The sequence below is a fragment of the Streptomyces sp. NPDC002566 genome (assembly GCF_042889585.1).
In the GTDB taxonomy this organism is placed as follows: domain Bacteria; phylum Actinomycetota; class Actinomycetes; order Streptomycetales; family Streptomycetaceae; genus Streptomyces.
The window spans coordinates 57,672-114,938 of record NZ_JBIARD010000009.1; the positions used below are offsets into that span (position 1 = coordinate 57,672).

General features: G+C 71.7%; 48 protein-coding genes and 5 tRNA genes (1 of these 53 cut by a window edge). 37 read left to right on the top strand and 16 right to left on the bottom strand.

The genetic code is table 11. The annotated features are described in order from the left end of the window. A protein-coding gene (locus ACFYXA_RS30590; protein WP_389039006.1) for a putative bifunctional diguanylate cyclase/phosphodiesterase crosses the window boundary here: on the top strand, positions 1-633 show its 3' end. Its footprint begins 1,608 nt before the window's first position; the window shows 633 of its 2,241 coding nt (coding positions 1,609-2,241); the start codon falls outside the window, past its left edge; it ends in the stop codon at positions 631-633. Between the two features lie 18 nt (positions 634-651). Here the strand turns inward: ACFYXA_RS30590 and ACFYXA_RS30595 are convergent, their stop codons facing one another. Then, positions 652-1,236, bottom strand: a complete 585-nt coding sequence (locus ACFYXA_RS30595; protein WP_351098892.1) for a TetR/AcrR family transcriptional regulator — start codon at positions 1,234-1,236, stop codon at positions 652-654. An 89-nt stretch (positions 1,237-1,325) separates the two neighbouring features. Between ACFYXA_RS30595 and ACFYXA_RS30600 the strand changes: the two genes are divergently transcribed. The 11 genes from ACFYXA_RS30600 to ACFYXA_RS30650 all read left to right on the top strand — a co-directional run bounded on the left by ACFYXA_RS30600 (position 1,326) and on the right by ACFYXA_RS30650 (position 10,870). Continuing rightward, positions 1,326-1,697, top strand: coding sequence for a DUF4267 domain-containing protein (locus ACFYXA_RS30600; RefSeq protein ID WP_389039009.1), 372 nt, complete (start codon positions 1,326-1,328; stop codon positions 1,695-1,697). A 94-nt stretch (positions 1,698-1,791) separates the two neighbouring features. Then, positions 1,792-2,088, top strand: a complete 297-nt coding sequence (gatC, locus tag ACFYXA_RS30605) for an Asp-tRNA(Asn)/Glu-tRNA(Gln) amidotransferase subunit GatC (protein ID WP_095936815.1) — start codon at positions 1,792-1,794, stop codon at positions 2,086-2,088. Positions 2,089-2,093: 5 nt separating this feature from the next. Continuing rightward, positions 2,094-3,587 carry an Asp-tRNA(Asn)/Glu-tRNA(Gln) amidotransferase subunit GatA gene (gene gatA, locus ACFYXA_RS30610; protein ID WP_389039012.1) on the top strand — a complete coding sequence of 498 codons (1,494 nt, stop codon included), beginning with the start codon at positions 2,094-2,096 and terminating at the stop codon, positions 3,585-3,587. Continuing rightward, positions 3,584-3,823 (top strand): hypothetical protein, encoded by a 240-nt coding sequence (locus tag ACFYXA_RS30615; protein WP_130443268.1) that lies wholly within the window; start codon positions 3,584-3,586, stop codon positions 3,821-3,823. The genes gatA and ACFYXA_RS30615 overlap by 4 nt, the downstream gene beginning before the upstream one ends. Positions 3,824-3,838: 15 nt before the next feature. Next, a complete protein-coding gene (gene gatB / locus ACFYXA_RS30620) occupies positions 3,839-5,353 on the top strand; it encodes an Asp-tRNA(Asn)/Glu-tRNA(Gln) amidotransferase subunit GatB (RefSeq protein ID WP_351098887.1) in 1,515 nt (504 codons plus the stop codon). Positions 5,354-5,470: 117 nt separating this feature from the next. Beyond that, entirely contained in the window at positions 5,471-5,797 is a 327-nt protein-coding gene (locus tag ACFYXA_RS30625; RefSeq protein WP_351098886.1) for a hypothetical protein, read from the top strand. Positions 5,798-5,877: 80 nt separating this feature from the next. After that, positions 5,878-6,453: a GNAT family N-acetyltransferase gene (locus ACFYXA_RS30630; protein WP_389039016.1), complete on the top strand. Its 576-nt coding sequence runs from the start codon at positions 5,878-5,880 to the stop codon at positions 6,451-6,453. A gap of 35 nt (positions 6,454-6,488) precedes the next feature. Further along, positions 6,489-7,061 (top strand): hypothetical protein, encoded by a 573-nt coding sequence (locus ACFYXA_RS30635; protein ID WP_389039019.1) that lies wholly within the window; start codon positions 6,489-6,491, stop codon positions 7,059-7,061. Positions 7,062-7,293: 232 nt separating this feature from the next. Next, the gene (locus tag ACFYXA_RS30640) at positions 7,294-7,485 is read left to right on the top strand and encodes a hypothetical protein (protein ID WP_352250024.1); all 192 of its coding nucleotides are present in this window, start codon (positions 7,294-7,296) and stop codon (positions 7,483-7,485) included. Between the two features lie 83 nt (positions 7,486-7,568). Beyond that, positions 7,569-10,631 carry an AAA family ATPase gene (locus ACFYXA_RS30645; protein ID WP_389039302.1) on the top strand — a complete coding sequence of 1,021 codons (3,063 nt, stop codon included), beginning with the start codon at positions 7,569-7,571 and terminating at the stop codon, positions 10,629-10,631. Positions 10,632-10,666: 35 nt separating this feature from the next. Continuing rightward, positions 10,667-10,870 (top strand): DUF6191 domain-containing protein, encoded by a 204-nt coding sequence (locus tag ACFYXA_RS30650; protein ID WP_389039022.1) that lies wholly within the window; start codon positions 10,667-10,669, stop codon positions 10,868-10,870. Between the two features lie 24 nt (positions 10,871-10,894). On the opposite strand, the gene ACFYXA_RS30655 is transcribed toward ACFYXA_RS30650, so the two are convergent. Together ACFYXA_RS30655 and ACFYXA_RS30660 are read right to left on the bottom strand one after the other, a co-directional pair. After that, the gene (locus ACFYXA_RS30655; protein WP_389039025.1) at positions 10,895-12,106 is read right to left on the bottom strand and encodes a PQQ-dependent sugar dehydrogenase; all 1,212 of its coding nucleotides are present in this window, start codon (positions 12,104-12,106) and stop codon (positions 10,895-10,897) included. 253 nt (positions 12,107-12,359) lie between these two features. Beyond that, positions 12,360-13,358, bottom strand: coding sequence for an aldo/keto reductase (locus ACFYXA_RS30660; RefSeq protein WP_352250109.1), 999 nt, complete (start codon positions 13,356-13,358; stop codon positions 12,360-12,362). Between the two features lie 76 nt (positions 13,359-13,434). Between ACFYXA_RS30660 and ACFYXA_RS30665 the strand changes: the two genes are divergently transcribed. The 6 genes from ACFYXA_RS30665 (at position 13,435) to serA (ending at position 23,351) form a co-directional block, all read left to right on the top strand. Beyond that, positions 13,435-14,412 (top strand): 2-hydroxyacid dehydrogenase, encoded by a 978-nt coding sequence (locus ACFYXA_RS30665; RefSeq protein WP_352250019.1) that lies wholly within the window; start codon positions 13,435-13,437, stop codon positions 14,410-14,412. Between the two features lie 329 nt (positions 14,413-14,741). Further along, on the top strand, positions 14,742-17,753 hold the full coding sequence (locus tag ACFYXA_RS30670) for a putative bifunctional diguanylate cyclase/phosphodiesterase (RefSeq protein ID WP_389039306.1): 3,012 nt from the start codon (positions 14,742-14,744) through the stop codon (positions 17,751-17,753). Between the two features lie 227 nt (positions 17,754-17,980). Continuing rightward, positions 17,981-19,834, top strand: coding sequence for an acetolactate synthase large subunit (locus ACFYXA_RS30675; RefSeq protein ID WP_389039028.1), 1,854 nt, complete (start codon positions 17,981-17,983; stop codon positions 19,832-19,834). A gap of 20 nt (positions 19,835-19,854) precedes the next feature. Beyond that, positions 19,855-20,379 carry an acetolactate synthase small subunit gene (ilvN, locus tag ACFYXA_RS30680; RefSeq protein WP_130443246.1) on the top strand — a complete coding sequence of 175 codons (525 nt, stop codon included), beginning with the start codon at positions 19,855-19,857 and terminating at the stop codon, positions 20,377-20,379. Positions 20,380-20,496: 117 nt separating this feature from the next. Beyond that, the gene (ilvC, locus tag ACFYXA_RS30685) at positions 20,497-21,495 is read left to right on the top strand and encodes a ketol-acid reductoisomerase (protein ID WP_351098877.1); all 999 of its coding nucleotides are present in this window, start codon (positions 20,497-20,499) and stop codon (positions 21,493-21,495) included. Positions 21,496-21,761: 266 nt separating this feature from the next. Continuing rightward, positions 21,762-23,351: a phosphoglycerate dehydrogenase gene (gene serA / locus ACFYXA_RS30690; protein ID WP_352250016.1), complete on the top strand. Its 1,590-nt coding sequence runs from the start codon at positions 21,762-21,764 to the stop codon at positions 23,349-23,351. A gap of 69 nt (positions 23,352-23,420) precedes the next feature. On the opposite strand, the gene ACFYXA_RS30695 is transcribed toward serA, so the two are convergent. Further along, positions 23,421-24,926, bottom strand: coding sequence for an MFS transporter (locus ACFYXA_RS30695; protein WP_389039033.1), 1,506 nt, complete (start codon positions 24,924-24,926; stop codon positions 23,421-23,423). 124 nt (positions 24,927-25,050) lie between these two features. Between ACFYXA_RS30695 and ACFYXA_RS30700 the strand changes: the two genes are divergently transcribed. Beyond that, the gene (locus tag ACFYXA_RS30700) at positions 25,051-25,653 is read left to right on the top strand and encodes a TetR/AcrR family transcriptional regulator (protein ID WP_352253631.1); all 603 of its coding nucleotides are present in this window, start codon (positions 25,051-25,053) and stop codon (positions 25,651-25,653) included. 9 nt (positions 25,654-25,662) lie between these two features. Here the strand turns inward: ACFYXA_RS30700 and ACFYXA_RS30705 are convergent, their stop codons facing one another. Then, on the bottom strand, positions 25,663-26,919 hold the full coding sequence (locus ACFYXA_RS30705; RefSeq protein WP_389039036.1) for a PucR family transcriptional regulator: 1,257 nt from the start codon (positions 26,917-26,919) through the stop codon (positions 25,663-25,665). Positions 26,920-27,060: 141 nt separating this feature from the next. On the opposite strand from ACFYXA_RS30705, the gene ACFYXA_RS30710 reads away from it, so the two are divergent. The 3 genes from ACFYXA_RS30710 to ACFYXA_RS30720 all read left to right on the top strand — a co-directional run bounded on the left by ACFYXA_RS30710 (position 27,061) and on the right by ACFYXA_RS30720 (position 30,098). Further along, on the top strand, positions 27,061-27,987 hold the full coding sequence (locus ACFYXA_RS30710) for a proline dehydrogenase family protein (protein WP_389039039.1): 927 nt from the start codon (positions 27,061-27,063) through the stop codon (positions 27,985-27,987). 81 nt (positions 27,988-28,068) lie between these two features. Next, a complete protein-coding gene (pruA, locus tag ACFYXA_RS30715; protein WP_352253637.1) occupies positions 28,069-29,700 on the top strand; it encodes an L-glutamate gamma-semialdehyde dehydrogenase in 1,632 nt (543 codons plus the stop codon). Between the two features lie 266 nt (positions 29,701-29,966). Further along, on the top strand, positions 29,967-30,098 hold the full coding sequence (locus ACFYXA_RS30720) for a hypothetical protein (RefSeq protein WP_130443230.1): 132 nt from the start codon (positions 29,967-29,969) through the stop codon (positions 30,096-30,098). A gap of 107 nt (positions 30,099-30,205) precedes the next feature. Here ACFYXA_RS30720 and ACFYXA_RS30725 read toward each other — a convergent pair whose 3' ends face one another. Next, positions 30,206-31,777, bottom strand: coding sequence for a purple acid phosphatase family protein (locus ACFYXA_RS30725; protein ID WP_389039042.1), 1,572 nt, complete (start codon positions 31,775-31,777; stop codon positions 30,206-30,208). Between the two features lie 135 nt (positions 31,778-31,912). On the opposite strand from ACFYXA_RS30725, the gene ACFYXA_RS30730 reads away from it, so the two are divergent. From ACFYXA_RS30730 to ACFYXA_RS30745, 4 genes are all read left to right on the top strand, one after another. Continuing rightward, positions 31,913-32,956, top strand: a complete 1,044-nt coding sequence (locus ACFYXA_RS30730; protein ID WP_351338370.1) for a 3-isopropylmalate dehydrogenase — start codon at positions 31,913-31,915, stop codon at positions 32,954-32,956. A gap of 250 nt (positions 32,957-33,206) precedes the next feature. Continuing rightward, positions 33,207-34,295, top strand: a complete 1,089-nt coding sequence (locus ACFYXA_RS30735) for a branched-chain amino acid aminotransferase (protein ID WP_352247197.1) — start codon at positions 33,207-33,209, stop codon at positions 34,293-34,295. A 364-nt stretch (positions 34,296-34,659) separates the two neighbouring features. Continuing rightward, entirely contained in the window at positions 34,660-36,303 is a 1,644-nt protein-coding gene (gene cimA / locus ACFYXA_RS30740) for a citramalate synthase (RefSeq protein WP_352247196.1), read from the top strand. 88 nt (positions 36,304-36,391) lie between these two features. Then, a complete protein-coding gene (locus ACFYXA_RS30745; RefSeq protein WP_389039046.1) occupies positions 36,392-37,768 on the top strand; it encodes a hypothetical protein in 1,377 nt (458 codons plus the stop codon). Positions 37,769-37,840: 72 nt separating this feature from the next. Here ACFYXA_RS30745 and ACFYXA_RS30750 read toward each other — a convergent pair whose 3' ends face one another. After that, complete coding sequence (locus ACFYXA_RS30750) at positions 37,841-38,623, bottom strand: serine protease (RefSeq protein WP_351095843.1); 783 nt, start codon at positions 38,621-38,623, stop codon at positions 37,841-37,843. 355 nt (positions 38,624-38,978) lie between these two features. Between ACFYXA_RS30750 and ACFYXA_RS30755 the strand changes: the two genes are divergently transcribed. Together ACFYXA_RS30755 and ACFYXA_RS30760 are read left to right on the top strand one after the other, a co-directional pair. Next, complete coding sequence (locus tag ACFYXA_RS30755) at positions 38,979-40,574, top strand: acyl-CoA carboxylase subunit beta (RefSeq protein WP_351095845.1); 1,596 nt, start codon at positions 38,979-38,981, stop codon at positions 40,572-40,574. Positions 40,575-40,631: 57 nt separating this feature from the next. Further along, entirely contained in the window at positions 40,632-40,826 is a 195-nt protein-coding gene (locus tag ACFYXA_RS30760) for an acyl-CoA carboxylase subunit epsilon (protein WP_130443216.1), read from the top strand. A 147-nt stretch (positions 40,827-40,973) separates the two neighbouring features. Here ACFYXA_RS30760 and ACFYXA_RS30765 read toward each other — a convergent pair whose 3' ends face one another. The 8 genes from ACFYXA_RS30765 to ACFYXA_RS30800 form a co-directional block, all read right to left on the bottom strand. Then, a complete protein-coding gene (locus ACFYXA_RS30765; protein WP_026248371.1) occupies positions 40,974-41,555 on the bottom strand; it encodes an ATP/GTP-binding protein in 582 nt (193 codons plus the stop codon). Next, complete coding sequence (locus ACFYXA_RS30770) at positions 41,536-42,120, bottom strand: DUF742 domain-containing protein (RefSeq protein WP_130443214.1); 585 nt, start codon at positions 42,118-42,120, stop codon at positions 41,536-41,538. Before ACFYXA_RS30770 ends, ACFYXA_RS30765 begins: the two co-directional genes overlap by 20 nt. A gap of 97 nt (positions 42,121-42,217) precedes the next feature. Then, positions 42,218-42,631: a roadblock/LC7 domain-containing protein gene (locus ACFYXA_RS30775; RefSeq protein ID WP_004983065.1), complete on the bottom strand. Its 414-nt coding sequence runs from the start codon at positions 42,629-42,631 to the stop codon at positions 42,218-42,220. A gap of 10 nt (positions 42,632-42,641) precedes the next feature. Beyond that, positions 42,642-45,977 carry a nitrate- and nitrite sensing domain-containing protein gene (locus ACFYXA_RS30780; protein ID WP_389039052.1) on the bottom strand — a complete coding sequence of 1,112 codons (3,336 nt, stop codon included), beginning with the start codon at positions 45,975-45,977 and terminating at the stop codon, positions 42,642-42,644. A 373-nt stretch (positions 45,978-46,350) separates the two neighbouring features. Continuing rightward, on the bottom strand, positions 46,351-46,926 hold the full coding sequence (locus tag ACFYXA_RS30785) for an ATP/GTP-binding protein (protein ID WP_030793795.1): 576 nt from the start codon (positions 46,924-46,926) through the stop codon (positions 46,351-46,353). Further along, complete coding sequence (locus ACFYXA_RS30790) at positions 46,907-47,305, bottom strand: DUF742 domain-containing protein (protein ID WP_130443210.1); 399 nt, start codon at positions 47,303-47,305, stop codon at positions 46,907-46,909. Before ACFYXA_RS30790 ends, ACFYXA_RS30785 begins: the two co-directional genes overlap by 20 nt. Before the next feature lie 113 nt (positions 47,306-47,418). Continuing rightward, positions 47,419-47,832 (bottom strand): roadblock/LC7 domain-containing protein, encoded by a 414-nt coding sequence (locus ACFYXA_RS30795; protein WP_130443512.1) that lies wholly within the window; start codon positions 47,830-47,832, stop codon positions 47,419-47,421. 9 nt (positions 47,833-47,841) lie between these two features. After that, positions 47,842-51,594, bottom strand: a complete 3,753-nt coding sequence (locus ACFYXA_RS30800) for a nitrate- and nitrite sensing domain-containing protein (protein ID WP_389039056.1) — start codon at positions 51,592-51,594, stop codon at positions 47,842-47,844. A gap of 600 nt (positions 51,595-52,194) precedes the next feature. Here ACFYXA_RS30800 and ACFYXA_RS30805 point away from each other — a divergent pair. The 9 genes from ACFYXA_RS30805 (at position 52,195) to ACFYXA_RS30845 (ending at position 56,230) form a co-directional block, all read left to right on the top strand. Continuing rightward, positions 52,195-52,389 carry a hypothetical protein gene (locus ACFYXA_RS30805; protein WP_165430469.1) on the top strand — a complete coding sequence of 65 codons (195 nt, stop codon included), beginning with the start codon at positions 52,195-52,197 and terminating at the stop codon, positions 52,387-52,389. Positions 52,390-52,544: 155 nt separating this feature from the next. Next, the gene (locus ACFYXA_RS30810) at positions 52,545-53,330 is read left to right on the top strand and encodes a fumarylacetoacetate hydrolase family protein (protein WP_352247192.1); all 786 of its coding nucleotides are present in this window, start codon (positions 52,545-52,547) and stop codon (positions 53,328-53,330) included. Continuing rightward, complete coding sequence (gltX, locus tag ACFYXA_RS30815; protein WP_352247191.1) at positions 53,323-54,807, top strand: glutamate--tRNA ligase; 1,485 nt, start codon at positions 53,323-53,325, stop codon at positions 54,805-54,807. Before ACFYXA_RS30810 ends, gltX begins: the two co-directional genes overlap by 8 nt. Before the next feature lie 71 nt (positions 54,808-54,878). Next, complete coding sequence (locus ACFYXA_RS30820; RefSeq protein WP_351095858.1) at positions 54,879-55,610, top strand: HAD family hydrolase; 732 nt, start codon at positions 54,879-54,881, stop codon at positions 55,608-55,610. Positions 55,611-55,701: 91 nt separating this feature from the next. Then, a tRNA-Gln gene (locus ACFYXA_RS30825) sits at positions 55,702-55,773 on the top strand. Between the two features lie 42 nt (positions 55,774-55,815). Next, positions 55,816-55,888 (top strand) — tRNA-Glu (locus tag ACFYXA_RS30830). A 61-nt stretch (positions 55,889-55,949) separates the two neighbouring features. After that, positions 55,950-56,022 (top strand) — tRNA-Glu (locus tag ACFYXA_RS30835). 20 nt (positions 56,023-56,042) lie between these two features. Then, a tRNA-Gln gene (locus ACFYXA_RS30840) sits at positions 56,043-56,114 on the top strand. A gap of 43 nt (positions 56,115-56,157) precedes the next feature. Then, positions 56,158-56,230, top strand: a tRNA-Glu gene (locus ACFYXA_RS30845). A 164-nt stretch (positions 56,231-56,394) separates the two neighbouring features. Here ACFYXA_RS30845 and ndgR read toward each other — a convergent pair. After that, on the bottom strand, positions 56,395-57,111 hold the full coding sequence (ndgR, locus tag ACFYXA_RS30850; RefSeq protein ID WP_010984119.1) for an IclR family transcriptional regulator NdgR: 717 nt from the start codon (positions 57,109-57,111) through the stop codon (positions 56,395-56,397). Positions 57,112-57,267: the final 156 nt, after the last annotated feature.

The window sequence follows — 57,267 nt, forward strand, 5'->3', positions numbered from 1 at the left end:
TCCTCCGGGCTGATGCCGCACCTCACCGAGTACGTGCTGGAGACGGCGCTCGGGCAGGTCGCCGAGTGGCGCTCCCAGGGGCTGGACGTGCCGGTCGCGGTCAACGTCTCCCCGCGCGACGTGCACACCCCCGGCTTCGCCGGCTCCGTCGCGGCGCGGCTGGCCCGGCACGGGGTGCCCGCGGGTTCGCTCCAGCTCGAGATCACCGAGCATGTGCTGCTGGAGGATCCGCAGCGCGCCGCCGACACCCTGAACGGGCTGACCGCGCACGGCGTGAAGATGTCGCTGGACGACTTCGGCACCGGGTACTCCTCGCTGGTCCATCTGCGCCGGCTGCCGGTCAGCGAGCTCAAGATCGACCGTTCGTTCGTGGCCCGGCTGGCCGTGGACACGCAGGACGCGGAGATCGTCCGCTGCACGGTCGACCTCGCTCACTCGCTGGGCCTGCTCGTCGTCGCGGAGGGCGTCGAGGACGACGAGACGTGGGAGCGGCTGCGCGACCTCGGCTGCGACGCCGTGCAGGGGTGGCTGGTCGCGGCGGCGATGCCCCCGCAGGAGGCCACGGCCTGGCTCCTGGCCCGAGGCTCCCGGGGCTGGCAGCGGCCACGGGCGGCTCTGCCTGCCGCCGAGTGACGTTCCAGCGGGGTCCCGTCAGTCCGCCCGCGCCGAGAAGTGATCGATCAGCAGGGCCAGCCGCGTCTCGTGGGCGTGCTCGGGCAGACGGCCGCTGCGCATCAGGGTGACCAGCCCGTGCAGACAGGCCCAGTACGTCTCCGCGAGGGCGCCGAGGTCGTCCCCGTCGGCCGCGATCGGCTGCACGGTCTGCAACAGTTCACCGAACGCCTCCTGCAGCGCCGCCGGGGCCTCCGGCGTCGCGAACGGCAGGTCCACGGTGAGCGTGAAGATGGCGTCGTAGAGGGCGGGCCGGCGCCGGGCGAACGCGGTGTACGCCTCGCCCACCGCCGTCAGCGCGGCCCGGGCGCCGTCGGCGGCGGTACGCGCCGCCCGTAGCTCGACGGCCAGGTCCGCGCAGCCCTGGACCGCGACCGCCGCCATGATGGCGTCCTTGCCCTTGAAGTGGCTGTAGAGGACCGGCTGGCTGTACTCGATCTCGGCGGCCAGCCGGCGGGTCGTCACCGCCTCCCAGCCCTCGGCCTCCGCCAGTTCCCGCGCGGCCGTGACGATCAACTGCTCGCGCTCCGCTCGTTCGCGCTCCCGGCGCGTCTGAATCGACATGCTTCCGATTCTAGCAGCGCTAGCCAACCTGTCGACGCTCTGCTAGCTTCACTCTTGTCCCTAGCGCTGCTAGCAACCAGGAGAGAGACATGACCGTCACCGCGTACACCCTCGCCGTCGTGCTCGACCTGTTCTGCCTGTACCTCGGCTACTGCTTCCTGTTCCGGCCCGCGTCCGCCGCCGCCGGCTACGGCGTCCCGGCGGACCCGTCCGGCGACGCCGGCGCCTTCCTCACCGTCAAGGGCCTCAGGGACGGCGCACTCGGCCTCGTCGGCCTGGCGCTGCTGGTCTTCGCGGGAGCGCGCCCCGAGGCCTGGTTCATGCTCTGCGTGGCGGTGGTGCCGCTCGCGGACACGCTGATCGTGCTGCGGCACGGCGGCACGAAGGCCACGGCGTTCGGCATCCACTTCGCCACCGCGGTCGTCGTACTGATCAGCGCCGCCCTGCTGTTCCTGCTCTGAGCGGGGCGCCCGCGCGAAACCGTTTCACGGTCACGGGCCGCCGCACCCTAGGATTGGCCCCACACCACACGCACTCACCCCAGAGGAACGCTGCATGCCTGGCATCACGCGCGAGGAGGTCGCCCACCTCGCCCGGCTGGCGCGTCTGGAGCTGAAGCCCGAAGAGCTCGACCACTTCGCGGGACAGCTGGACGACATCATCGGCGCGGTGGCCCGCGTCAGCGAGGTCGCCGACCAAGACGTACCGCCGACCTCGCACCCGCTCCCGCTGACGAACGTCATGCGCGTGGACGAGGTCCGTCCGTCGCTCACCCCCGAGCAGGCGCTCTCCGGCGCCCCGGCCCAGGAGCAGCAGCGTTTCAAGGTGCCGCAGATCCTGGGGGAGGACTAACAGCCATGACGGACATCATCAAGCTCACGGCCGCCGAGATCGCCGCGAAGATCGCCTCCGGCGAGCTCACGGCCGTGCAGGTCACCGAGGCACACCTGGCCCGGATCGAGGCCGTCGACGAGAAGGTGCACGCCTTCCTGCACGTCGACCGCGAGGGCGCCCTCGCGCAGGCCCGCGCCGTCGACGAGAAGCGGGAGCGCGGCGAGAAGCTCGGCCCGCTGGCCGGCGTCCCCCTCGCGCTCAAGGACATCTTCACCACCGAGGGCATCCCGACGACCGTCGGCTCGAAGATCCTCGAAGGCTGGATCCCGCCGTACGACGCGACGCTCACCCGGCGGCTGAAGGCCGCCGACGTCGTCATCCTCGGCAAGACCAACATGGACGAGTTCGCCATGGGGTCGAGCACGGAGAACAGCGCCTACGGCCCGACCGGCAACCCCTGGGACCTCACCAAGATCCCCGGCGGCTCCGGCGGCGGCTCCTCCGCCGCGCTCGCCTCGTTCGAGGCCCCGCTCGCCATCGGCACCGACACCGGCGGCTCCATCCGCCAGCCCGCCGCCGTCACCGGCACGGTCGGCGTGAAGCCGACGTACGGCGCGGTGTCCCGTTACGGCATGGTCGCCTTCTCCAGCTCCCTCGACCAGGGCGGCCCCTGCGCCCGTACGGTCCTGGACGCGGCCCTGCTGCACGAGGTCATCGCCGGCCACGACCCGCTCGACTCCACCTCCATCGACGCCCCGGTCCCGCCGGTCGTCGAGGCCGCCCGCAACGGCAGCGTCGCCGGCATGCGCGTCGGCGTGGTCAAGCAGTTCCGCGGCGAGGGCTACCAGGCCGGCGTCATCCAGCGCTTCGACGAGTCCGTCGCCCTGCTCAAGGAGCTCGGCGCCGAGATCGTCGAGCTGGACTGCCCGTCCTTCGACCTGGCCCTGTCGGCGTACTACCTGATCGCGCCGTCCGAGTGCTCCTCCAACCTCGCCCGCTTCGACGGCCTGCGCTACGGCCTGCGGACCGGCGACGACGGCAACCACTCGGCCGAGGAGGTCACCTCCCTCACCCGTGAGGCGGGCTTCGGACCCGAGGTCAAGCGCCGCATCATGCTCGGCACGTACGCGCTGAGCTCGGGCTACTACGACGCCTACTACGGCTCCGCGCAGAAGGTCCGCACGCTCATCACCCGCGACTTCGAGAAGGCCTTCGAGCAGGTCGACGTGATCGTCTCCCCGACGACGCCGACCACCGCCTTCGCGATCGGCGAGCGCGCCGACGACCCGATGGCGATGTACCTCGCCGACCTGTGCACCATCCCCACCAACCTGGCGGGCAACGCGGCCATGTCGCTGCCCTGCGGCCTCGCGCCGGAGGACAACCTCCCCGTCGGACTGCAGATCATCGCCCCGGCCCTGAAGGACGACCGGCTGTACAAGGTCGGCGCCGCCGTCGAGGCCGCCTTCGTGGAAAGGTGGGGGCACCCGCTTCTCGAGGAGGCTCCGTCGCTGTGAGCGCACTGACCAAGGCCAAGAGCTTCAACAAGTCCAAGTCCGGCCTGTACCTGTCCATGGCCGGCACCGCGTTCGGCGCGCTCGGCGTCGCCAAGCGGCTCCGGAAGGCCCGCGCCGAGAACGACCTCCTGGTCGTGATCGACGCCACCGTGTCCGCCGCCGCCATCGTCACCGGCCTCGCCGTCCTGTACCGCGAGCTGAAGCGGCTGGGCGACGACGACGTCCTGCTGGGCTGAGAGGGAAAGTTCACCGTGACCACCACGACCGACCTGGTGTCGTACGAGGACGCGCTGGCGTCGTACGACCCCGTCATGGGCCTCGAGGTCCATGTCGAACTCGGCACCCGGACCAAGATGTTCTGCGGCTGCTCGACCTCGCTCGGCGCCGCCCCGAACACCCAGACCTGCCCGGTCTGCCTCGGCCTGCCCGGCGCGCTGCCGGTCGTCAACGCGACCGGCGTCGAGTCCGCGATCAAGATCGGCCTCGCGCTGAACTGCGAGATCGCCGAGTGGTGCCGCTTCGCCCGGAAGAACTACTTCTATCCGGACATGCCGAAGAACTTCCAGACCTCCCAGTACGACGAGCCGATCGCCTTCAACGGCTACCTCGACGTGCAGCTGGAGGACGGCGAGACCTTCCGCGTGGAGATCGAGCGCGCCCACATGGAGGAGGACACCGGCAAGTCGACCCACGTCGGCGGCGCCACCGGCCGCATCCACGGCGCGTCCCACTCCCTGCTGGACTACAACCGCGCCGGCATCCCGCTCATCGAGATCGTCACCAAGCCGATCGTCGGCGCGGGCGAGCGTGCTCCCGAGGTCGCCCGGGCGTACGTGCGTGAGCTGCGCGAGGTCATCCGCGCGCTCGGCGTCTCCGAGGCCCGCATGGAGATGGGCCAGATGCGCTGCGACGTGAACCTGTCGCTGATGCCCAAGGGCAGCGAGAAGTTCGGCACGCGCTCGGAGACGAAGAACGTGAACTCGCTGCGGTCCGTGGAGCGCGCGGCCCGCTTCGAGATCCAGCGGCATGCCGCCGTACTCCAGAGCGGTGGCCTGATCGTCCAGGAGACCCGCCACTTCCACGAGGACACCGGGTCGACGACCTCGGGCCGGGTGAAGGAGGAGGCCGAGGACTACCGGTACTTCCCGGAGCCCGACCTCGTCCCCGTCGCCCCGTCCCGCGAGTGGGTCGAGGAGATCCGCTCCGCGCTGCCCGAGCTGCCGCTGGCCCGCCGCAACCGGCTGCTCGCCGAGTGGGGCATCTCCGCCACCGACATGCAGTCGATCACCAACGCCGGTGCTCTGGACCTGATCGTCGCCACGATCGACGCGGGCGCCGACGCGGCCTCCGCCCGCAAGTGGTGGATGGGCGAACTCGCGCGCAGCGCCAACGAGTCGGGCAAGGCGCTCGACGAGCTGGCGATCACCCCGGCGCAGGTCGCCCGGGTCGCCGAGCTCGTCGCCAAGGGCGACCTGAACGACAAGCTGGCCCGTCAGGTCATCGAGGGCGTCCTCGCGGGCGAGGGCACGCCGGACGAGGTCGTCGACAAGCGCGGCCTGAAGGTCGTCTCCGACGAGGGCGCGCTCACCGCCGCCGTCGAGGAGGCCATCGCCGGCAATCCGGGCATCGCGGACAAGATCCGCGGCGGCAAGGTGGCCGCGGCCGGCGCGCTGGTCGGCGCGGTCATGAAGGCCACCCGGGGCCAGGCCGACGCGGCCCGGGTCAAGGAGCTGATCCTGCAGCAGCTCGGCGTCACCGACGCCTGACCCGGCCCACGGGGTTTCGAAGGGGGACGCACCGACTAGGAGCGTCCCCCTTCGCACGCTCCGGCTTCGGCACCCCGCTGACCTGCCCCGTCGCCGAAGGCGCTACGCTCGCGCGGCATGAGTGCACGACCCGACTCCGGCAGGCAAGGCGACGTCCAGGGCGGTACGGCCGTCGACGAGGACGAGGAGTACGGCGTCGAGGACGCCCGGCGCGCCCGCTGGACGGCGACCGGCACCGGCGCCCTGCTCACCCTGGCCGGCCTCGCGGCGTCGCTCCTGCGGCTGACCGGCCCCGCCCCCGCGCTCGTCCCCGCCGCGTACGCCCTCGGCGCCGTCGTCTGCGCGCTCGCCGCGCTCCTCGGCTCCCGCGGCCGCACCCGACGCGCACTGTGGCTGCTCATCGCCGGAGTGATGATCATGGCCGTCGGCGACCAGTCCGACTGACGCCGCGGCCCGGCCACTGGCCCCGCCCGTGAGAGGCTCACCGAGGTCGGGAACGGTCTCACAGGAGGAGCGGCAGCAGGATGTACGCGATATCGCTGGGCGACGACGGAGCGGAACTGCGCCCACTGGAGCCCTGGCACGCCGAGGAGTTCCTCGCCCACCTGGAACGCGGCCGCGAGTTCATCAACCGGTTCGTGCCCTTCGGGTCGAAGGCCACCGACGTGGACACCGCCCGCGAACTGCTCCAGCGGTACGGCGACATGCGCGCCGCGGACACCGGCTCCCTGCACGGCCTGTGGCTGGACGGCCGGCTCGTCGGCGGCGTGCTGTTCCTGAACTTCGACGCCGAGCAGGGCAACTGCGAGGTCGGCTGCTGGCTGGAGCCCGCGGGCACCGGGCGCGGACTGGTCACCCGCGCCATGCGGGTGCTGATCGACTTCGCCGTCGAGCAGCGCGGCATCCACCGCGTCGAATGGGTCGCCTCCGCGGGGAACGAGCCCAGCCTGAACGTGGCCCGCCGGCTGGGGATGACCCGGGACGGCATACGGCGGGAGGCCTACCCCCATCACGGAGTGCGGCACGACCTCGAGACCTGGTCCGTGCTGGCCCCCGAATGGCGCGCCGCACGCGTGCGCGGCGCTCACAGCGGACGTTAAGAAACCTCTCAGACAGCGTCCGTACGGTGCGGGACATGGCAACCAAGACTGAAGACGAGACCGGCGTCACGACGGGCGCCGAAACCGCCGAGAAGAAGGCCGACGGCCCGGGCCGCGAGACGACGGCCGAGGTCGCCGAGAACACGCCCCACGCGGCGGACGACACCGACGGCGAACCGACCGCACAGGCGGGCGGCGCCCCGGCCGCCGGGCCCTCCGGGGTCGGCCAGGGCGCCGGCGCGGTGGTGTCGGTCGTGCTGGGCCTGGCGTCCCTGAACGGCGGCTGGCTCGGTACCGTCGCCGCCGCCCGCCAGACCCTCATCGGCCAGCTGGAGACCTCCTCGCGCGCCGGCGTGGCCCAGCAGATCCAGGCCGTCTACGGCGACGCCTGGCAGGCCACCGCCCTGTGGGCCGGCGTGTTCGCGCTGGCCGCGCTCGTCACGGGCTTCGTCGTGCTCGCCCGGCCCGCGTTCGGCGCGCCCGGCAGGCCGCAGGCGCCGTGGATCAAGTCGGTCGCCTGGGCGGGCGTCACGGTCGGCGTGATCGGCCTGCTGCTGGCCGTCCTGAAGTACACCGGCATCCTGTTCGGACTGCCGTCCGCGAGCTGAGCGCCGCGCCCGGCTCACCGGACGCACCGAGCGACGACAAGGGGCCTCAGAGCGGCCGTAAGCACCTTACGGCCGCTCTGAGGCCCCTTACGCGCGTCTGAGGCCCCCCGAGCGGCCCGAAGATGCGGAACTCTCCCGATGTGACGGACCCCCCTGGCCCAGGAAGGTGGAGGCATCGCGGCGGACGGCGCCGCGACAGCAGCCCCGACCACCGGCATCCCAGGGGGACATCGTGTTCGAGTACACCCACCAGCAGGTCCGTGCCGCCGAACTGATCCGGCGGGCCGACGACGAGCGGCTCGCCCGCGAGGCCGTCCGCGCCCGCCGCGCCGCCCGCCGCGAGGCCGCCGAACGCGCCCGCGCCGACAACGGCGCGCCCTGCGACGGCCGCCCGCGCCGACTCCGGTCCACCCGGACCGCGTGAGCGCCGGCCGCGCCTCCCGCCCCGCCGCGACGACAAGCACCGCCGTGACGACGACCACTGGGGCGGTTCCACGCCGCTGTGCGATGCTCGCCCCCGTGGATACCAGGTGCGTCAGTCCCGTCTTCGTAGGCCGAGCCGAGGAGTTGGGCGTCCTGAACGACGCCCTCTCCCGCGCCGCCTCGGGAGAACCGCAGGCACTGCTCATCGGCGGCGAGGCCGGGGTGGGCAAGACCCGGCTCGTCGAGGAGTTCGCCCGCACGGCCGCCACGGCCGCCACGGCCGGACGCACCGGCGACCACCGCTCCGCCGCCGTCGTCGCCCTCGGCGGCTGCGTCGAGATCGGCGCCGACGGACTGCCCTTCGCGCCCTTCTCCACCGCCCTGCGCGCCCTGCGCCGCGCGCTGCCCGCGGAACTGGCCGCCGCGGCGGCCGGCCAGGAAGACGAACTGGCCCGCCTGCTGCCCGAGTTGGGTGAGGCGACGGGCGGCCGGCACGACGAGGAGGGCATGGCCCGTCTCTTCGAACTCACCGCCCGCCTCCTGGAACGCGTCGCCGCCGACCGCACCGTCGTCGTCGCCCTGGAAGACCTGCACTGGGCCGACGCCTCCACCCGCCACCTCCTCGCCTACCTCCTGCGCACCCTGCGCACCGGACGCCTCGTCGTCCTCGCCACCTACCGCTCCGACGACATCCACCGCCGCCACCCGCTGCGCCCCCTGCTCGCCGAACTCGACCGGCTGCGCACCGTCCGCCGCATCGAACTCGCCCGCCTCACCCGCGAGGAGGTCGGCCGGCAGGTCGCCGGCATCCTCGCCCAGGAACCCGACCCGGCCCAGGTCGACGACATCTTCGAACGCTCCGACGGCAACGCCTTCTTCGTCGAGGAACTCGCCGTCGCCGCCCACGAGGGCTGCCGCACCGGACTCACCGACTCCCTGCGCGACCTGCTGCTCGTCCGCGTCGAAGCGCTCTCCGAGAGCGCCCAGAGCGTCGCCCGGATCGTGGCCGAGGGCGGCTCCACCGTCGAGCACCGGCTGCTCGCCGCCGTCGCCCGGCTCACCGAGGACGACCTCATCGAGGCGCTGCGGGCCGCCGTCGGCGCCAACCTCCTGCTCGCCACACCCGCCGGGGACGGCTACCGCTTCCGCCACTCCCTCGTCCGCGAGGCCGTCAGCGACGACCTGCTCCCCGGCGAACGCTCCCGCCTCAACCGCCGCTACGCCGAAGCCCTCCAGGCCGACCCCACACTCGTCCCAGCCGACGAGCGCGTCATGCGGCTGGCCAGCTACTGGTACCACGCCCACGACCCGGCCAAGGCCCTGCCCGCCGTCCTCGACGCCTCCGTCGCCGCCCGCTCCCGGCACGCCTACAGCGAGCAACTGCGGCTGCTGGAGCGGGCGATGGAACTGTGGGAGACCGTGCCCGAGGAGGTCCGCGCCCGGCTGCGCCCCGCCGACTACATCGAGGTCCCCCCGTCCCGCGACTGCGGCTCCGCCACCGAGCCGCTGAGCTACCTCGACCTCCTGGCCGAGGCGGCCGTCGCGGGACGCCTCTGCGGGGAACGCGAACGGGCACTGAAGATCACCAAGCGGGCGCTGCGCCTCCTGGAGGACGCCGACGACCCGCTGCGCGCCGCCTGGTTCTGGGTGCAGCGCTCCCGGCTGGTTCGTTTCCTCGGCCGGGGCAGCGGGCGCGAGGAACTGGCCACCGCCCAGGACCTGATACGCGGCCTGCCGCCCAGCGAGGTGCACGCCGAGGTGCTCACCCACATGGCCAACTGGTCGCTGCTGCACGCCCCGGGCCCCGACGCCTACTCGGCGGGCGAGCACGCCGTGGAGTACGCCCGGATGGTCGGCGCCCGCGAGGTCGAGCTCAACGCCCGCCAGATCCTCGGCGTCCTCATGGTCGACGCCGGCCACGTCGAGGCCGGTCTCACCGAGCTGTACGAGGTCAAGGAGCGCGCGCTCGCCGAGGACGTCCCCTCCGTCGCCCTGAACGCCTACGTCAACCTGCCCAACGAACTGGAGGCCGTCGGCCGCTCCCACGAGGCCCTGCCCATCATCGAGGAGGGCGTGGCCTTCGCCCGGGGCCGGCAACTGGCCGAGAGCGAGGCCTGGATCCAGGCCAACCGGGCGGAATCCCTGATCTCCCTGGGGCGTTGGGACGAAGCCGAGCGCGCCTGCGCCGTCGCCGGCCGCATCGGCCTCGGCGTCGCCATGCAGGGCTTCCATGCCGCCCTGTCCGCCGAACTCGCCCTCTGCCGCGGTGACCTCGCCGAGGCAGCACGCCAACTGGAGGCGGCGAGAGGATACTTCGGTGCCCAGGACCACTCACCCCACCACGAGATCCCCCTCGCCCGCCTCGCCGTCTCCCTCGCCGCGGTAGACGGCCGCCATACGGACGCCCGCGACCACCTCACCCGCGTCCTCGACCGGGGCTTCCCGCCCGGCGCCCAGCGCTACGCCTGGCCCCTGCTGATCACCGCCGCCGCCGTCGAGGGCGACGCCCGCACCCGGCCCGCCGCCGAGGAGGGCCGCGCCGCGGTCCTCGACCGCATCCGAGAGGCCGCCAAGCAGCTTCCCGCGATCGTCCCCGTCTGGCAGGCCCACGCACACTGGCTGTCCGTGGAACTCCTGCGCGCCGAGGGCCGCGCCCGCCCCGGGGACTGGTGCGCGACGGTCACGGCGTTCGAGGCCCTGGAGCGCCCCTACGACCTCGCCCGCACCCGGTACCGCCAGGCCGAGGCGCTCCTTGACGCCGGCGGCGACGACGAACGCGAGCGCGCCGGCGAACTGCTCCGCCTCGCCCACGCCGTGGCCGGCCATCTCGGCGCCCGCCCGCTCGCCGACGCGGTCGCCCGGCTCGCCCAGCGCGCCCGCCTCGCAGTGGCCGCGCGAACGGCCGGCGCACCGGACGACCCCGTCCGCGCCCTCGGCCTCACCGACCGCGAACGCGACGTCCTGCGCCTGGTCTCCGCCGGCCGCACCAACCGGCAGATCGCGCAGGAGCTGTTCATCTCACCCAAGACGGCGAGCGTCCACGTCTCCAACATCCTGGCCAAGCTCGGCGTCTCCGGCCGCGGCGAGGCGGCGGCGACAGCGCACCGGCTGGGGCTCTTCCCGGCCGAGACGCCCGCGACGCGCTGAGGCGTACGCTGGCAGGACCCGGCTGTGGAGGCGCTGTGTTCAACATGTTCGAGGAGCTGTTCGCGCCCGGCCGCAAGCACACCCGCGACGAGCAGAACCGCCTGGAGCTGACCCGGGAGGACGTCGGCGACACCGACCCCGGTCACGGCCCGATAGACCTGTCCTCCGGCAAAGTCGTCGTCCGCCCGCCGGCACCGCCGACGGACCGGGGCGAGGAGGAGCCGGAAGCGGGCGCGTGAGCGGCACAGTGCACCTCGGGGCGCTCAGCTCACCCGGAGTTCCAGTATTCGGTCGTCGCCTCCCTTGGGCGCGCCCCGGCCGTCCGTGTTGCTGGTGGTGACCCAGAGCCTGTCGCCGCCCGCCGCGACGACCGTGCGCAGCCGGCCGTACTCGCCCTCCAGGAAGGCCTGGGGGTCCGCCGACGCCTGCGTGCCCTTCAGCGGGACGCGCCACAGCCGCTTCCCGCGCAGGCCCGCCATCCAGATCGAGCCCTTGGCGTAGGCGATGCCGCTGGGGGAGGCCTCGTCGGTGCTCCACTGGGCGAGGGGGTTGCGGTAGGCCGGGTCGTCCGATTTGCCCTCGACCTCGGGCCAGCCGTAGTCACCGCCCGGCGTGATCGCGTTCAGCTCGTCCCACGTCTTCTGGCCGAACTCCGCCGCGAACAGGCGCTGCTCGGAGTCCCAGGCGAGGCCCTGCACATTGCGGTGCCCGTACGAGTACACGGGGGAGTCGGGGAACGGGTTGCCCGGGGCCGGCTCGCCCTCCGGGGTCAGCCGCAGGATCTTGCCGCCCAGGGACTCCTTGTTCTGGGCCAGTCCCACGTCGCCGGTCTCTCCCGTGCCCGCGTAGAGCATCCGGTCGGGGCCGAAGGCGATCCGGCCGCCGTTGTGGATCATGCCCTTGGGTATGCCCCTGAACACCGTGTCGGGTGCGCCCAACTGCTCCCCGGCGGGCCGCCGCGCGTCGTACAGCATGCGTACGACGCGGTTGTCCGAGGCGGAGGTGAAGTAGGCGTAGACCATGTGGTCCGCGGCGTAGTCGGGGGAGAGGGCCAGGCCGAGCAGACCGCCCTCACCGGCCGCCGAGACCCCCGGCACCTCGCCCAGCAGGGTCTTCTTCCCCGTCGCCGCGTCGACCCGGGTGATCGTCCCCTCGTCACGCGAGGCGACCAGCAGACCGCCCTCGGGCAGCGGGGCGAGACCCCAGGGGCTGTTCAGCCCCTCGGCCACCGTGCGCACCACCGTGACGGTGCCCTTCGCGGGCGGGGCCGCCTCGGCGGGGGACTGCGCGGGCGCGGACGCGGCGGACGTGGGCGCGGCGGACGGCTTCGCCGCGCCACCGGCCGGCCCTCCGCCGTCGGAGGAGCAGCCGGCCGCCAACAGAAGCGCACTCGCGGCCGCCACGGCCCTCACTGCTCGACGCTGCACGATCCCGGTCCCTTCGCCACAACGCACACGGCACCTTCCCCTTGTCATACACCGCCCACCCCGTCAGAGTTCCCAATCCCCAACGCAGAACAACCGACCCCGGGCAGGGCAGCGCCACGACGCCGCCGCACCCGAACACAGGCACCGACCAGGCCTGTCACCCCGGGCAGGGCACCCCACCCAAGGGGCGCGGGGAACTGCGCGCCAAGCCACAACGGAGCCGCACCCGAAGACAGGCACCGACCAAGCCATGTCACCCCGGGCAGGGCACCCGACCCCCACCCGCGCCCCCAGCGGAGCGTCACTCCCAAGACACCCGCGCCGCCGGCAACGCCGACACCTCCGCCAGGTCGCGCACGGCCAGCCGCAGCCCGCACGCCGCGGCGTTCTCCGTGACCCAGCGCTCCTGCTTGGTCCCCGGCACCGGGATCACGTTCCGCCCCTGGGCCAGCACCCACGCCAGCGCCACCTGCGCCGCCGTCACCGTGTCGCCGTGCCGCGCGGCCACCCGCCGCAGCCCGGCGACGATCGGCTGGTTCGCGGCCATCATCTCGGCGGTGAACCGGGGGTGCCGGGCCCGCATGTCGTCCGGCTCGAAGCCCTGCCCCGGGGTCAGCGTCCCGGTGAGGAAGCCGTTGCCCAGCGGCATCGCCGCGAGGAAGCCCACCCCGCGCGCCTCGCACCACGGCAGCAGCGCCTCCAGCGCCTCCGGCGACCACACCGAAAGCTCCGCCTCCACCGCGCTCACCGGGAAGACCTGCTGCACCCGCCGCAACTGCCGGATCGTCGCGTCGTAGAGCCGCCCGCCCGACCGCCGGCCGCCCCGCGCGCCCACCGCGCACAACCCCAACGCCCGTACCTTGCCCGCCTGTACGAGCTCCGCCATCGCGCCCCAGGTCTCCTCCACGGGAACCTCGGGGTCGGCCCGGTGCAGCTGGTAGAGGTCGATGACGTCCGTCTGCAGCCGCCGCAGCGAGGCGTCGCAGGCTCTTCTCACGTAGCCGGGACGGCCGTTGGCCACGATGTGCTGCTCGCCGACCAGCAGCCCCACCTTCGTCGACACGAACGCGTCCGCACGCCGCTCCTTCAACACCCGCCCCACCAAAAGCTCGTTGGTGAACGGGCCGTACATGTCGGCCGTGTCCAGAAGGGAGGCGCCCAGATCCAGTGCCCGGTGCAATGCCCTCAGCGACTCGTCGCCCCGCTGCCGCGACCCGCTGTAAGCCCAGCTCATCGGCATGCACCCGAGTCCGACGGCCCCCACCGCGAGCGCCGCCGCGCCGATCGTCCTGCGCTCCACCTGCTCGTGACCCTCCCTGTCCTGGTCCACCAACCTAACCTCTGCACGCGTGCGTGCCTCACATAGCCTCCTGGGCATGACTACGGACACACCCCGCGACGTCTGGCTGCCCATCCCGCCGGACGAGATCGCCGGCCTCCCCGAGGGCCCCCGCTACCTCTTCTGGGACGGCGGCGACACCGGCGACCAGGACTTCCCCGGCGATCCCGCGGACTGCGTCGTGTACGTGGTGCCGTACATGAAGCGTCAGCCGGTCAAGGTGCGCCCGCTGCGCGAGATGCGCCGCCTCCAGGTCGTGCAGACCCTCACCGCGGGCGTCGACGACATCACCGCCCGGCTGTCCGACCTCGTGCCCGGGGTGCGGCTGTGCAACGCGCGCGGGGTGCACGAGGCCAGCACCGCGGAGCTCGCCCTCACCCTGACCCTGGCCTCCCTGCGCGGGATCCCGCAGTTCGTGCGCGCGCAGGAACAGGGCGTGTGGCGCGGCGAGTTCCATCCGGCGCTCGCCGACAAGAGCGTCCTCGTCGTCGGCTACGGGGCCATCGGCGAGGCGATCGAGGACCGGCTCGTGCCCTTCGAGGTGGCGCGGGTGGCGCGCGTCGCGCGCTCCGCGCGCACCACGGAGCGCGGCCCGGTGCACCCCTTCACCGATCTGCCCGCCCTCCTCCCCGAAGCGGACGTCGTGATCCTCTCGACGCCCCTCAACGACAGCACCCGCGGCCTCGTGGACGGCGACTTCCTCGCCCGCATGAAGGACGGCGCCCTCCTCGTCAACGTGGCCCGCGGCGCGGTCGTCGACACCAAGGCCCTGCTCACGGAGGTGGAGAGCGGCCGGCTCACCGCCGCCCTGGACGTCACCGACCCCGAGCCGCTGCCCCCGGGCCACCCGCTGTGGCGGGCGCCGGGCGTTCTGATCAGCCCGCACGTCGGCGGCCCCACGTCCGCGTTCCGGCCGCGCGCCGAACGGCTGCTGGCGGACCAGTTGAGGCGATTCGTGAACCAGGAGCCGCTGCGCAACGTGATCCTGACGACGGGTGCCGCGGACGAGACGTGACGGCCGTGGCACGCGGGCGCTCCGGTTCGGGCACCCTCCGCAGTCCCGCGGACGCGGTACGTGCGCGCGTCGCCGCTGGTCGTCACTGAGCGTAGAGGAACTATGTCCCTGAGTGACGAGACTGGTGTATCGTCCGGACTGGGGCTGCGCCGCGCACCGTTCGGCGCCGGGGACGAACATTCCAGACTGTGAGGGGGGCGACGGGCGATGCACGGCCAATGGACGAACGATCCGACGCGGTGGAGCGGCCGCCGACGGCCCTGCCACGCGGCCACGCGCCGACGACGCGGCGGCCCCGCCGGTCACCGGGCACCGACCGGGAGGCCACGGTGAGTTCGCCGCCGACCTCCACCCCCCTCCTCGACGGAGCGCCGCGCGCGCACCCGGCGCCGGGCGCGTCGCCGTCCGAGCCGCCGTCCTGCGGCCATGGACCGGGAGCGGTCCGCCAACTGGTGCTGGCCCTGGTGTGCGCGGGCTACGCCGTCGGCTCCGCGTGCGGCTGGGGATCCGACCGGACCGCCCTGGTCATGGGCGACTTCGGCCTCGCCGCCGCGGCGGGGACGGCGGCGGTGTCCTGCTTCCTCTACGCGCGCAACCGCCGCATCCGCTTTCGGCCCGCCTGGCTGCTGTTCGGGCTCTCCTCGACGATGGCCGCCCTCGGCAACCTGGTCTGGGGCTGGTACGAGGTCGTGCTGAACCGGCCCGTGCCCAGCCCCAGCTACGCCGATTTCTTCTTCCTGTGCTTCGCGCCGCCCGCGATCGTGGGACTGCTGGTGCTGGCCGCCCGCCCCGTCACCAAGGCCGGCTGGGTCTGCCTCGCGCTCGACGCCTGGCTGATCGCCGGCTCACTGCTCACGCTCTCCTGGAGCCTCGCGCTCGCCCAGGCGGCGCAGCTCGACGGCCCCAGCGTGGCCCACGCCGCGCTGTCCCTCGCCTACCCGCTGCTCGACATCGCCCTCGTCAGCATGGTGCTGGTGCTCCACTTCCGGCGCTCGCCGGTCAACCGCACGGCGGTCAACACCGCCGTCGGCGCCCTCGCGCTGACCGTCATGTGCGACGCCCTGTTCACCTCACCGCTCCTGCACCACTCCTACCGCTCGGGCCAACTCCTCGACGCGGGCTGGTTCGCGGGCTCGCTGCTGCTCGCCTACGCCCCCTGGGCCGCGGACCGGCAGCACCGGCGCGGCGGGGACGGGCACACACGTGTGGTGCACGAGCACCTGCCCGGCCGGCGCACCGTCGTCGCCGCGCCTCCGCAGCGCGACCCCCGGCCGCAGCCGCCCGGCGAGCACGCCCGGTACCCGGCCACCCGCCCCATCACCGGCTCCCTCGCCGCCCTCACGCCCTACCTCGCGGCCGCCGTGTGCACCCTGGGCATCCTCTACAACGTCCTCAACGGCCGCAGCGTCGACCGCGTGGTCCTCCTGACCGGCGGCGCCGTCGTGCTGGCCCTCGTGGTGCGCCAGGGCATCATGCTGCTCGACAACATCACCCTCACCCAGGAACTGGCCCAGAAGGAGAACTACTTCCGCTCCCTGGTGCAGGGCTCCAGCGACGTCATCATGATCGCCGCGCCCAGCGGCATCCTGCGCTACGTCTCCCCGGCCGCCGCCGGCGTCTACGGACGGTCCGCGGAGGACCTGGTGGGCACCGAACTGGCCCAGCTCATCCACCCGGAGGACCTGGGCTGCGTGGTGCACGAGGTGCGCCGCTTCCTCGCCGCCAGCCCCAAGGACGAACCCACCACCCGTATCGAGTGCCGCTTCCGCTCCGGCGACGGAGGCTGGCTCAACGTCGAGTCGACCGTCAACCGCCACCAGGGCGGCCTGATCTTCAACAGCAGGGACGTCACCGAACGCGTGCGTCTGCAGGCGCAGCTCCAGCACAACGCCGAGCACGACCCGCTCACCGACCTGCCCAACCGGGCGCTGTTCACCCGGCGCGTGCGGCAGGCGCTCTCCGGCCGCCGCAGCTCCGACCGGGGCACCGCCCTGCGCAACACCGCCGTCCTCTTCATCGACCTCGACGGCTTCAAGGCCGTCAACGACACCATCGGCCACCAGGCCGGGGACGAACTGCTCGTCCAGGCCGCCCGCAGGCTCCAGGACTCCGTCCGCCAGGGCGACACCGCCTCCCGGCTCGGCGGCGACGAGTTCGCGGCGCTCATCGTCGGGGACGGCACCCGCGACCGCTCCGCGCGCGAGCGGCACATCGTGGACCTCGCCGACCGGCTGAGGGTCACGCTGTCCCAGCCCTACCTCATCGACGGCAGCGAGGTCAGGGTGGCCGCCTCCATCGGCGTCGCCTTCGCCGAGACCGGGCTCGGCGCCGGCGAACTGCTGCGCAACGCCGACCTCGCGATGTACCGGGCCAAGGCGGGCGGCAAGGGCCGGGTCGAGCTGTACAAGCCGCAGATGCAGCAGGACGTCGTCCGCAAGGCCGAGCTGGCCACGCGGCTGAGAGCCGCCCTGCACGACGGCGAGTTCGCCCTGCTGCACCAGCCGGTGGTGCGGCTGGAGGACGGCCGGATCGCGTCGGTCGCAGCCCAGGCGCGCTGGCGGTCCTCCCAGGGCGTGCTGTTCACACCGGCGGAGTTCCTGCGGGTCTCGCAGGACGCCGACGACAGCGACAAGACCGCCGAACTGGGCCGCTGGACGCTGGAGGAGGCCGTCGCCCAGGCCGCCGACCGGGCCGCAGGCGGGCTGAACCAGCCGGTGGTCGTGCGGGTGGGCGCCCGTCGCCTGCTGGACCGGTCGATGCCCTTGGGCTCCGTCGAGGCCCTGCTGACCCGGCACGGACTGCCGCCCGCGTCACTGGTGATAGAGCTGTCCGACATCGACTCCCGGGTGCCGCTGGACGACCTGGAGCGCCGGCTGGGCGCCCTGCGCCGGCTCGGCGTGCGGATCGCGCTGGACGGCTTCGGCGGCTGCGTGGCCATAACGGCCCTGCGCCGGCTGCCCGTCGACGTGCTCAAGCTCGACCGCGGGCTTGTGGAGGGCGTCGTCGAGTCCGCGCGGCTGCACAAGATCACCAGCGGGCTGCTGCGGATCGCGGGCGACCTCGGACTCCAGTCCGTGGCCGAGGGAGTGGACCTGCCCGAACAGGTCGTCGCCCTGCGCGCGATGGGCTGTACGCACGGGCAGGGGATGGCGTTCTCCGGGCCGCTCGACGAGTACCGGCTGCGCCGTGCCCTCGCCCGCGGCGACTACCCGGTGCCGCACGGACCCGTCGAACCCGCGTTCGCGGGCGGCGGGACGGCGACGTACACCAGCGGCATCACCGCCGTCCTGGGCGGGACGCCCCTACGCTCACATAATGAGACCCATGTCCCACCCACTTGACAGTCGGTGCGCGCCGGGGGGAGGGTCAGTGCCATGCGCACCCGAATTCTCGTACTTGGAAAGCGCGTCGGCTGAAGCTGGTGACGCTCCGGACGGACCCGGAACTCCCAGCGACCCCACCCGGCGCGCTCCCCTCGCTTGCCCTTTGGCACGAGGGGTTTTTTGTTGCACAGGCAGCATTCGCACACCGTACAAACAACGCAAAAACCCTCAGCATCGAGAAGAGAATGCCGATGACCGAGCAGGCCACCGGGGCCAGTCACCCGCAGCCCCGGCCCCGATCCGGAGGACACTCCGCTTCCGTCGAGAGCGTGACGGGCGCGCAGTCCCTCATCCGCTCCCTCGAGGAGGTCGGCGCCGACACGGTATTCGGCATTCCCGGCGGTGCGATCCTCCCCGCCTACGACCCGCTGATGGACTCGACCCGGGTGCGCCACGTCCTGGTCCGTCACGAGCAGGGCGCCGGCCACGCGGCCACCGGCTACGCGCAGGCCACCGGCAAGGTCGGCGTCTGCATGGCCACCTCCGGCCCCGGCGCCACCAACCTGGTCACCCCCATCGCCGACGCGCACATGGACTCCGTGCCGCTGGTCGCGATCACCGGCCAGGTCGCCTCCAAGGCGATCGGCACCGACGCCTTCCAGGAGGCGGACATCGTCGGCATCACCATGCCGATCACCAAGCACAACTTCCTGGTCACCAAGGCCGAGGACATCCCGCGGGTCATCGCGCAGGCCTTCCACATCGCCTCCACCGGCCGCCCGGGCCCCGTCCTGGTCGACATCGCCAAGGACGCCCTCCAGGCGCGGACGACCTTCTCCTGGCCGCCCACCATGGACCTGCCCGGCTACCGGCCCGTGACCAAGCCGCACGCCAAGCAGATCCGCGAGGCCGCCAAGCTGATCACCGCCGCCAAGCGGCCGATCCTCTACGTCGGCGGCGGTGTCCTCAAGTCCGGCGCGACCGCCGAGCTGAAGGTCCTCGCCGAGCTGACCGGCGCGCCCGTCACCACCACGCTGATGGCGCTGGGCGCGTTCCCCGACAGCCACCCGCTGCACCTGGGCATGCCCGGCATGCACGGCTCGGTGGCCGCCGTCACCGGTCTGCAGAAGGCCGACCTGATCATCGCCCTCGGCGCCCGGTTCGACGACCGCGTCACCGGCAAGCTCGACAGCTTCGCCCCGTTCGCCAAGATCGTCCACGCGGACATCGACCCGGCGGAGATCGGCAAGAACCGCGAAGCCGACGTGCCGATCGTCGGGGACGCGCGCGAGGTCATCGCGGACCTGATCCAGGCGGTGCAGAAGGAGCACAGCGAGGGCCAGCAGGGCGACTACAGCGCCTGGTGGAAGGACCTGTCCCGCTGGCGCGAGACCTACCCCCTCGGCTACGACCAGCCCGCCGACGGCTCGCTGTCCCCGCAGCAGGTCATCGAGCGCATCGGTCAACTCGCCCCGGAGGGCACGATCTTCGCGGCCGGCGTCGGCCAGCACCAGATGTGGGCCGCCCACTTCATCCAGTACGACAAGCCGGCCACCTGGCTGAACTCCGGCGGCGCCGGGACGATGGGCTACGCGGTCCCGGCCGCGATGGGCGCCAAGGCGGGCGCCCCGTCGAAGACCGTCTGGGCGATCGACGGCGACGGCTGCTTCCAGATGACCAACCAGGAACTCACCACCTGCGCCCTGAACGGCATCCCGATCAAGGTCGCGGTCATCAACAACGGCGCGCTCGGCATGGTCCGCCAGTGGCAGACCCTGTTCTACAACCAGCGCTACTCCAACACGGTGCTGCACTCCGGCCCGGGCGACGTCAACCCGGACGCCCGGGGCACGCGCGTCCCCGACTTCGTGAAGCTGTCGGAGGCGATGGGCTGCTACGCCATCCGCTGCGAGTCCCCGGACGACCTCGACAAGGTCATCGAGGAGGCGAACTCGGTCAACGACCGCCCGGTCGTCGTCGACTTCATCGTCCACGAGGACGCGATGGTGTGGCCGATGGTCGCCGCAGGCACCTCCAACGACGAGATCATGGCCGCCCGGGACGTCCGCCCCGACTTCGGCGACAACGAAGACGACTGAGCGAGGAAGACCCAAGAGACATGTCCAAGCACACGCTCTCCGTCCTGGTGGAGAACACCCCGGGCATCCTCGCCCGGATCGCCGCCCTGTTCTCCCGCCGCGGCTTCAACATCGACTCGCTCGCGGTCGGCGTCACCGAGCACCCCGACATCTCCCGCATCACCATCGTGGTGAGCGTCGACGACCTGCCGCTGGAGCAGGTGACCAAGCAGCTCAACAAGCTCGTCAACGTGCTGAAGATCGTCGAGCTGGACCCCTCGCAGGCGGTTCAGCGCGAACTCGTCCTGGTGAAGGTGCGCGCCGACAACGAGACGCGCTCCCAGATCGTCGAGATCGTCCAGCTGTTCCGCGCCAAGACCGTGGACGTCTCCCCGGAGGCCGTGACCATCGAGGCCACCGGCAGCAGCGACAAGCTGTCCGCCATGCTCAAGATGCTGGAACCGTACGGCATCAAGGAACTGGTCCAGTCCGGCACGATCGCGATCGGCCGTGGCGCCCGTTCGATCACCGACCGGTCGCTGCGCGCACTCGACCGGTCGGCCTGACGACCGATACGGGCGGTCGGGTGACACCGGCCGCCCGTATACCGAGACCCCGAGACTTCCCTTCCGCCCGCCGTCATACGGTGGGACGCAACATCTGCATTCAAGGAGAGAACCCAAGTGGCCGAGCTGTTCTACGACGCTGACGCCGACCTGTCCATCATCCAGGGCCGCAAGGTCGCGGTCATCGGCTACGGCAGCCAGGGCCACGCCCACGCCCTGTCGCTTCGTGACTCGGGTGTCGACGTGCGGGTCGGTCTGCACGAGGGCTCCAAGTCCAAGGCGAAGGCCGAGGAGCAGGGCCTGCGCGTGGTGACCCCCGCCGAGGCCGCCGCCGAGGCCGACGTCATCATGATCCTCATCCCGGACCCGATCCAGGCCCAGGTCTACGAGGCGTCCATCGCCCCGAACCTGAAGGACGGCGACGCGCTCTTCTTCGCCCACGGCTTCAACGTCCGCTTCGGCTTCATCAAGCCCCCGGCCGGCGTGGACGTCGCCCTGGTCGCCCCCAAGGGCCCGGGCCACCTCGTCCGCCGCCAGTACGAGGAGGGCCGCGGCGTCCCCGCGATCGCCGCCGTCGAGCAGGACGCCACGGGCAACGCCTTCGACCTGGCCCTGTCGTATGCCAAGGCGATCGGCGGCACCCGCGCCGGCGTCATCAAGACGACCTTCACCGAGGAGACCGAGACCGACCTGTTCGGTGAGCAGGCCGTGCTCTGCGGCGGCACCTCGGCCCTGGTCAAGGCGGGCTTCGAGACCCTGGTCGAGGCCGGCTACCAGCCGGAGATCGCCTACTTCGAGTGCCTGCACGAGCTGAAGCTGATCGTGGACCTCATGTACGAGGGCGGCCTGGAGAAGATGCGCTGGAGCGTCTCCGAGACCGCCGAGTGGGGCGACTACGTCACCGGCCCGCGCATCATCACCGACGCCACCAAGGCCGAGATGAAGAAGGTCCTCGCCGAGATCCAGGACGGCACGTTCGCCCAGAACTGGATGGACGAGTACCACGGCGGCCTGAAGAAGTACGACGAGTACAAGACCCAGGACTCCGAGCACCTGCTGGAGACCACCGGCAAGCAGCTGCGCAAGCTGATGAGCTGGGTCGACGAGGAGGCGTAAGCCTCAGCGCCGGGGCCGGAGCCGATCGCTCCGGCCCTTTCGGCGAACCCCGGGTAACGTCGTACGAGACGGTGTTGTCCACCCCGTCCATCCACGGACGGGTGATCCTTCCGCAGAGGCGCAAGACGACCTTTGCCGCAGCACTAGACTGCTGCACTAATACGCGTCAGGCCCACAGCGTCGTGCGTCTTCCGCGGCTAGCCACCCTCCACCGCCTGCGGCCGTCGGGACGGCCGTCCGCACGCATTGGACTTGTGAGGACTCACGTGAGCTCGAAACCCGTCGTACTCATCGCTGAAGAGCTGTCGCCCGCCACCGTCGACGCACTCGGGCCGGACTTCGAGATCCGGCACTGCAACGGAGCGGACCGGGCCGAGCTGCTCCCGGCCATCGCCGACGTCGACGCCATCCTGATCCGCTCGGCGACCAAGGTCGACGCCGAGGCGATCGCCGCCGCGCGCAAGCTGAAGGTCGTGGCCCGCGCCGGCGTCGGCCTGGACAACGTCGACGTCTCCGCCGCCACCAAGGCCGGCGTGATGGTCGTCAACGCCCCCACCTCCAACATCGTGACCGCCGCCGAGCTGGCCTGCGGTCTGATCCTCGCCACCGCCCGCAACATCCCGCAGGCCAACGCCGCGCTGAAGAACGCCGAGTGGAAGCGCAGCAAGTACACGGGCGTCGAGCTCGCCGAGAAGACCCTCGGCGTCGTAGGCCTCGGCCGCATCGGCGCGCTCGTCGCCCAGCGGATGTCCGCGTTCGGCATGAAGGTCGTCGCCTACGACCCCTACGTGCAGCCCGCGCGGGCCGCGCAGATGGGCGTCAAGGTGCTGACGCTGGACGAGCTGCTCGAGGTCTCCGACTTCATCACCGTCCACCTACCCAAGACGCCCGAGACGGTCGGTCTCATCGGCGACGAGGCGCTGCGCAAGGTCAAGCCGGGCGTGCGCGTCGTCAACGCCGCGCGCGGCGGGATCGTCGACGAGGAGGCGCTGTACTCGGCGCTCAAGGAGGGCCGGGTCGCCGGCGCCGGCCTCGACGTGTACGCCAAGGAGCCCTGCACCGACTCGCCGCTGTTCGAGTTCGACCAGGTCGTCGCCACCCCGCACCTGGGCGCCTCCACCGACGAGGCCCAGGAGAAGGCCGGCATCGCCGTTGCCAAGTCCGTGCGCCTCGCCCTCGCCGGCGAGCTCGTGCCGGACGCGGTGAACGTCCAGGGCGGCGTCATCGCCGAGGACGTCAAGCCCGGCCTGCCGCTCGCCGAGCGCCTCGGCCGTATCTTCACCGCGCTCGCCGGCGAGGTCGCGGTGCGCCTCGACGTCGAGGTGTACGGCGAGATCACCCAGCACGACGTGAAGGTGCTGGAGCTGTCCGCCCTCAAGGGCGTCTTCGAGGACGTCGTCGACGAGACGGTGTCGTACGTCAACGCCCCGCTGTTCGCCCAGGAGCGCGGCGTCGAGGTGCGGCTGACGACCAGCTCGGAGTCGGCCGACCACCGCAACGTCGTCACCGTGCGCGGCACGCTCGGCAACGGCGAGGAGGTGTCGGTCTCCGGCACGCTGGCCGGCCCCAAGCACCTCCAGAAGATCGTCGCCGTCGGCGACTTCGACGTGGACCTCGCGCTCGCCGACCACATGGTCGTCCTGCGCTACGAGGACCGTCCCGGTGTCGTCGGCACCGTCGGCCGCATCCTCGGCGAGGCGGGCATCAACATCGCCGGCATGCAGGTCGCCCGTGCCGCGGTCGGCGGCGAGGCGCTGGCCGTCCTGACCGTGGATGACACGGTCACCGCGGCCGTGCTGGCCGAGGTGGCGGAGGAGATCGGGGCGACGTCCGCGCGTTCCGTGAACCTCGTCTGACGCGACCCACGCGCGAGCGCCGGGCGGGCTGACCGACGTCAGCCCGCCCGGCGCTCGTCCGTTTCCCCGTCACTTCACGCGGATGCTCCGCAGCGTCATGGCGGCCGCGACCGCCGACCCCGCCAGCAGCACCGCCGCCGCGACCGCCGCACCCTGCATGCCGCTGGTGAACGCCTCCCGCGCGGCCGTCGCCAGGGCGTCTCCCGCGCGCCCCGGAAGCTGATCGGCGATCGCGAGCGCCCCGCCCAGGGTCTCCCGTGCCGCGTCCGGCGCCGAGGCCGGGACGTCGTGGCGGTAGACGGCCGTGCCTATGGAGCCGAGGACGGCCATCCCGAGGGCGCCGCCGAACTCGCCGCCCGTCTCCAGCAGGGAGGAGGCCGAGCCGGCGCGCTCGGCCGGGGCGGCCCCCAGCGCCAGGTCGGTCATCTGGGAGACGACCACGACCATCCCGGAGGCGAGGACCCCGCAGGCGACCAGCACGAGCCACAACGAGGCGGTGCCGGCGGGAAGCAGCAGGGCGTAGCCGGCCGCGGCGATCACGAAGCCCGCCGTGACTACGTAGGCCCGGTTGACCCCCTTCTGGACCAGGGCGGTGGCCAGCGGGGCCGTCATGCCGATCGGCACCGAGGGAAGCAGCGCCCACAGGGCCGCCTCCAGGGCACTCTTGCCGAGGACCGACTGCAGGTACTGCGTGGTGAAGTACGCCGATCCCATCATGCCGAACGAGGCGACCAGGTTGAGGACGACTGCGGGCGCGAAACCGTGGCCGCGGAACAGCGCGGGGGAGATCATCGGTGACTCCGCCGTGCGCTGCCGGTGGACGAAGAGGGCCGCGAAGAGCAGGCCGACGGTGATCGAGACGATGTACTCGGCGTGCACGCCCTCGACGGCGATCTCCTTCAGGCCGTAGATCACGGGCAGCACGGCGGCCATCGACAGCGGGACGCTCGGCAGGTCGAAGCGGCCGGGGGAGGGGTCGCGCGACTCCGGCAGCAGCACCGGGCCGAGGACCAGCAGCAGGACCATCGCGGGCAGGTTGACCAGGAAGACCGAGCCCCACCAGAAGTACTCGACCAGCACCCCGCTCATCACCGAGCCGAGCGCGACGCCCGCCGTCATCACGCCCGACCACAGGCCGATCGCCTTCGCGCGCTGGCCGGGGTCGGTGAACATCGTGCGCAGCAGGGCCATCGTCGACGGCATCAGCGTGGCGCCGCCGATGCCGAGGACCGCGCGGGCGGCGATGAGGGTCTCGGCGCTTCCCGCGTACGCCGCCACCAGGGAGGCGGCGCCGAAGGCGGCCGCGCCGACCAGCAGCAGCCGGCGGCGGCCGAAGCGGTCGCCCAGCGAGCCCATCGTCATCAGCAGGCCGGCCAGGACGAACCCGTAGATGTCGAAGATCCACAGTTGCTGGGCGCCGCTCGGCTCCAGGTCGGCGCTGATGGCCGGGACGGCGAAGTAGAGGACGGAGACGTCCATCGAGACCAGGAGCAGCGGAAGCATCAGGACGCCGAGGGCGGTCCATTCGCGGCGCCCCGCACGGGGACCCGCAGAGGTGTGCGTCGAGTTCGTCATGCCGAGGACTGTACGGCCGTATTAAACGTCTGTCTAGAACGCGCGTATAAAACAGTCGTGTAAAACTGCCGTGTAAAACCCTCGTCTAGGACGGATGTATGGATCGGGAGGTAGGCTGGTCCGCATGGGACACCGTGAGGATCTGCTCGAGGGCGCCAAGCGCTGCCTGGTGCGCAAGGGCTTCGCTCAGACGACGGCGCGCGACATCGTCAAGGAGTCGGGGACCAACCTGGCCTCGATCGGCTACCACTACGGCTCGAAGGACGCGCTGCTCGCGCAGGCCTACGTGGCGCTGGTGGAGGACATGGGCCCGGCCTTCGAGGGCGGCGGCGAGGGAAGCCTTCCCGGCGAGCCGGGCTCGCTGGAGCGTTTCCAGGCGCTCTGGTCCAACATCATCGGCACCATGCGGGAGCCCGGCTCGATCTGGCGGCTGGGCATGGAGGCCCTGGTCATGGGCGACCGGATGCCCGAGGTGCGCGACCATCTGGCGCGGGCCCAGCGGGAGGCGGGACGCGGTCTCGTGCCCCTGCTCATGGGCGGACGCGAGGAGGACGTCTCCGACGAGACCGCGGACACCCTCGGCGCCTTCTGCGTCACCCTGATGACGGGCCTCATCGCCCAGTGGAACTTCGACCCGGCGACCGCCCCCGACGCCGACCGGCTCACCGAGGGGATGCGCCAGGTGATCGCGGGGATGCGGCCCGCCGAGCACACCACCGCTTCCTGAGGCGCGGCCTCACAGCCGGCGCGCCTTGAGCGCCATGTGCAGCAGCAGGCGGTCCTCGCCGTCGTCGAGGTCGAGGCCGGTCAGCTGCTCGACCCGGGACAGCCGGTAGTACAGCGTCTGGCGGTGGACGCCCAGCTCCGCCGCCGTGCGGCCGGCCTGGCCCGCGCAGTCCAGATACGTCTCGGCGGTGTGGGCCAGCTCCCGGTGCGCGGGGGCCAGCAAGGCGTGGACGGCTTGGTCGTGGACGGCCTCCGGGGGCAGCGCGGTCAGCAGCCGGTACGGCCCGATGTCCGCCCACCGGGCGACCGGCCCCAGCCGCGGCTCGGCGAGCACCGCCCGCGCCGACGCCGAAGCCTCCCGCCACGCCGTGCCCAACTCCGCGAGACCCGCCCGCCCCTCGGCCACCCCGGCGGCCGCGCGCGCCCCGGCGCCCTTCGCCGGGTCCGCCCCCGCGTCCCCGCCCGTCACCCGCTCCAGCAACCGCCCCGCCACCACGGTCGCCGGCGTCGACGCGGACGCCGAGCGGAGGCGGACCAGCACCGCGAGGCACTGCTCCGCCGCGCCCCACGGGACCGTGCACAGGGCCTCCGCGCCGGCGAGCGTGCGCAGGGAGGGGGCCTCGGCGGGATCGGCGGACGGCCAGGGGGCCACGCACACCACCGTGTGGGGGGCGTCCGCGCGCGAGCCCAGGGCGGTGCGCAGCTCGGCCACCGCCATGTCCCGCTGCCAGCCCCGCCCGGCGGTCAGCACCGCCCGCAGCTCCCGGGTGAGGCCCGCGCCGTGCCGGGCCTCGTCGGCGAGCAGCGCGCCGATCCGGGCGGTCACCCGCATCGCGGCGGCCAGCTGCTCGTCCGAGGGGCCGGGGTCGCCCTCCAGCAGCCAGACGTAACCGAGGACGACGCCCCGATGCCGCACCGGGAGGCACACACGGCCCCGGTGGACGCCGGCCTCGGGGGTCGGCGGGATACGGACCGGGCCGGTCGCCCGGGTGATGCCGAACCCCTCGAACCACGCCCGGACCGCGGCCGTGGAGCGCCGGGTCAGGATCGAGCGGGTGCGTACCGGGTCCAGGGCGGCGGCGTCGAGCTCGTCGTCGCTGTCGTACGCGCCGAAGGCGATCAGCTCGAAGTCGCGGTTCTCCAGCGTCGCCGGCGCGCCCAGCAGCTCCGACAGCTCGTCGACCAGCTCCTGGTAGTCGCCCCTGAAGTCCCGGAAGTCGCCGCTCACCACGCCATTCTCCCGCATCGCGCGCGACCCTTCATACATCTGTCTGAGATCCGCGGCACGGATGCGTGACAGCTGTCGATGGCAGACGATCGGAGGGATCCTTAGGTTTCACGGTGGTTCTCCGTGCCGTCCCGGATCGTCGGGAACGGCCTCGTGTGGGTTGGTATGTGGAGGTGCCCCGTGCTGGGTCCCGTGATTCTCGCCGCGTCGCGCAGCGACCGGATGCGTCGCCTGATCTCGGCGGCCCCGGTGACCAAGCAGGTCGTCGACCGCTTCATCCCGGGCGAGACCGTCGAAGACGTGCTCCCCATCATCGAGGAGCTCACCGCCCGCGGCCTGGAGCTGACGATGGACGTCGTCGGCGAGGACATCACCACGCCCGAGCAGGCCGCCGCGGCCCGTGACGCCTACCTGGAGCTGATCGGCCGGCTGGCCGGGCTGGAGCTCGGCGAGCGCGTCGAGATGTCCGTGAAGCTGTCGATGTTCGGCCAGGCGCTCCCCGGCGGCCACGAGCTGGCGCTCGCCAACGTCCGCCCGGTCGTCGAGGCCGCCGCCGCCATCGGCACCACCGTCACCCTCGACGCCGAGGACCACACCACCCTCGACTCGATGTTCGCCATCCACGAGGAGCTGCGGAAGGACTTCCCGCAGACCGGCTGCGTCATCCAGGCCTACCTCTTCCGCACCGAGGCCGACGCCCGCCGCCTCGCCGGCAGCGGCAGCCGCGTCCGCCTGGTGAAGGGCGCGTACAAGGAGCCCGCAGAGGTCGCCCACCAGGACAAGCACGAGATCGACAAGGCGTACGTCCGCGTGCTGCGGACGCTGATGGAGGGCGAGGGGTACCCGATGATCGGGTCGCACGACCCGCGCCTGATCTCCATCGCCCAGGAACTGGCCCGGCGCGCCGGCCGCAAGCTCGACGAGTACGAGTTCCAGATGCTGTACGGCATCCGCGGCGAGGAACACCTCCGGCTCGCCGCCGAGGGCCACCGCATGCGCGTCTACACCGCCTACGGCACCGACTGGTACGGCTACTTCATGAGGCGCCTCGCGGAGAAGCCGGCGAACCTGCGCTTCTTCGCGCGGAGCATGGTCACCAAGGGCTGAGCCCGCATCACCCCGCCGGCGACACCCCGCCGCCCGCACCACCCCGCTCGTAACACCGCTCAGTAAGGAGTAGAGGAACCCATGGACGCTGTGACCCAGGTCCCCACCCCCGTCAACGAGCCGGTGCACGGCTACGCCCCCGGCTCGCCCGAGCGGGCCCGGCTGGAGGTCAAGCTCAAGGAGCTGGCCGAGAACCCGGTCGACCTGCCGTGCACCATCGGCGGCGAGAAGCGGATGGGCGGCGGCGACGCCTTCCAGGTGGTGCAGCCGCACAACCACAAGGCCGTCCTCGGCACCTACCGCAACGCGACCAGGCAGGACGCGCAGGACGCCGTCGACGCGGCCCTCGCCGCCGCGCCCGCCTGGCGCGCCATGTCCTTCGACGACCGCGCCGCGATCATCCTGCGCGCCGCCGAACTGCTGGCCGGCCCCTGGCGCGAGACCCTGGCCGCCTCCACCATGCTCGGCCAGTCCAAGACCGCCCAGCAGGCCGAGATCGACACCCCCTGCGAGCTCGTCGACTTCTGGCGCTTCAACGTCCACTACGCCCGCCAGATCCTGGCCGAGCAGCCCCCGGCCAACTCCCCGGGCGTGTGGAACCGGCTGGACCACCGCCCGCTGGAGGGCTTCGTCTACGCGATCACGCCGTTCAACTTCACGGCCATCGCGGGCAACCTGCCCACCGCCCCGGCGCTGATGGGCAACGTCGTCGTGTGGAAGCCGTCCCCGACGCAGACCCACGCCGCCGTGCTGCTGATGCGGCTGCTGGAGGAGGCGGGACTGCCCAAGGGCGTCATCAACCTCGTCACCGGCGACGGCATCGAGGTCTCCGAGGTCGCCCTCAACCACCGCGACCTCGCCGGCATCCACTTCACCGGCTCGACCAAGACCTTCCAGTACCTGTGGAAGACGGTCGGCGCCAACATCGAGAAGTACCGCTCCTACCCGCGGCTGGTCGGCGAGACCGGCGGCAAGGACTTCGTCGTCGCCCACCCGAGCGCCGACCGCGCCGTCCTCAAGACCGCGCTGACCCGCGGCGCGTTCGAGTACCAGGGTCAGAAGTGCTCGGCCACCTCCCGCGCCTACATCCCCGCGTCCATCTGGAACGACGGCTTCCGTGAGGAGTTCGCCGCCGAGGTCGACGGCATCGCCATGGGCGACGTCACCGACCTCTCGCACTTCATCGGCGCCGTCATCGACGAGCGCGCCTTCGCCAAGAACAAGGCCGCCATCGACCGCGCCCAGGACGACCCGTCCTGCACGATCGTCGCCGGCGGCAGCTACGACGACTCGGTCGGCTGGTTCGTCCGCCCGACCGTCATCGAGTGCACCGACCCGGACAACGAGGTCTTCACCACCGAGTACTTCGGCCCGATCCTCGCCGTGCACGTGTACGAGGACGACCGCTACGACGAGATGCTGACCCAGATGGAGTCGGCCTCCGACTACGCCCTGACCGGCTCGGTCATCTCCGGCGACCGCGCGGCCGCCGCGTACACGATGGAGAAGCTGCGCTACGCGGCCGGCAACTTCTACATCAACGACAAGTCCACCGGCGCCGTCGTCGGCCAGCAGCCCTTCGGCGGCGGCCGCGCCTCCGGCACCAACGACAAGGCCGGCGCCCCGCAGAACCTGACGCGCTGGACCCTGACCCGCGCCATCAAGGAGACGCTGGTCGCGCCGACCGACTACACCTACCCGCACATGGGCTGACGCCCCGTCGAGAGGGCCGGTCCGGGGTCATCAACCCCCGGGCCGGCCCTTCGCCGTCTCAGATAGTAGGAAGTCCGAGTAATTGTGGAGACAGGCGCGCGCTCCTCGCTTAGCTTTGTAGGAGCCGAACGTCTCGCTCGATCCAGCGAATGGCGGTCGTGAGCCAGGCCCCGTGCAGGCAACCCCTGCGGCCGGCGCTCCCCGCCCATCCGGCGTCTCGTACCCCCTGCCGTGCTCCCTGTCCTGTGAGAAGGAGTCGATTCCCCATGGCCGAGACGACCGTCCGCCGCCGAGTCCGCCGCGTCTCCCGCACGAGCGAGTCCGACCGCAAGAACGCCGCCGCCGCCCTCCAGCGCGCCCTCGACCGCCGGGACAACGGCGGCGAGACGGGCCACTGACGCCGCCTCAGCCCGCCCGGCCCTCCTGAACCGGGAGCCGCCCGCCGGGAGCCGCACCCCGGGAGCCGCACCCGCCGAGGGGTGCGGCGCGGAGCCCGAACGGGACCTCAGGCTCCGCGCCGCACCTCGAACCGGTCGATCCGCGCGCCGTCCGCCGCGCGCGCCGACACCGTCAGCCGCGGTGACGGACCCGCGACCGCCTCCACCACGAGGAACGAGAAGCCGCGGTAGCGCACCCGCGACCACTCCACCGTCTCCGCCGCCCGCTCCCCGGACCGGGTCCACCGGAAGCTGTCGATCTCCCGGTGGCGGGTGACGTGCCCCTCGTAGCTCTCCGCCACGCCCGCCTGGAACCCGTACAGCGCCCGGCCGCCGCCGCCCGCCGTCACGTACACGGTCCCGTCCCGCGCGGGATCGGCCGAGCCGCCGACCGGCACCGGCCGGCCCACCCCGCCGTCCCTCACGGCGTCCGTCCGCTCGTACACGTGGTTGTGACCGTTGATCACCAGGTCCACCCGGTGCTCCTCGAACAGCGGCAGCCACGCGTCGCGCACCCCGCCGTCGGAGGCGTGCGTCGAGGTCGAGTGGACGCAGTGGTGGAAGAAGACCACGACGAAGTCCACCTCGTCGGCGGCCCGCAGCGCGCCCAGCGTCCGCCGCAGCCAGGCCGTCTGCCGGCCACCCGTCCGCCCCAGGTTCGCGGGGATCTCGTACGACACGTCGTTCGCGTCCAGCGCCACCACGCCCACGTTGCCGTAGACGAAGGAGTACGCGCCCGGCGTCGTGCGCGGGGCGAAGCCGCTGTCGGGGAGGGAGAAGCGGGCGAGGAGGCCGCCGTAGCCGTCGGGGGAGTACCAGGCCTCCATGTCGTGGTTGCCGGTGGTCGCCAGCCACGGCGTCGAGCGCGCCACCGGCTCGCTCTGCCGCCAGAACGCGTCCCACACCAACGGGTCGTAACCGTCCGACCGGGCGCCCTGCCCGGCGCCGTCCGCGTAGCAGATGTCGCCGGCGTGCAGATGGAACGCGGGCCGCTCCCGGGCCAGCAGCCGGTTGACCGCGACCGGGCCCCGGCCGACGCCCTGGTCGCCGAAGGCGGTGAAGACGAACCGCTCCGGACGGGCCGGCGCCGTGCGGAACGAGGCGATCGAGGCGCGGTGCTCCCGGGCGGCCGGGTCGAAACCGTCGTGGCCGACGCCGTAGTAGTACGTCGTGCCCGGCAGCAGATCGTCCAGGGCCGCGTGCACGTAGTACTGCTCCACGGCCGGGCGCACACCCCGGACCCCGGGCGTGTACAGGGGGCGCACCTCGGCCTCGGTCTTCGCGCCCAGCGCGTCGGGGCGGGCGCCGAGGCGGACGAACGGACGGCGGACCGGGGCGGGCACCTGCCAGGAGACCCGCATCCGGGTGCGCGGGTCGGCGCCGAAGGAGAGGTGGCGGCCGAAGGGGACGACGTCGCGGCCGGCGACCTCCCCGGCCGTGGGCCGCGGCGCGGGCGCGGCCGGCGAGCATCCGGTGAGCAGCCCGCCCGCGACCGAGCCCGCCAGCGCCCCGGCGCCCGCCAGCGCCCGGCGGCGCGACGGCCTCGCCCGCCGGTGCGCGCTCCACAGGTACTCGTACTGCTCCGCCATGCTCATCCGCTCCGCGAGCCGGGGCGGAATGCCGACGTCCGGTGTCTCCATGCCCCCCACCCTCCCCGTAGGCCCCGACGGCCGTCCGGCGAACGAGGGAATCCGCGTCCGGCTCACCCCGCAACCGGGCTGTCCGTATGCCGGACGATCCGTGTCATCCCATGGGACGAGGAGTAGGGTGCCCGCATGTCTCGCAGCATCGATCTCGCAGTGATCCCCGGTGACGGCATCGGCCAGGAAGTCGTGGCCGAAGGCCTCAAGGTCCTCTCCGCCGTCCTCCCGCAGGATGTGAAGCTGGAGACCAAGGAGTACGACTTCGGCGCCCAGCGCTACCACGCCACCGGTGAGACCCTCACCGACGCCGACCTCGACGCCCTCAAGCGGCACGACGTGATCCTGCTCGGCGCGATCGGCGACCCGAGCGTCCCCTCCGGCGTGTTGGAGCGCGGCTTCCTGCTCAAGCTCCGCTTCGCCTTCGACCACCACGTCAACCTGCGTCCGTCGAAGCTGCTCCCGGGCGTCGCCACCCCGCTCGCCGGCGAGCCGCAGATCGACTTCGTCGTCGTCCGCGAGGGCACCGAGGGCCCCTACACCGGCAACGGCGGCACGATCCGCAAGGGCACCGAGCACGAGGTCGCCACCGAGGTGTCCGTCAACACGGCCTTCGGCGTCGAGCGCGTGGTCCGCGACGCCTTCGCCCGCGCCCAGGCCCGCCCGCGCAAGAAGCTCGCGCTGATCCACAAGAACAACGTGCTGACCTTCGCCGGCCACCTGTGGACGAACGTCTTCAACAAGGTCGCGGCGGAGTTCCCCGAGGTCACCACCGAGTACATGCACGTCGACGCGGCGACCATCTACCTGGTCACCCAGCCCGAGCGCTTCGACGTCATCGTCACCGACAACCTCTTCGGCGACATCATCACCGACCTCGCCGCGGCCGTCTCCGGCGGCATCGGCGTGGCCGCCTCCGGGAACATCAACCCGTCCGGCGAGTTCCCGTCCATGTTCGAGCCGGTCCACGGCTCCGCCCCGGACATCGCCGGCCAGGGCAAGGCCGACCCCACCGCCACGGTCCTGTCCGTCGCGCTCCTCCTGCGCCACCTCGGCTACGACGCCGAGGCCGGCCGCATCGAGGACGCCGTCTCGGCCGACCTCGCCGAGCGCACCGGCAAGCCCGCCCGCTCCACCTCGGAGATCGGCGACGCGCTGGCCGTACGCGTAGCCGGCTGACCCGGGCCGCACGCAGCTTGCACGCAGCCGCCGGGTCGCCTCCGCGCCCGGCGGCTTCCGCATGTCCGCCGCCGGGTGACACCATCGTCCCGGGCCGCATTCACGCCGTTTTCCTCCGTGGCACCCCGCTTGAGACAATCGAACGCGGAGCCGCGGAATGAGGGAATGCTCGGACGTCCTAGCACTGGCCACCGGCCGTGCGGGGGCGTGAGCGCGGCCCGTCACTACAACCGGTGAAGGACACCCACTCATGACGACGCCCACGATCGAGCTCAAGCCCTCCGCGCACCCGCTCGCCGCCGCCGAGCGCGAGGCGATTCTGGCGAACCCCGGCTTCGGCCGCCACTTCACCGACCACATGGTGACGGTCAAGTGGACCGAGGGCCGCGGCTGGCACGACGGCCAGCTCGTTCCGTACGCGCCGATCCCCCTCGACCCGGCCACCAACGTCCTGCACTACGCCCAGGAGATCTTCGAGGGCCTCAAGGCCTACCGCCGCCCCGACGGCTCGGTCGCCACCTTCCGCCCCGACCAGAACGCCAAGCGCTTCCAGCGTTCCGCCCGCCGCCTCGCCATGCCCGAGCTGCCGGTCGAGACCTTCGTCGCGGCGTGCGACGCGCTGGTCGCCCAGGACAAGGACTGGGTGCCCGCGCACGGCGGCGAGGACTCCCTCTACCTACGCCCCTTCATGATCGCCACCGAGGTCGGCCTGGGCGTCAAGCCCGCCAACGAGTACCTCTTCATCGTCATCGCCTCCCCGGCCGGCGCCTACTTCCCGGGCGGCGTCGAGCCCGTCTCCATCTGGGTCTCCGAGGACTACGTCCGCGCCGTCCCCGGCGGCATGGGGGACGCCAAGACGGGCGGCAACTACGCCGCCTCCCTCCTCGCCCAGGCCGAGGCGGCGGCCCACGGCTGCGCCCAGGTCTGCTACCTGGACGCGGTCGAGCGCACCTGGGTGGAGGAGCTCGGCGGGATGAACCTCTACTTCGTCTACGGCGACCGGATCGTGACGCCGTCCCTGACCGGCTCCATCCTCGAAGGCGTCACCCGCGACAGCCTGCTGTCCGTCGCCCGCGACCTCGGCTACCGGGCCGAGGAGGGCCGGGTCTCCGTCGACCAGTGGCAGCGCGACTCCGAGAGCGGCGAGCTGACCGAGGTCTTCGCCTGCGGCACCGCCGCGGTCATCACCCCCGTGGGCACCGTCAAGCGCACCGGCGCCGAGTGGAAGCAGTCCGACGGGCGCCCCGGTGAGGTCACCATGAAGCTGCGCCGGGCGCTGCTCGACATCCAGCGGGGAACGGCCGAGGACAAGCACGGCTGGATGCACGAGCTGGGCTGAGCCGCCCGCCCGGGAGCGCCCCGGGCGGCGCCCCGGGCACGCTGTCCGATTGCCGTCCGTCGGGCGACCGCATCCTGAGACGGTCGGTGAGCGCGGGGGAGGCTTGTGCCAGACTTCCCCCGTGCTCTCGTTCGCCACGATTATTGGCAGCAGGCGCGCCGGTCCGCAGTGACCGCCACGTACGACCAGGTACGGGTGGCCATCGTCGTCCTCGACCCGCGCGCAGACCTCTCGCACCCGCGAGAGGTCTTTCGTTTTCCCGGCCCACCTTCAGCCGGGAGCGAGGTGCGAGGGACCCTCTGGGGGGACGGTGGAGCCGGTCATTCCGGTAAGACCGAAGATCCACAACAGGAGCCTTGAGACCATGACCGAGACGGCAACCAGCGAGCTCGACGACTCGTTCCACGTCTTCGACACCACCCTGCGCGACGGCGCCCAGCGCGAGGGCATCAACCTCACCGTCGCCGACAAGCTCGCGATCGCACGGCACCTGGACGACTTCGGCGTCGGCTTCATCGAGGGCGGCTGGCCCGGCGCCAACCCCCGTGACACCGAGTTCTTCGCCCGCGCCCGGCAGGAGATCGACTTCCGGCACGCCCGGCTCGTCGCCTTCGGCGCGACCCGCCGCGCCGGCGGCAAGGCGTCCGAGGACCCGCAGGTCAAGGCGCTGCTGAACTCGGGCGCGGAGGTCATCACCCTGGTCGCCAAGTCCCACGACCGCCATGTGGAACTCGCGCTGCGCACCACGCTCGAGGAGAACCTGGAGATGGTCCGCGACACCGTCTCCTTCCTCCGCGAGCAGGGCCGCCGCGTCTTCGTCGACTGCGAGCACTTCTTCGACGGCTACCGCGCCAACCCCACCTACGCGAAGGCGGTCGTACGGACGGCCTCCGACGCCGGCGCCGACGTCGTCATCCTGTGCGACACCAACGGCGGCATGCTCCCCGCGCAGATCCAGGCGGTCGTCTCCACCGTCCTCGCCGACACCGGCGCCCGCCTCGGCATCCACGCCCAGGACGACACCGGCTGCGCGGTGGCCAACACGCTCGCCGCGGTGGACGCGGGCGCGACCCACGTCCAGTGCACGGCGAACGGGTACGGCGAGCGGGTCGGCAACGCCAACCTGTTCCCCGTCGTCGCCGCCCTGGAGCTGAAGTACGGCAAGAAGGTCCTGCCCGAGGGCCGGCTGCGCGAGACGACCCGCATCTCGCACGCGATCGCCGAGGTCGTCAACCTCACGCCCTCCACGCATCAGCCGTACGTGGGAGTCTCCGCGTTCGCCCACAAGGCGGGCCTGCACGCCTCCGCGATCAAGGTCGACCCGGACCTGTACCAGCACATCGACCCCGAGCTGGTCGGCAACACCATGCGGATGCTGGTCTCCGACATGGCGGGCCGCGCCTCGATCGAGCTCAAGGGCAAGGAACTCGGCGTCGACCTCGGCGACGACCGGGAACTCGTCGGCCGGGTGGTCGAGCGGGTCAAGGAACGCGAGCTCGAGGGCTACACCTACGAGGCGGCCGACGCCTCCTTCGAACTCCTGCTGCGCGCCGAGCTCGAGGGCCGGCCGCTGAAGTACTTCGCCGTCGAGTCCTGGCGCGCCATCGTCGAGGACCGCCCCGACGGCACCCACGCCAACGAGGCCACGGTCAAGCTGTGGGCCAAGGGCGAGCGCATCGTCGCCACCGCGGAGGGCAACGGCCCCGTCAACGCGCTCGACCGCTCGATGCGGGTGGCCCTGGAGAAGATCTACCCCCAGCTCGCCAAGCTCGACCTGGTCGACTACAAGGTGCGCATCCTGGAAGGGGTCCACGGCACCCAGTCCACGACCCGCGTCCTGATCTCGACGTCGGACGGGGCGGGGGAGTGGTCCACGGTGGGCGTCGCCGAGAACGTCATCGCCGCGTCCTGGCAGGCGCTGGAGGACGCGTACACGTACGGCCTGCTGCGGGCGGGCGTCGAGCCGGCGGAGCCCTCCACCGACGGGGACATCGGTCGTATGTCCTGAGGGGTCCTTGCACGGTGCCCGTCCGGGTCGCGCGGCCTGGCCCCGCACCTCGCCGCCCCTTTGCGCGCCGTTCGGGTAGCGTCGAAGTATGAAGGTCGCACGCTCGACCCGAGGCTTCGCCGGACTGCTGACAGCGCTGGTGCTCGCCGCCCTGACCCTCCTGGCGGCGGGCGCCCCGCGCACGTCCGCCGCCCCCGCCGCCACCAGCGTGTCGACGATCGCCGAGGCGCTCCGCGAGAGCCCGGTGTACGTCGACCCGGAGGCCTCCGGCCAGCTCTCCCCGGCCGACGCGCACGCGCTGCAGAAGAAGATCGAGGACGCCGGCAAGCCGGTGTTCGTCGCCGTCCTGCCGGCCGGCTACCCGACCGCGGGCCTCTTCACCGACCTGCGCACCGCCACCGGCGTGACCGGCCTGTACGCGATCCGCCTCGGCGACCGCTTCGACGCCCGCGCCGACTCCTCGGTGCTGCCGAACACCGCGGTGCGCAACCTCGTCGCGAGCGTCCGTGACGTGACCGGCGCCCGCGACCAGCTGAACGAGTTCACCGACCGCGCGCTGGCCAACATGGGCGGCTCCGCTCCTGCGAGCTGGAGCCCGTCCTCCGGGGGCGGCGCGGTCTCCACCACCGCGCTGATCACCGCGGGCGCGGTCCTGCTGGCCGGCAGCGCGGGCGCGTACTCCGTCGTCCGGCGCAACCGCAGGCGCCGGGCGGAGGAGCAGCGGGCCGCCCTCGACCGCCTCAGGGTCGTCGTCGACGAGGACATCACGGCCTTCGGCGAGGAGCTCGACCGGCTCGACTTCCAGCCGGCCGCCCCCGAGGCCGACGACGCGATGCGCGCCGACTACGAGAGCGCCCTCGACGCCTACGACCGGGCCAAGACGGCCATGGCGGCGGCGACCGCACCGGAGGACGTGCGGGCCGTCACCGAGGCCCTGGAGGACGGCCGGTTCTCCTTGGCCGTCCTCGCCGCCCGCCGCTCCGGCCGGCCGCTGCCCGAGCGCCGCCCGCCCTGCTTCTTCGACCCGCGGCACGGCCCCTCGGTCGCCGACGCGACCTGGACGCCGCCCGGCGGGGCCCCGCGCGAGGTCCCGGTCTGCGCGGCCGACGCCACCCGGCTGGCCGACGGCCGCGACCCGGTGATCCGCGAGGTCGACACCGACTGGGGCCGCCGCCCCTACTGGGAGGCCGGCCCGGCCTACGGCCCCTGGGCGGGCGGCTACTTCGGCGGCGGCATCCTGCCCGGCCTGCTGGTCGGCACCCTGCTCGGCAGCATGATGGCCACCCCCACCTACGCGGCCGACTACGGCTCCGGGTACGGCGACTTCGGCGGCGGCTACGAGGGCGGTGACGTCTCCGGCGCCGACTTCGACCCCGGCGACTTCGGCGGAGGCTTCGGCGGGGGCGACTTCGGCGGCGGAGGCGACTTCGGAGGCGGCGGCGGGGACTTCGGCGGCGGCTTCTGAGACCGGCGGCCGCGTGACCCGCCGACGGGCACGGCGCGGGATGCGCCGTGCCCGCCGATGTCGCACGCCCCGTCAGAGGGAGGCGGCCGCCGAGGCGATCGCCGAGGCGAAGGTGGAGACCTCGGTGTAGACGCCGGGCGCGTTGGCCCGGGCGCAGCCGATGCCCCAGCTGACGATGCCGACCTGGATCCAGGCGTTGTCGGCGTCGCGGCGGAACATGGGACCGCCGGAGTCGCCCTGGCAGGTGTCGACGCCGCCGGCCGCGTAGCCGGCGCAGATCTCCTCGTTGGCGATCAGACCGCTGTAGCCGCTGTACGAGCGACAGGTGGCGTCGCTCACGAACGGCACGGTCGACTTGAGCAGATAGCGCTGCTGGGCCCCGCCCTCACGGGCCGCGCCCCAGCCGGCGATGGTGAAGGTGCCGGTGTTGTACTGCGCGCTCGACGCGATCTTCAGCGTCGGCAGGTTGATCGGCTGGGCGAGCTTGACGAGCGCCCAGTCCTTGCCGTCGCCGTTGTAGCCGGGGGCGCGGTACACGTACGTGGAGCGCACCTGGACGCGGCCCGAGGTGGACTGGAGGTCCACGACGCCCGCGGTGGCGGTGATGCCCGTGTTGGCGCCGGTCGCTCCCACGCAGTGGGCCGCCGTGAGCACGATCTGCTGGGTGTAGAGCGCACCGCCGCAGCCCATGGAGAGCCGGACCATGAACGGGAACTCCCCCTGTGCGGCGCGGGTGCCGCCGACGACGGGGGAGGGGGCGGCCTGTGCGGCCGAGACGGGCTGGAGGCTGACGATCGCGAGGGCGGCGGCGCCGATCGTGGCGCATCTCTTGATCGCCGTGAGGATTCTCTTCACCGTGATGCCTTCCATGGGGGGGTTGGCATGGGCAGGTCAAGCCTGTGGCTGGAGTATGAGAACCCCGCGCCCACCGCACAAGGGAGGCGATTCGGCCACGTACACTCCCCGCCCAAGGGCTCCCGCCCGGCGCGCGCTCATGGCGCGTCACTCGGACGGGTCAGTCGACGCGCCGGTCGGTGTGAAGGGCGTCTCATGGCCCGGCTTTGTGCGACCTCTACAACCGCCCGGCCCTCTGAGCAGTCCGAACGCCTGCAAGCCGCCCCGGTTCTGTTCAGGGGCACCAGGAAAACGGGTCGGAGACTGTACGGAGTCGACGTCTCCCTTTCCTTGGTGCTCTTCGTAAGGTCGCTACATGACCGTTTTGGAAGAGACGACGGGTGAGCCGACCGCCGAGCCCACGGACGCGCGCGGGCGCGTGGCCGAGCTGCACGAGATCCGTGCGCAGGCCCTGGCCGGGCCGGGCGAGAAGGCGACGGCGGCGCAGCACGCGAAGGGCAAGCTGACCGCCCGGGAGCGCATCGAGCTGCTCCTGGACCCGGGCTCCTTCCAGGAGGTCGAGCAGCTGCGCCGGCACCGGGCGACCGGATTCGGCCTGGAGGCGAAGAAGCCGTACACCGACGGCGTCGTCACCGGCTGGGGCACGGTCGAGGGCCGCACGGTCTTCGTCTACGCCCATGACTTCCGCATCTTCGGCGGCGCGCTGGGCGAGGCCCACGCCACGAAGATCCACAAGATCATGGACATGGCCATCGCGGCCGGCGCGCCCCTGGTCTCCCTCAACGACGGCGCCGGCGCCCGTATCCAGGAAGGCGTCTCCGCGCTCGCCGGCTACGGCGGCATCTTCCAGCGCAACACCAAGGCCTCCGGCGTCATCCCGCAGATCAGCGTGATGCTCGGCCCGTGCGCGGGCGGCGCGGCCTACAGCCCCGCCCTCACCGACTTCGTGTTCATGGTCCGCGAGACCTCGCAGATGTTCATCACCGGCCCGGACGTCGTCAAGGCGGTCACCGGCGAGGAGATCACGCAGAACGGCCTCGGCGGCGCCGACGTCCACGCGGAGACCTCCGGCGTCTGCCACTTCGCGTACGACGACGAGGAGACCTGCATCGCGGAGGTCCGCTACCTCCTCTCGCTCCTCCCGCAGAACAACCGCGAGAACCCGCCCCGCGTCGAGTGCTCCGACCCCGCCGAGCGGCGCGGCGAGGCCCTGCTCGACCTGGTCCCGGCGGACGGCAACCGCCCGTACGACATGGCCAAGGTCATCGAGGAGCTCGTCGACGACGGCGAGTACCTGGAGGTCCACGAGCGCTGGGCGCGCAACATCATCTGCGCGCTGGCCCGCCTCGACGGCCAGGTCGTCGGCATCGTCGCCAACCAGCCGCAGGCCCTCGCCGGCGTCCTCGACATCGAGGCCAGCGAGAAGGCCGCCCGGTTCGTGCAGATGTGCGACGCCTTCAACATCCCGATCGTCACCCTTCTGGACGTACCCGGCTTCCTCCCCGGCGTCGACCAGGAGCACGGTGGAATCATCCGCCACGGCGCGAAGCTCCTCTACGCCTACTGCAACGCGACCGTGCCCCGGATCTCCCTGATCCTGCGCAAGGCGTACGGAGGCGCCTACATCGTCATGGACAGCCAGTCCATCGGCGCCGACCTGACCTTCGCCTGGCCCACCAACGAGATCGCCGTCATGGGCGCCGAGGGCGCCGCGGGCGTCATCTTCCGACGTCAGATCGCCGACGCCGAGGACCCCGAGGCCATGCGGGCCCGCATGGTCAAGGAGTACAAGTCCGAGCTGATGCACCCGTACTACGCGGCCGAGCGCGGCCTCGTCGACGACGTCATCGACCCCGCCGAGACCCGCGAGGTGCTCATCAGGTCGCTGGCGATGCTCCAGTCCAAGCACGCCGACCTGCCCTCGCGCAAGCACGGCAACCCCCCGCAGTAACCCAGCGGACGCTCCGCGACACCACAGCGGAAACCTCTTCCACGGAGACTCACTTTCATGAACCCGCCTGACATCCGCGTCGAGAAGGGCCACGCCGAGCCCGAGGAAGTCGCCGCCATCACGGCGATCCTCCTGGCCCGCGCCGCCGCCCGGACCTCCGAGCCCACCCCGACCCACCGCGGCCGCCCCAGGGCCGGCTGGCGCCGCCTGGAACGCGAGAACGGCTTCCGCGCCCCCCACAGCTGGCGGTAGCCTGCGGCGCTTCAGCCGCGTGTACGCCGAGAAGGGCCCCTCCGTCGAGGAGGGGCCCTTCTGCGTGTGGGCGGCAGGCTGCGGCCGGGTCGGCACCGCCGACCCCCGCCGCCGTGGCTGCGCGCCGCGGCGGCGGGAGGAGTTGTCCTACCGGAGTCGAGCCATCAGCGCGTGCTCCACGAGAGTGATCAGCGCCGACTTGGCGTCCGCGCGATGCCGCGCGTCCGTCGTGATGATCGGGGTGTCCGGACCGATCTGCAGCGCCTCGCGCACCTCGTCCGGGTTGTACGGCTGGTTGCCGTCGAAGCCGTTCAGGGCGATCACGAACGGCAGACCCGAGTTCTCGAAGTAGTCGACCGCGGGGAAGCAGTCGGCGAGACGTCGGGTGTCCACGAGCACGATCGCGCCGATGGCGCCGCGTACCAGGTCGTCCCACATGAACCAGAAGCGGTCCTGGCCGGGCGTACCGAAGAGGTACAGGATCAGGTCCTGGTCCAGGGTGATACGGCCGAAGTCCATCGCCACCGTCGTGGTGGTCTTGTCTCCGGTGTGGGTGAGGTCGTCGATGCCTGCCGAAGCAGACGTCATGACGGCCTCGGTACGCAGCGGGTTGATCTCCGAGACGGCCCCGACGAACGTGGTCTTGCCCACGCCGAAGCCACCCGCCACCACGATCTTCGCTGAGGTGGTGGAGCGGGAAGGACCGCCGCTAGAGCTTGCGAAGTCCACTGAGCACCCTTTCGAGCAGTGTCACGTCTGGCTGGCCGCCGGCGTTCTCGTCGCCGCCGGGCTGATGGATGGCGACCAGTCCCGCCTCCGCCAAGTCGGCGACGAGGATCCTGGCCACGCCGAGAGGGATGGTCAGGAGGGCCGAGATCTCGGCCACCGACTTGATCTCACGGCACAGATTGCAGATCCGCTGATGCTCGGGCAGCTGGCCCTGCATCTGGTGCGGCTGCGCAGTGGTGTGCACCAGCGCCTCGATGGCGAGCTGGTAGCGCGGGCGCGTCCGGCCGCCTGTCATGGCGTACGGACGCACCAGGGGGTTGTTCGACGCCCCGGCGGGCGCCGGCTCGGGACGGCGCTGCGGCTGCACGGGCTGGATGCGCGGCGAGTGCGGCTGGTCGTACGGGGACGGCCCGGGACCCTGCGGACCCTGGGGCGTGTACGGCCGCTGCTGGCTCGGGGCGGAGGGGAAGTTGTAACGGTTCGGGTTCTGGGAACCGTCGCCTTGACCCTGGGCAGGGCCGTACGACCAGTTGCCCGAATGTGAACCGCCTGGGGGTGTTGCCACTTTCTCTCCTCCTCCGACTGTGCCTGGCACCCGTTCATGTGGAAGCCGCGTCCCGAAACCCTACGGCCTCGGGACGCCAAAACGCACCGTCCGTCTGTTAGTTGAGAAGGCTTCCTTGGAGCTCCGCACGAAGGTCGGGCGTCAGAACCGTACCGGCACGGTCCACCAGGAGGGCCATCTCGTACCCGATGAGGCCGATGTCCGCCTCCGGGTGCGCGAGAACCGCGAGCGAGGAACCGTCGGAGATGGACATGATGAAGAGGAATCCCCGCTCCATCTCCACAACCGTCTGGTTCACACTGCCTCCCTCGAAGATGCGGGAGGCGCCTGCCGTCAGAGACGTCAGACCGGAGGCGACGGCCGCGAGCTGGTCGGCGCGGTCGCGGGGGAAGCCTTCGGACATCGCCAGAAGGAGTCCGTCGGCGGAGACCACCACCGTGTGGGACACCCCCGGGGTGTTGTCCACGAAGTTGGTGATCAACCAGTTCAGGTTCTGTGCCGCCTGGCTCATCGGGCTCACACTAACGCTCCTGGTTGTAGGTGCTGTCAGGACCGAGGCCCTGGCCGTTCGTTTCACTGCCTGCGTTGCGCCCGCGCTGGACGCCGCGACGCAGGTTGCTCAGCCTGCCTCGGACGTCCTCCGGGGCGCGGGAGACCTGGGGGCCTCCCTGGGGGGTGCTCTCGGCGGTGCCCTCGACCAGATTGGCCTTGGGCACGCGTCGCGGCAGACCGGAGGAGGTGACTCCGCCCGCCTTGGGCTTGCGGAGCGAGGCGGCCTGCTGCCAGCGCGCGTCGTTCGCCGAACGCCAACTGTCGTCGCCCCCGCCGTCGCCCTCCGAAGTGGTGGCCGGCGCTTCCCGGTTCACGGGGCGAGACCCGTTCGAACCGCTCGCCGCCGCGATGGATCCGCGGCGGGGCAGCCCGGCGTCGGTCATCGTGTGGGCGGAGGAGGCGGCCGGACCCGGACGGTCGAAGCCTACGCGGTCCTGCTCACCTGCGTCAGCGGCCTGCGCGGATTCCGTTTCCGGAGCGTACTGGTCCGGGTAACCGTTGCGGTAACCGCTCTGCTGCGGCCAGTCGTCCTGGTAGGACTGCTCCTCGTAGGACCCGAAGCCGTCGGCGGCGTCGGCACGGCCCGCAGAACGCTCGTCCTGCGCCGGCTCCGCGTACGCGGGGTCCGGGTAGCCGCCGTTCTGCGCGTAGCCGCCGTTGTGCGGCGCACCGCCGCCCGTCGGGAAGCCGTCGCCCGCAGAGAAGGTGTCGCCCTGGGGCGCCTGACCGTTCGACGTGAGGTACGGGTCCTCGTACGCCTGTCGCTGCTGCTCGCCGTACGGCGTCTGCTGGTCGTAGGCCGAGGGCTGCTCAGCGTACCCCGTGGCCCCGTTGGCGCCGGCGTCGTAGCCGCCCTGCGCACCGGCGAAGCCGTTCTGGGGCGTGTCGTAGGACTGCTGCTGCTGCGGCTGGCCGAAGTTCTCGCCGTAGGCGGGCGACTCGGGGGCGCGCTGCTGCTGCTGCGACTGCGGCTGCTCTTCGTGCGGCTGGGACTCCAGGGCCGCCCGGCGCTCCTCGCGCATCAGGGAACGGCCCACGGGGTCCAGGTCGCGCAGGTCGTCGGGGACCGAGGGGTAGGCGTTGTCGTCGAAGCCGAGTTCGGCGGCGGTGCGCATCGGCACGCCGTTGCTGAAGTCCTCGGCGCCGAAGTTCTGCTCCGGGATGATCTGCGAGACGGTGAACTCGTCGCGCTCGGCGGGCTGCTCGCCGCCGCCGCCGTGAGTGATCGCGTCCGGCAGCATGACCAGCGAGGTGGTGCCGGCCTGCTCGCCCGAGGGGCGCAGCTGGACGCGGATGCCGTGCCGGTCGGACAGCCGGCCGACCACGAACAGGCCCATGCGCTGGGAGATCGCGGCGTCGACGGTCGGCGGGTTGGCCAGCTTGTGGTTGATGTCCGCGAAGTCCTCGGCGGTCAGGCCGATTCCCTTGTCGTGGATCTCGATCATCACCCGGCCGTCGGGCAGACGGGTCGCGGTGACGCGGACCTTGGTCTGCGGGGAGGAGAACGTCGTCGCGTTCTCCAGCAGCTCGGCCAGCAGGTGCACGAGGTCGGTCACGGCACGGCCGTGGATCTCGGCCTCCGGGACGCCGGACAGCTCGATGCGCTCGTACTGCTCCACCTCGGAGGAGGCGGCGCGCAGCACGTCGACCAGCGGGACCGGCTGGTCCCAGCGGCGGCCGGGCTCCTCGCCGGCGAGGACGAGGAGGTTCTCGCCGTTGCGGCGCATACGGGTCGCCAGGTGGTCCAGGCGGAAGAGGTTCTCCAGCTGGTCCGGGTCGGCCTCGTTGTTCTCCAGGTCGGTGATCAGGGTCAGCTGGCCCTCGATCAGGGACTGGTTGCGGCGCGAGAGGTTGGTGAAGATCGCGTTGATGTTGCCCCGCAGCAGGGCCTGTTCGGCGGCGAGCCGGACGGCCTCGCGGTGGACCTGGTCGAAGGCGCGGGCGACTTCGCCGATCTCGTCGGTGGTGGTGATCGGGATCGGGGCGACCCGGGTGTCGACGCGGCCGGGGTCGGTGCGGGAGAGCTGGTCGACCAGCATCGGCAGTCGCTGCTCGGCGACCCCGAAGGCGGCGTTGCGCAGCTGGCGCATCGACTGGCTCATCTGCCGCGCCATGAGACTGGCGATGATGAAGGCGGCGAGAAGGGCGACGATGACGATGCTGCCGTTGACGATGGCGTCACGGCGGGCGTCGGAGGCGATGTTCCCGGCGTCGCTCACCGCGCGGTCGATGAGTTCCTTCTCGACCTGGCTGTAGGCCTGGAACTTCAGCGTGGCGGCCCCCATCCACGCCTGGGCGGTGATGCCCTTGTCGGCGAGGTCGGAGGGCTTCTGGCCGCTGCCGATGGCCTCGATCATCTTCAGCATGGGGGGCGCGGGGACGTAGTTCTGCCCCGCGGCCTCCGCCTTGGCCTTGGCGTCGGCCGCCAGCTGCTGGCCCTCGGCCTGCTTCTGCTGCAGGACCTGCCGCAGCCGGTTGGCATCCGCCGTGGTGCCGCCGGACACGTACTCCTGGAGCGCGATCTGCTCCAGGTACGCGTACGAGGTGAACGCGGTGACCTGGCGGGTGAAGGTGGTCTCCTCGGGGCTCGGCCGCACCAGCAGGTGCATGCCGATCGAGCGCTGGAGCGACTCGGCGCCCTTGGCCAGGGCGATGGCGTAGACCGTGCGGCCGTAGGCGGTGATGTTGCCGGTGCCCAGGCCGAGTTCGTTGGAGAACTCCATCAGCAGGTGCTCGACGGCGACGTAACCCTCTTCGGTCTGCACCGGGTCGGACTTCGCGGTGTAGGCGGCCGCGCGCACCTTGGCGAGGTTCGGTTCGGCTTCCTCGACAAGGTTCAGCCTGCGCTTGAGGCCCGGCTTGTCCGGCATGCCGACGACTTCGGCGTGGAAGGCCTTGGCCTTCTCGTCGGTGACGGCGCGGGCGTTCTTGACGACCTCGCTGTCCTTCTTGTTCTGCAGGAGCGGCTCGGCGGACACGTCCCGCTCGTTGAGGAGGGCCTCGGCGTACTCGCCGGAGGCGGCCACGATCTTCGCGGTCTTCTCCGCGTCCAGCGCCTCCTGCCAGGTGTCGATCGACGTCTTCACCTGGAAGCCGCCCATGACCAGGCCGACCAGCACGGGTATGAGCAGGATGGCGTTCAGCCGGGTCGGCACGCGCCAGTTGCGCGGGGAGAGACGACCACCGCTCTTGGCGGGTGCGGCCGTCGGCTCCGAGCCGGGCACAGGGGCGGTCGCCGCTCCGCGCGGCGGCGGGGTGAAGTTGCCCCGCGCCGCCGGCTCGGGACTTTTCTTGCTTCGCCTCACTCGACCAACAACCTCTCGGCGGTCGGCACCTTCGTCGTGCCGCAGTGTCTCAGAGCCCGGTCAGCCATCGACCATCAGTACGTCATTGACTATTGGGCAGTTCAGGCATTCCAGCACGTCGGCCTGCGCTCCTCCAAACACCGGTAGGGCACGAATCCTTGTGATGTAAGCCCTAGATAAAACGGTCAAACAGCGCGAGCCCCGTCAAATGACGGGGCTCACGGGAGCGCAGTGAGACCGGACGACCGCGAAGCGTGGCCGTACCACCCGATTCCTCTGCCGAAACGTTATGAACACCGGAGCCGGCCGTGTCAAAGGCCACAGCCGGCTCCGATCCGCCTACGACGGCTGCCGTAGGGCAGCGCCGGGAGCGCTACCGCAGACGCGCCATCAACGCGTGTTCCACCAGGGTGATCAGAGCGCTCTTGGCGTCCGACCGGTGCCGCGCGTCGGTGGTGATGATCGGGGTGTCCGGCCCGATCTGCAGCGCCTCGCGGACCTCCTCCGGCTGGTACGGCTGCTGCCCGTCGAAGCCGTTGAGGGCGACGACGAACGGCAGGCCGCTGTTCTCGAAGTAGTCCACCGCCGGGAAGCAGTCCGCCAGCCGGCGCGTGTCCACCAGCACCACCGCGCCGATCGCACCGCGCACCAGGTCGTCCCACATGAACCAGAACCGGTCCTGACCCGGGGTGCCGAACAGGTAGAGGATCAGGTCCTGGTCGAGCGTGATGCGGCCGAAGTCCATGGCCACCGTGGTGGTGGTCTTGTCCCCGGTGTGGGTGAGGTCGTCGATGCCCGCGCTCGCGGACGTCATCACGGCTTCCGTGCGCAGCGGGTTGATCTCCGAGACGGCGCCCACGAACGTGGTCTTGCCCACGCCGAAGCCGCCCGCCACCACGATCTTCGCGGAGGTGGTGGCCCGGCCCCCGTCAGAGCTTGCGAAGTCCACTGAGCACCCTTTCGAGCAGCGTCACGTCAGGTGCGCCGCCGTTGTTCTCATCGCCGCCCGGCTGGTGGATGGCCACCAGACCGGCCTCGGCGAGGTCCGCGACGAGGATCCGCGCCACGCCCAGCGGCATGGCCAGGAGCGCCGAGACCTCCGCGACCGACTTCACCTCACGGGTGAGGTGGCAGATGCGCTGGTGCTCGGGAAGCAGCCCCATGAGCGCTGCCGGGTCGGCCGTGGTGGTGATCAGCGCCTCGATGGCGAGCTGATAGCGCGGCCGGGTCCGGCCGCCGGTCATCGCGTAAGGACGCACCAGCGGCTGGTCGCCCTCGTCCCCGTACGGCTCCGCGTACGGGTCATGAGAGGCGGTGGGCGGGGTCATGAATCCTCCGGGCGGGACAGCATGTCTCGGTCAGTCGTGCCGTCCGTCGAGGCCGGTGGGGGGATGGTGGCGGCCGGACGGTGATTTCGTGAGGGGGGTGGTACCGGGGACGGTCAGTGGAGCAGACTGCCTTGGAGTTCGGCGCGCAGGTCGGGCGTCAGGACCGCGCCCGCACGGTCGACGAGGAGCGCCATCTCGTAGCCGACGAGGCCGATGTCGCACTCCGGGTGTGCGAGCACGGCGAGGGACGAGCCGTCCGAGACGGACATGAGGAAGAGGAATCCCCGCTCCATCTCGACGACCGTCTGGGACACCCGGCCGCCCTCGAAGATCCTCGAGGCGCCCGCGGTCAGCGACGTGAGCCCGGACGCGACGGCCGCCAGCTGGTCGGCACGGTCGCGCGGGAATCCCTCGGACATCGCCAGCAGAAGCCCGTCGGCGGACACGACGACGGTGTGGGACACCCCGGGGGTGTTGTCCACGAAGTTGGTGATCAACCAGTTCAGATTCTGGGCCGCCTGGCTCATCTGGCTCAACTAACGCTCCTGCTGGTGAGTGGGGCTGGGGAAACTGCCGGTCGAGCCGTTGCCGGCCTGACGACCCTGTGCGATGCCCCGACGGAGATTGGTCAGCCGTCCGCGTACGTCGTCAGGCGCACGCGAGACCTGCGGACCGCTTTGGTGCTGTTGCTGCTGAGCCGTGCCCGGGACGAGGTTCGCCCGGGGCACCCGGCGCGGCAGGCCGGAGGTGGTGACGCCGCCCGCGGCCGGCTGCCGGACTCGCTCGGCCTGACGGACGAGTTCGTCGTTGGGCGAGGTGCGCCACGAGGAGGTCGTGGCGCCCGTGGCCGCGGGACGCTGGGGTGCGGCGGGAGCCTGCGGCTGCTGCCGCTGAGGCGCCGGCGCCGTGCCGTTGCCGTCCTCGCCCTGGGCACCGTGGAACCAGTTGGTCTCCAGGGTGTCGTAGAGCGGGGTACGGCCGTCGCCGGGACCCTGGGCCGGCGGCAGCGCCTCCGGCTCGGGGCGGGCGGCGTGACGCTGCGGGGCGGGCTGCTGCTGTGGGGAGCCGTAGCCGTTGCCCGCGGTGTCGTTCTGGGGCCGCTGGTACTGGCCCGTGGACGCGGGGTCCTGACGGGCGGGCAGCGAGGGCTGCCCGGGAGCGGCGCTGTCGTAGCCCGGTGCGGCGAACTGGCCGGTGGAGCCGTTGTCGTACGCCTGCGGAGCGGCGAACCTGCCTTGGTCCGCCGGGGTGTTCTGGTTGCCCGGGGAGCCGAAGACGTCCGAGCGGACGAAGCCGTCCTGCTGGCCGCCCGCGCCGGGAGCCGGGAACTGGCCCGTGTCCTGGTGACGTCCGTTGCCCTGGCCGCCGTTGACCGCCGGGTACTGACCCGCGCCCTGGCCACCGGCCGGGCGCATGAAGTCGGCGGGGCCGGCAGTGCCCTGGCGCTCGTCGATGCGGGGGATCGCGGGTATCTCGGCGGTGGAGCCGGGACCCCGGTCGTTCACGCGCGGCATCTGCGCGGTCTGGGCGGCGTCCGGCTCCTCGTGGCCGCGCGGGGCGTCCAGCGGGGTGCGTGCGGACGGCGGGTAGGTGGTCTCGTCGGCCCAGTTGGTCCCGACGTTCCCGCGCGGCGGCTGGTTGCCGCCCGGCAGTTCGGCGCGCGGGCCGCCGCGCGGCGGCAGCTGCGGCTGGCGGCCGCGGCCGCCCTGCTCGGACCGGTTGTCCTGGGGGCGCTGCGCGGACGGCGGACGCCCGCCGCCGAACAGGTCCTGACCCTGGGAGGGCGCGCCGGTACCGGCCGCCTGGAGGCCCTGCGGGGCGCCCGGGGCCTGACCGCCGAAGCCGGCGCCCGCCGGGGCCGGACGGCCCTGCTGGGGCGAGGCGGGGGGCTGAGTTCCGCGCGGGGCGTTGTTCGGACGGCCGCCGCCGTCCCGTCCGGGCAGCGCGGCCCGGGGGCCCTGACCGGCGGGCAGGCGGCTGTTGTTGCCACCGCCGAAGGCTCCGCCACCGCCGAGCGCGCCGGCCTGCTGACCGCCCTGCTGGCCGCCCTGACGGCGGGCGGCAGCGGCGCCTGCGGCGGCCTGCGCGGCGGCGGGACCGCCGGAGACCCCGCCCTGACCGGGCTTGGGCTGCGGCTTCTTGCCGCCCTGGGCGACGTCGACGGGCAGCATGACCAGCGCGGTCGTGCCGCCGGAGTCGGACGGGCGCAGCTGGATGCGGATGCCGTGCCGCTGCGACAGCCGGCCGACCACGAAGAGGCCCATGCGGCGGGAGACGGAGACGTCCACGGTGGGCGGCGCGGCGAGCCGCTCGTTGATCGCGGCGAGGTCCTCGGGGGAGAGGCCGATGCCGGTGTCGTGGATCTCGATCAGCACCCGGCCGTCGGGCAGCGCGTGACCGGTGACCTTGACCTTGGTCTGCGGCGAGGAGAACGAGGTGGCGTTCTCCAGCAGCTCGGCGAGGAGGTGCACGAGGTCGTTGACGACCCGGCCGGCGACCTCGGTGGTCGGCACCGAGGCCAGCTCGATGCGCTCGTACTGCTCCACCTCGGACGCGGCGGCGCGCAGCACGTCGACCAGCGGGACCGGGCGGGTCCAGCGCCGGCCGGGCTCCTCACCCGCGAGGACGAGGAGGTTCTCACCGTTACGGCGCATACGGGTCGCGAGGTGGTCGAGCTTGAACAGCGAGGACAGCTGGTCCGGGTCGGCCTCGCGGGACTCCAGTTCGGAGATGAGCGAGAGCTGACGCTGGATGAGGCCCTGGGAGCGGCGCGAGAGGTTGGTGAACATCGCGTTGACGTTGCCCCGCAGCAGGGCCTGCTCGGCGGCGAGACGGACGGCCTCGCGGTGCACGTCGTCGAAGGCCGCGGCCACCTTGCCGATCTCGTCCCTGGAGTGCACACCGACCGACTCGACGGAGGTGTCGACGTCCTGCGGGTCGGACTCGGACAGCTGCTTGACCAGCTCGGGCAGCCGGTCCTGGGCGACCTTGGTGGCGGTCTCCTGGAGGCGGCGCAGCGAGCGGATCATGGACCGGGCGACGACGAACGCGCCGACCAGCGAGACGCCGAGCACGAGCAGGATCAGCGCACCGGAGATGATCGCTTCCTGCTCCGACTCGGCGCGCAGCTCGCGGGCCTTCTGCTCCATCTGCTCCAGCAGCGTGGTCTCGATGTTCTTCATCTGCTGGATCTTGGTGGTGCTGGCGTCGAACCAGTCCTGGTACGACCGCTTGTTCAGCGACTGCAGACCGGTGGCCGAGCCGAGGGCACGGGTGGCGTAGGTGTCCGCGTCCTCGATGGTGGGGCTGCCCTGCTCGACGGGCTCCAGCAGGGTCTCGGCGTCGTCGTCGCCGTAGATGCTGCGGAAGCTCGCGAGCTCGGAGTCCTGGTTCTGCAGCGCGGCGTCGCCGTACTGGCGGTCGTTCTCGGAGAGCTTGCCGAGCTGGGTGTTGCTCGCCGGCAGGGCGGCCGACAGGACGGCCCGCTGGACGGAGGCGTACTCCTTGGCGGAGGAGAAGGCGGCCAGCGCGCGGGTGCGCTGGATCATCTCCGGGTTGCTGGTGGCTTGCGCCATGTCCTGCGACAGGTCGAGCAGCGAGGTGATGAGGCGGTGGTACGCCTCCACCGTCTGGGTGGAGTTCTTCTGCTCCGCGTAGGCCGCCTTGCGGACCTTGGCGATGTTGCCGAGGTCGCCGAGCAGACCCACGAGGCTGTCGCGGACGCCCTGGAGGTTGTCGTCCGAGCTGGCGGCGTCGATGTCCTCGGAGGCGTCGCTGAACGCGGCCAGCGACTGGTCCGTCTTCTCCCGGACGCCCTTGACCGTCGCGTCGGTCTCCTTCGCGCCGTGGGCGAGGGGGCCGGCGGACTTGTCGCGCTCCTCCTGGAGGCGGCTGGCCAGCTCGGTGGCCTGCTTGGTCATGTCGGTGAGCAGCCGCATGTTGTCGAGCTGCTGGATGTCGTCCATCGACTGGTTGATGCGCAGCGTGCCCAGCGTCGTGGCCGCGACCACGGGCAGGGTCAGCAGCGCGACCAGTCGGGTGGAGATGCGCCAGTTGCGCAGAGCGACACGGGAGCCGGTGCCGGGGGAGGCGGCCGTGGGCTTCACCGTCGGATTCTGGGGGAGCGCGGCCGCGGACGCGGACGTGCCGGAGCGGCCGCCGCCCTCGCCGGAAGCCTGGCCCGGGTTCTGGGCGTGCTGGGGCGAGGAGCTGCCGGCCGTGGGGCCAGTCCCGCCGTGCGGCTCCGGCTCCGCCGAAGCGCTGCCATCCCTCTTGAAACGTCCCTGCACTAGCGTCGCAACCTCTGGACCAGGCGCCCCCCGCGTGAACGGAAGGACGGTGTCGGCGTGTTGAGGGGTGCCCTGAATGCGGCCCCTCTAACGGTCGTGATGGACCGGCGCTGGCTCCCCCTCTCGCCGCCGCTCGGCGCTGCTGTGCGCCCTGCGCGCCGGCCAGTTCCAGCGGCGGTCCGTGAGATTCCAGCACAGTGCCGGATCTCCAACAAGGCTTGTTGGCCGGGCTGTGACATGAGTGACAGTCCGTGAGGGAGGTATTACCGCATGTAGAAAGTGTTCTCTCGCAATGCGGACAAAGGTGGGCGAAGGCCTGGGGTCAGGGACGTGTCCCAGTCGCCATGATCAGGAGCGGAATGGGTGGTTCGGTACGTCGATGTCCGTTTCCTCGTGCCCGGAGGTGGGCCTGATTTGACCGAATTGGGCGGGGATTCGTGAGCAAACTCACACGCAGATCATGAGACCTTCACGCCTTCCCCGGGAATGGCGTGCATAGCCTGAGCCTTTACAGATATGGCAAATCCGACAAGCCGCGCCCTTGCGGAGGTCCGCCGACGGCCCTCCCGGCGCCCGAAGAGAACAGGGCTACGTAGAACAGTGAAGACGACCGCGATGTTCCACAAGATCGCCAACCCGCAGCGTACGACGCTGGCGCACCTCAAGGACGCCGACGAGCTGCGGCTCCTCGAACAGAGGGAGCACGCCGTCGATCTCCCGGCCCAGACCGCCAACCCCAAGCGCACCATCCTCAACGAGGTACCCGTCGCGGCACTCGCCGCCTCCGCGGAGTAATACGCGCGCCGGCCGCCGGATGCTCAAGGGGTCCTTGCGCAGGACCCCTCAGGCTGCCGTCAACGGATGTCAAGGGCGTCCCCGGCCGGGGACGCCCTTCCGCGTTAGCCTGGACCGTCAGACTCCCGCCAGCTCAGCAAGGGGCCAACCAACCCGTGCGCATCGCCAGGTTCTCCATCGACGGGAACGTCGCCTTCGGCGCGGTCGAAGGCGACAAGCCGGACGAGCTCGTCCTGAACATCATCAAGGGCATCCCGTTCGCGGACCACGAGCTCTCCGGCACCAGGGTGCCGATGAGCAAGGTCCGGCTGCTCCCGCCCGTGCTGCCCAACAAGGTCGTGGCCTTCGGCCGCAACTACGCCGAGCACGCGCGCGAACTGGGCCACGACGTCCCCGACGCCCCGTTCGCCTTCTTCAAGCCGTCGACCTCGGTCATCGGACCCGGCGACAACATCCAGTACCCGGCGTTCTCCGAGGAACTGCACCACGAGGCCGAGCTCGCCGTCGTCATCGGCCGCATGTGCCGCGAGGTCCCGCGCGAACGCGTCGCCGACGTCATCCTCGGCTACACCTGCGCCAACGACGTCACCGCACGTGACGTCCAGCGGCGCGAGAAGCAGTGGGCCAGGGCCAAGGGCTTCGACAGCTCCTGCCCGCTCGGCCCGTGGGTGGAGACGGACCTGGACCTGAAGGCCGCGTCCGACCTCACCGTCCAGCTCACGGTCAACGGCCGGCAGCGGCAGCTCGGCCGCACCAGCGAGATGATCCATCCCATCGAGGATCTGATCGTCAACATCACCGAGGCCATGACGCTGCTCCCCGGCGACGTGATCCTCACGGGCACCCCGGCAGGGGTCGGCCCCCTCAACGTCGGCGACGAGGTCGCCGTCACCATCGAAGGCATCGGCACTCTCACCAACAAGGTTGTCAAGCGTGGCTAGCGCACCCGGCTCCCCCGTACGCGTCCGTTTCTGTCCCTCGCCCACCGGTAACCCCCATGTGGGCCTGGTCCGCACCGCCCTGTTCAACTGGGCGTTCGCCAAGCACCACCAGGGCACCCTGGTCTTCCGCATCGAGGACACCGACGCCGCCCGCGACTCCGAGGAGTCCTACGAGCAGCTGCTCGACTCGATGCGCTGGCTGGGCTTCGACTGGGACGAGGGCCCCGAGGTCGGCGGCCCGCACGCGCCGTACCGCCAGTCGCAGCGCATGGACCTCTACAAGGACGTCGCGCAGAAGCTGCTCGACGCCGGCCACGCCTACCGCTGCTACTGCTCCCAGGAGGAGCTGGACACCCGCCGCGAGGCCGCCCGCGCCGCCGGCAAGCCCTCCGGCTACGACGGCCACTGCCGCGAGCTGACCGCCGGGCAGGTCGCGGAGTACGAGGCCCAGGGCCGCGCCCCCATCGTCCGCTTCCGGATGCCCGACGAGACGATCACCTTCACCGACCTGGTCCGCGGCGAGCTCACCTTCACCCCGGAGAACGTCCCGGACTACGGCATCGTCCGCGCCAACGGCGCCCCGCTCTACACGCTCGTCAACCCGGTCGACGACGCCCTGATGGAGATCACCCACGTCCTGCGCGGCGAGGACCTGCTCTCCTCCACCCCCCGCCAGATCGCCCTCTACAAGGCGCTGATCGAACTGGGCGTCGCCAAGGACATCCCGGCCTTCGGCCACCTGCCGTACGTCATGGGCGAGGGCAACAAGAAGCTCTCCAAGCGCGACCCGCAGGCGAGCCTGAACCTCTACCGGGAGCGCGGCTTCCTCCCCGAGGGGCTGCTCAACTACCTCTCCCTGCTGGGCTGGTCGCTCTCCGCCGACCAGGACGTCTTCTCCACCGACGAGATGGTCGCGGCCTTCGACATCAAGGACGTCAACCCCAACCCGGCCCGCTTCGACCTCAAGAAGTGCGAGGCGATCAACGGCGACCACATCCGGCTGCTCGACGTGAAGGACTTCACCGAGCGCTGCGCCCCCTGGCTGAAGGCCCCGTTCGCGCCCTGGGCGCCGGAGGACTTCGACGAGGCCAAGTGGCACGCGATCGCCCCGCACGCGCAGACCCGGCTGAGGGTCCTCTCCGAGATCACCGACAACGTCGACTTCCTCTTTCTCCCCGAGCCGGTCTTCGACGAGGCGAGCTGGGCCAAGGCGATGAAGGAGGGCAGCGACGCCCTGCTGCGCACGGCCCGCGAGAAGCTGGAGTCGGCCGACTGGACGTCCGCCGAGTCCCTCAAGGAGGCCGTCCTCGCGGCCGGCGAGGCCCACGGCCTCAAGCTCGGCAAGGCCCAGGCCCCGGTTCGCGTCGCTGTCACCGGCCGCACGGTCGGCCTGCCCCTCTTCGAGTCCCTGGAGATCCTGGGCAAGGACAAGACCCTGACCCGCATCGACGCGGCCCTGGCCAGGCTGGCGGCGTAACGCGCACCACGTGAGGGGCGGTGTCCGCAAGCCCGGGCGCCGCCCCTCACGCACGCGCTACCGTCGAGGCCATGACGATTCGCGCGGTTGTCTGGGACGTCGACGACACCCTCTTCGACTACACGAGCGCCGACCGGGAGGGCATGCGCAGGCATCTGGACGTCGAGGGACTCCTGGCCGCGTACGACACCCCCGAGGCCGCCGTCGTCCGGTGGCGGGAGGTCACCGACCGGCAGTGGCGGCGCTTCGAGGCGGGCGAGGTCACCTTCGAGGGGCAGCGCCGCGACCGGGTCCGGGTCTTCCTGGACCGGGAGATGACCGACGCGGAGGCCGACGTCTGGTTCCGGCGTTACATGGATCACTACGAGGCGGCCTGGGCGCTCTTCCCCGACGTGCTGCCCGTCCTGGACGCCCTCGCCACCAGCCACCGCCACGCCGTGCTCTCCAACTCCAGCATCCACGTCCAGGACCGCAAGCTGCGCGTCCTCGGCGTGCACGACCGCTTCGAGGCGATCCTGTGCGCGGCCGAACTCGGCGTCGCGAAACCGCAGGCCGCCGCGTTCCTCGCGGCCTGCGAGGCGCTCCGGCTGCCCCCGCACGAGGTGGCGTACGTCGGCGACCACCCGGAGATCGACGGCCAGGGCTCCGCCGACGCCGGCCTGCTCTCCGTGTGGGTCGACCGCCACGGCGGCACGGCCACCGTCGAACTCCCCTCCGGACGGCACCGGATCGCCAGCCTGTCCGAACTCCCGGCGATCCTCGGCGCGGATACCCGTTTTGGAGCGCAGTCCACCTTCGGGTAATGTTCCTTCTGCGCCGCCGGGGAGCGGGCCGAAAAGGCCGGACCCGGGGGAGCGAACTAGAACAAGATCCCTTCCGGGATCGGCGTTCCAGTGGCCTATGGTGTAATTGGCAGCACGACTGATTCTGGTTCAGTTAGTCTTGGTTCGAGTCCAGGTAGGCCAGCTCGCAGAGCTCATCTGCACCAGTGGAGATTTGCTCCACGAAGCCCCCGTTGTGTAGCGGCCTAGCACGCTGCCCTCTCAAGGCAGTAGCGCCGGTTCGAATCCGGTCGGGGGTACAGATCCTTCCCGCGGGGAGAGTCGGGTAGCTCCCGCTCGCCTCGATGCAGGATCGCTAGGGCCCCCGTTGTGTAGCGGCCTAGCACGCCGCCCTCTCAAGGCGGTAGCGCCGGTTCGAATCCGGTCGGGGGTACAAACTGGTCTAAACCACATTGGTCTATGGTGTAATTGGCAGCACGACTGATTCTGGTTCAGTTAGTCTAGGTTCGAGTCCTGGTAGACCAGCTCGGATCTGCGGCGGTGCAGTTTGAACGCCTGCAAGATCCTCGCCCCCGTTGTGTAGCGGCCTAGCACGCCGCCCTCTCAAGGCGGTAGCGCCGGTTCGAATCCGGTCGGGGGTACAAGACAGCGGCTCCCCACCTCAGCTGAGGCGGGGAGCCGTTCGCGTTGTACGACGGACGCGGCCGGGGCGCGCGGGACGCCGTGCGCGTCATGTGATCGTTCCTCCGTGGCCCGCCGCGGCGTTGAGGCCGGCCCCGGAGGAACGTGGTCCTCGGCTTTACGGTCAGCCCGTGCGGCGCAGCGCCTCCGAGAGGCGGCCCGCCGCGTCGATGACGGCCTGCGCGTGCATCCGCCCCGGGTGGCGGGTCAGACGCTCGATGGGGCCGGACACCGAGACGGCGGCCACGACCCGGTTGGAGGGGCCGCGCACGGGCGCGGAGACGGACGCCACGCCCGGCTCGCGCTCGCCGATCGACTGGGCCCAGCCCCGCCGCCGTACGCCCGACAGGGCCGTCGCCGTGAAGCGGGCGCCCTGCAGTCCGCGGTGGAGGCGCTCGGGCTCCTCCCAGGCCATCAGGATCTGCGCCGAGGAGCCCGCCTTCATGGTGAGCGTCGAGCCGACCGGGACCGTGTCCCGAAGGCCGGACAGGCGCTCCGCCGCGGCCACGCAGATCCGCATGTCGCCCTGGCGGCGGTAGAGCTGCGCGCTCTCGCCCGTCACATCGCGCAGGTGGGTGAGCACCGGGCCGGCGGTCGCGAGCAGGCGGTCCTCGCCCGCGGCGGCGGCCAGTTCGGCAAGCCGCGGACCGAGGATGAACCGGCCCTGCATGTCGCGCGCCACCATGCGGTGGTGTTCCAGTGCCACGGCCAGCCGGTGGGCCGTGGGTCGTGCCAGTCCGGTCGCCGCGACCAAGCCCGCGAGGGTGGCCGGACCGGACTCCAGAGCGCTCAGGACGAGGGCTGCCTTGTCCAGAACGCCGACGCCGCTACTGTTGTCCATGAAACGATATTCCCGTCTCACTCTGTGAAACGCAAGTTCAATTTTCCGTGAGACGCGCAACCCTTGGACCTACAGCGGCCCGCAGACCAACGGGCCCGGCGGCGAGCGCCCGGGGACCGGGACAGGGCGCCGCCTCCACAAGATCTCTAGTTGGGC

What these genes read in the sequence shown, in the direction of transcription:
- ACFYXA_RS30595 (WP_351098892.1), bottom strand. Translation starts at nt 1,236, where the DNA reads ATGTCGATTCAGACGCGCCGGGAGCGCGAACGAGCGGAGCGCGAGCAG.
- ACFYXA_RS30600 (WP_389039009.1), top strand. Translation starts at nt 1,326, where the DNA reads ATGACCGTCACCGCGTACACCCTCGCCGTCGTGCTCGACCTGTTCTGC.
- gatC (WP_095936815.1), top strand. Translation starts at nt 1,792, where the DNA reads ATGCCTGGCATCACGCGCGAGGAGGTCGCCCACCTCGCCCGGCTGGCG.
- gatA (WP_389039012.1), top strand. Translation starts at nt 2,094, where the DNA reads ATGACGGACATCATCAAGCTCACGGCCGCCGAGATCGCCGCGAAGATC.
- ACFYXA_RS30625 (WP_351098886.1), top strand. Translation starts at nt 5,471, where the DNA reads ATGAGTGCACGACCCGACTCCGGCAGGCAAGGCGACGTCCAGGGCGGT.
- ACFYXA_RS30630 (WP_389039016.1), top strand. Translation starts at nt 5,878, where the DNA reads ATGTACGCGATATCGCTGGGCGACGACGGAGCGGAACTGCGCCCACTG.
- ACFYXA_RS30635 (WP_389039019.1), top strand. Translation starts at nt 6,489, where the DNA reads ATGGCAACCAAGACTGAAGACGAGACCGGCGTCACGACGGGCGCCGAA.
- ACFYXA_RS30645 (WP_389039302.1), top strand. Translation starts at nt 7,569, where the DNA reads ATGCTCGCCCCCGTGGATACCAGGTGCGTCAGTCCCGTCTTCGTAGGC.
- ACFYXA_RS30655 (WP_389039025.1), bottom strand. Translation starts at nt 12,106, where the DNA reads ATGACAAGGGGAAGGTGCCGTGTGCGTTGTGGCGAAGGGACCGGGATC.
- ACFYXA_RS30665 (WP_352250019.1), top strand. Translation starts at nt 13,435, where the DNA reads ATGACTACGGACACACCCCGCGACGTCTGGCTGCCCATCCCGCCGGAC.
- ACFYXA_RS30675 (WP_389039028.1), top strand. Translation starts at nt 17,981, where the DNA reads ATGCCGATGACCGAGCAGGCCACCGGGGCCAGTCACCCGCAGCCCCGG.
- ilvN (WP_130443246.1), top strand. Translation starts at nt 19,855, where the DNA reads ATGTCCAAGCACACGCTCTCCGTCCTGGTGGAGAACACCCCGGGCATC.
- ACFYXA_RS30695 (WP_389039033.1), bottom strand. Translation starts at nt 24,926, where the DNA reads ATGACGAACTCGACGCACACCTCTGCGGGTCCCCGTGCGGGGCGCCGC.
- ACFYXA_RS30700 (WP_352253631.1), top strand. Translation starts at nt 25,051, where the DNA reads ATGGGACACCGTGAGGATCTGCTCGAGGGCGCCAAGCGCTGCCTGGTG.
- ACFYXA_RS30705 (WP_389039036.1), bottom strand. Translation starts at nt 26,919, where the DNA reads ATGTATGAAGGGTCGCGCGCGATGCGGGAGAATGGCGTGGTGAGCGGC.
- pruA (WP_352253637.1), top strand. Translation starts at nt 28,069, where the DNA reads ATGGACGCTGTGACCCAGGTCCCCACCCCCGTCAACGAGCCGGTGCAC.
- ACFYXA_RS30720 (WP_130443230.1), top strand. Translation starts at nt 29,967, where the DNA reads ATGGCCGAGACGACCGTCCGCCGCCGAGTCCGCCGCGTCTCCCGCACG.
- ACFYXA_RS30725 (WP_389039042.1), bottom strand. Translation starts at nt 31,777, where the DNA reads ATGGAGACACCGGACGTCGGCATTCCGCCCCGGCTCGCGGAGCGGATG.
- ACFYXA_RS30730 (WP_351338370.1), top strand. Translation starts at nt 31,913, where the DNA reads ATGTCTCGCAGCATCGATCTCGCAGTGATCCCCGGTGACGGCATCGGC.
- ACFYXA_RS30735 (WP_352247197.1), top strand. Translation starts at nt 33,207, where the DNA reads ATGACGACGCCCACGATCGAGCTCAAGCCCTCCGCGCACCCGCTCGCC.
- cimA (WP_352247196.1), top strand. Translation starts at nt 34,660, where the DNA reads ATGACCGAGACGGCAACCAGCGAGCTCGACGACTCGTTCCACGTCTTC.
- ACFYXA_RS30745 (WP_389039046.1), top strand. Translation starts at nt 36,392, where the DNA reads ATGAAGGTCGCACGCTCGACCCGAGGCTTCGCCGGACTGCTGACAGCG.
- ACFYXA_RS30755 (WP_351095845.1), top strand. Translation starts at nt 38,979, where the DNA reads ATGACCGTTTTGGAAGAGACGACGGGTGAGCCGACCGCCGAGCCCACG.
- ACFYXA_RS30760 (WP_130443216.1), top strand. Translation starts at nt 40,632, where the DNA reads ATGAACCCGCCTGACATCCGCGTCGAGAAGGGCCACGCCGAGCCCGAG.
- ACFYXA_RS30775 (WP_004983065.1), bottom strand. Translation starts at nt 42,631, where the DNA reads ATGAGCCAGGCGGCACAGAACCTGAACTGGTTGATCACCAACTTCGTG.
- ACFYXA_RS30790 (WP_130443210.1), bottom strand. Translation starts at nt 47,305, where the DNA reads ATGACCCCGCCCACCGCCTCTCATGACCCGTACGCGGAGCCGTACGGG.
- ACFYXA_RS30795 (WP_130443512.1), bottom strand. Translation starts at nt 47,832, where the DNA reads ATGAGCCAGGCGGCCCAGAATCTGAACTGGTTGATCACCAACTTCGTG.
- ACFYXA_RS30820 (WP_351095858.1), top strand. Translation starts at nt 54,879, where the DNA reads ATGACGATTCGCGCGGTTGTCTGGGACGTCGACGACACCCTCTTCGAC.
- ndgR (WP_010984119.1), bottom strand. Translation starts at nt 57,111, where the DNA reads ATGGACAACAGTAGCGGCGTCGGCGTTCTGGACAAGGCAGCCCTCGTC.